Source organism: Rhodococcus sp. AD45-ID (assembly GCF_003023755.1).
GTDB lineage: Bacteria > Actinomycetota > Actinomycetes > Mycobacteriales > Mycobacteriaceae > Rhodococcus_F > Rhodococcus_F globerula.
On record NZ_PYHL01000003.1, the window covers coordinates 1140095 to 1197765 of the forward strand.

At 63.1% G+C, this 57671-nt stretch carries 47 protein-coding genes (2 of these 47 running past the window's edge); 23 read left to right on the plus strand and 24 right to left on the minus strand.

Annotated elements, in window-relative coordinates; all coding sequences use genetic code 11:
• The 4 genes in view from C7T36_RS29535 to C7T36_RS29550 are tightly spaced (at most 54 nt apart) and all read right to left on the minus strand, a layout consistent with a single transcriptional unit that may run on beyond the window.
• Nucleotides 1-2268, minus strand: the 5' portion of a protein-coding gene (locus C7T36_RS29535) for an ABC transporter ATP-binding protein (RefSeq protein ID WP_045069524.1). The gene continues 1482 nt to the left of window position 1, outside the view; only the first 2268 of its 3750 coding nucleotides appear in the window; its start codon is at nt 2266-2268; the stop codon falls past the left edge of the window.
• Nucleotides 2269-2309: 41 nt separating this feature from the next.
• Nucleotides 2310-3083: an ABC transporter permease gene (locus C7T36_RS29540; protein WP_045069527.1), complete on the minus strand. Its 774-nt coding sequence runs from the start codon at nt 3081-3083 to the stop codon at nt 2310-2312.
• On the minus strand, nt 3080-4120 hold the full coding sequence (locus C7T36_RS29545; protein WP_045069530.1) for an ABC transporter ATP-binding protein: 1041 nt from the start codon (nt 4118-4120) through the stop codon (nt 3080-3082). The genes C7T36_RS29540 and C7T36_RS29545 overlap by 4 nt, the downstream gene beginning before the upstream one ends.
• Before the next feature lie 54 nt (nt 4121-4174).
• Nucleotides 4175-4933, minus strand: a complete 759-nt coding sequence (locus C7T36_RS29550; protein ID WP_045069533.1) for a hypothetical protein — start codon at nt 4931-4933, stop codon at nt 4175-4177.
• 176 nt (nt 4934-5109) lie between these two features.
• Here C7T36_RS29550 and C7T36_RS29555 point away from each other — a divergent pair, with 176 nt between their 5' ends.
• The gene (locus tag C7T36_RS29555) at nt 5110-5478 is read left to right on the plus strand and encodes a VOC family protein (RefSeq protein WP_033236744.1); all 369 of its coding nucleotides are present in this window, start codon (nt 5110-5112) and stop codon (nt 5476-5478) included.
• A gap of 19 nt (nt 5479-5497) precedes the next feature.
• Here C7T36_RS29555 and C7T36_RS29560 read toward each other — a convergent pair whose 3' ends face one another.
• Both C7T36_RS29560 and C7T36_RS29565 read right to left on the minus strand, forming a co-directional pair.
• On the minus strand, nt 5498-6523 hold the full coding sequence (locus tag C7T36_RS29560) for a glutathione S-transferase family protein (protein WP_033236708.1): 1026 nt from the start codon (nt 6521-6523) through the stop codon (nt 5498-5500).
• Between the two features lie 25 nt (nt 6524-6548).
• A complete protein-coding gene (locus tag C7T36_RS29565; protein ID WP_045069535.1) occupies nt 6549-7250 on the minus strand; it encodes a GNAT family N-acetyltransferase in 702 nt (233 codons plus the stop codon).
• Between the two features lie 127 nt (nt 7251-7377).
• Between C7T36_RS29565 and C7T36_RS29570 the strand changes: the two genes are divergently transcribed.
• Together C7T36_RS29570 and C7T36_RS29575 are read left to right on the plus strand one after the other, a co-directional pair.
• A complete protein-coding gene (locus tag C7T36_RS29570) occupies nt 7378-8001 on the plus strand; it encodes a PadR family transcriptional regulator (protein ID WP_045069538.1) in 624 nt (207 codons plus the stop codon).
• A gap of 2 nt (nt 8002-8003) precedes the next feature.
• Entirely contained in the window at nt 8004-9488 is a 1485-nt protein-coding gene (locus tag C7T36_RS29575; RefSeq protein WP_033236711.1) for a DHA2 family efflux MFS transporter permease subunit, read from the plus strand.
• Nucleotides 9489-9503: 15 nt separating this feature from the next.
• Here the strand turns inward: C7T36_RS29575 and C7T36_RS29580 are convergent, their stop codons facing one another.
• The 3 genes from C7T36_RS29580 to C7T36_RS29590 form a co-directional block, all read right to left on the minus strand.
• Nucleotides 9504-10838, minus strand: coding sequence for an MFS transporter (locus tag C7T36_RS29580; RefSeq protein WP_181317517.1), 1335 nt, complete (start codon nt 10836-10838; stop codon nt 9504-9506).
• Nucleotides 10822-11349 carry a carboxymuconolactone decarboxylase family protein gene (locus C7T36_RS29585; RefSeq protein WP_045069541.1) on the minus strand — a complete coding sequence of 176 codons (528 nt, stop codon included), beginning with the start codon at nt 11347-11349 and terminating at the stop codon, nt 10822-10824. The genes C7T36_RS29580 and C7T36_RS29585 overlap by 17 nt, the downstream gene beginning before the upstream one ends.
• Nucleotides 11350-11422: 73 nt before the next feature.
• Nucleotides 11423-12853 (minus strand): MFS transporter, encoded by a 1431-nt coding sequence (locus C7T36_RS29590; protein WP_045069544.1) that lies wholly within the window; start codon nt 12851-12853, stop codon nt 11423-11425.
• 306 nt (nt 12854-13159) lie between these two features.
• Here C7T36_RS29590 and C7T36_RS29600 point away from each other — a divergent pair, with 306 nt between their 5' ends.
• Entirely contained in the window at nt 13160-13903 is a 744-nt protein-coding gene (locus C7T36_RS29600) for a hypothetical protein (RefSeq protein ID WP_045069907.1), read from the plus strand.
• Nucleotides 13904-14067: 164 nt separating this feature from the next.
• Here the strand turns inward: C7T36_RS29600 and C7T36_RS29605 are convergent, their stop codons facing one another.
• Nucleotides 14068-15426, minus strand: a complete 1359-nt coding sequence (locus C7T36_RS29605; protein ID WP_045069548.1) for an FAD-binding oxidoreductase — start codon at nt 15424-15426, stop codon at nt 14068-14070.
• Nucleotides 15427-15468: 42 nt separating this feature from the next.
• On the opposite strand from C7T36_RS29605, the gene C7T36_RS29610 reads away from it, so the two are divergent.
• The 4 genes from C7T36_RS29610 to C7T36_RS29625 all read left to right on the plus strand — a co-directional run bounded on the left by C7T36_RS29610 (nt 15469) and on the right by C7T36_RS29625 (nt 19327).
• Nucleotides 15469-16269: an enoyl-CoA hydratase/isomerase family protein gene (locus tag C7T36_RS29610; protein WP_045069551.1), complete on the plus strand. Its 801-nt coding sequence runs from the start codon at nt 15469-15471 to the stop codon at nt 16267-16269.
• Nucleotides 16270-16365: 96 nt separating this feature from the next.
• Nucleotides 16366-17559: a class I adenylate-forming enzyme family protein gene (locus C7T36_RS29615; protein WP_033236716.1), complete on the plus strand. Its 1194-nt coding sequence runs from the start codon at nt 16366-16368 to the stop codon at nt 17557-17559.
• A gap of 37 nt (nt 17560-17596) precedes the next feature.
• Entirely contained in the window at nt 17597-18358 is a 762-nt protein-coding gene (locus C7T36_RS29620) for a crotonase/enoyl-CoA hydratase family protein (RefSeq protein WP_045069554.1), read from the plus strand.
• A gap of 6 nt (nt 18359-18364) precedes the next feature.
• Nucleotides 18365-19327, plus strand: a complete 963-nt coding sequence (locus C7T36_RS29625) for an adenosine deaminase (protein ID WP_045069556.1) — start codon at nt 18365-18367, stop codon at nt 19325-19327.
• 10 nt (nt 19328-19337) lie between these two features.
• Here the strand turns inward: C7T36_RS29625 and C7T36_RS29630 are convergent, their stop codons facing one another.
• Nucleotides 19338-20651 carry a D-arabinono-1,4-lactone oxidase gene (locus C7T36_RS29630; protein ID WP_045069558.1) on the minus strand — a complete coding sequence of 438 codons (1314 nt, stop codon included), beginning with the start codon at nt 20649-20651 and terminating at the stop codon, nt 19338-19340.
• Between the two features lie 78 nt (nt 20652-20729).
• Here C7T36_RS29630 and C7T36_RS29635 point away from each other — a divergent pair, with 78 nt between their 5' ends.
• Entirely contained in the window at nt 20730-21377 is a 648-nt protein-coding gene (locus tag C7T36_RS29635) for a TetR/AcrR family transcriptional regulator (RefSeq protein ID WP_033236720.1), read from the plus strand.
• Between the two features lie 67 nt (nt 21378-21444).
• Nucleotides 21445-22620 (plus strand): amino acid deaminase/aldolase, encoded by a 1176-nt coding sequence (locus tag C7T36_RS29640; RefSeq protein ID WP_045069561.1) that lies wholly within the window; start codon nt 21445-21447, stop codon nt 22618-22620.
• Here C7T36_RS29640 and C7T36_RS29645 read toward each other — a convergent pair.
• Nucleotides 22617-26060, minus strand: a complete 3444-nt coding sequence (locus C7T36_RS29645; protein WP_045069909.1) for a bifunctional RecB family nuclease/DEAD/DEAH box helicase — start codon at nt 26058-26060, stop codon at nt 22617-22619. The genes C7T36_RS29640 and C7T36_RS29645 overlap by 4 nt on opposite strands.
• An 82-nt stretch (nt 26061-26142) precedes the next feature.
• Between C7T36_RS29645 and C7T36_RS29650 the strand changes: the two genes are divergently transcribed.
• Nucleotides 26143-26784 carry an alpha/beta hydrolase gene (locus C7T36_RS29650; RefSeq protein WP_033236722.1) on the plus strand — a complete coding sequence of 214 codons (642 nt, stop codon included), beginning with the start codon at nt 26143-26145 and terminating at the stop codon, nt 26782-26784.
• Between the two features lies 1 nt (nt 26785).
• On the opposite strand, the gene C7T36_RS29655 is transcribed toward C7T36_RS29650, so the two are convergent.
• A complete protein-coding gene (locus C7T36_RS29655) occupies nt 26786-27403 on the minus strand; it encodes a cysteine hydrolase family protein (protein WP_045069562.1) in 618 nt (205 codons plus the stop codon).
• Between the two features lie 82 nt (nt 27404-27485).
• Between C7T36_RS29655 and C7T36_RS29660 the strand changes: the two genes are divergently transcribed.
• Complete coding sequence (locus C7T36_RS29660) at nt 27486-28187, plus strand: FadR/GntR family transcriptional regulator (protein WP_045069564.1); 702 nt, start codon at nt 27486-27488, stop codon at nt 28185-28187.
• Nucleotides 28184-29554, plus strand: a complete 1371-nt coding sequence (locus C7T36_RS29665) for an FAD-binding oxidoreductase (protein WP_045069566.1) — start codon at nt 28184-28186, stop codon at nt 29552-29554. The genes C7T36_RS29660 and C7T36_RS29665 overlap by 4 nt, the downstream gene beginning before the upstream one ends.
• Nucleotides 29555-29629: 75 nt before the next feature.
• On the opposite strand, the gene C7T36_RS29670 is transcribed toward C7T36_RS29665, so the two are convergent.
• The 4 genes from C7T36_RS29670 to C7T36_RS29685 all read right to left on the minus strand — a co-directional run bounded on the left by C7T36_RS29670 (nt 29630) and on the right by C7T36_RS29685 (nt 33895).
• The gene (locus C7T36_RS29670) at nt 29630-31417 is read right to left on the minus strand and encodes a long-chain fatty acid--CoA ligase (protein WP_045069568.1); all 1788 of its coding nucleotides are present in this window, start codon (nt 31415-31417) and stop codon (nt 29630-29632) included.
• Between the two features lie 138 nt (nt 31418-31555).
• Complete coding sequence (locus C7T36_RS29675) at nt 31556-32254, minus strand: hypothetical protein (protein ID WP_033236748.1); 699 nt, start codon at nt 32252-32254, stop codon at nt 31556-31558.
• 116 nt (nt 32255-32370) lie between these two features.
• The gene (locus C7T36_RS29680) at nt 32371-33012 is read right to left on the minus strand and encodes a phosphoribosyltransferase (RefSeq protein WP_045069571.1); all 642 of its coding nucleotides are present in this window, start codon (nt 33010-33012) and stop codon (nt 32371-32373) included.
• A gap of 55 nt (nt 33013-33067) precedes the next feature.
• Nucleotides 33068-33895 (minus strand): carbon-nitrogen hydrolase family protein, encoded by an 828-nt coding sequence (locus C7T36_RS29685; protein WP_045069573.1) that lies wholly within the window; start codon nt 33893-33895, stop codon nt 33068-33070.
• 102 nt (nt 33896-33997) lie between these two features.
• Between C7T36_RS29685 and C7T36_RS29690 the strand changes: the two genes are divergently transcribed.
• Nucleotides 33998-35761 carry a DEAD/DEAH box helicase gene (locus C7T36_RS29690; RefSeq protein WP_033236729.1) on the plus strand — a complete coding sequence of 588 codons (1764 nt, stop codon included), beginning with the start codon at nt 33998-34000 and terminating at the stop codon, nt 35759-35761.
• Nucleotides 35762-35838: 77 nt separating this feature from the next.
• On the opposite strand, the gene C7T36_RS29695 is transcribed toward C7T36_RS29690, so the two are convergent.
• The 4 genes from C7T36_RS29695 to C7T36_RS29710 all read right to left on the minus strand — a co-directional run bounded on the left by C7T36_RS29695 (nt 35839) and on the right by C7T36_RS29710 (nt 40456).
• Complete coding sequence (locus C7T36_RS29695) at nt 35839-37737, minus strand: ABC transporter ATP-binding protein (RefSeq protein WP_033236730.1); 1899 nt, start codon at nt 37735-37737, stop codon at nt 35839-35841.
• An 89-nt stretch (nt 37738-37826) separates the two neighbouring features.
• Nucleotides 37827-38414 carry a hypothetical protein gene (locus tag C7T36_RS29700; protein WP_045069575.1) on the minus strand — a complete coding sequence of 196 codons (588 nt, stop codon included), beginning with the start codon at nt 38412-38414 and terminating at the stop codon, nt 37827-37829.
• Between the two features lie 55 nt (nt 38415-38469).
• On the minus strand, nt 38470-38871 hold the full coding sequence (locus C7T36_RS29705; protein ID WP_033236749.1) for a YchJ family protein: 402 nt from the start codon (nt 38869-38871) through the stop codon (nt 38470-38472).
• 22 nt (nt 38872-38893) lie between these two features.
• A complete protein-coding gene (locus tag C7T36_RS29710) occupies nt 38894-40456 on the minus strand; it encodes a long-chain-fatty-acid--CoA ligase (RefSeq protein ID WP_045069578.1) in 1563 nt (520 codons plus the stop codon).
• Nucleotides 40457-40713: 257 nt separating this feature from the next.
• Here C7T36_RS29710 and C7T36_RS29715 point away from each other — a divergent pair, with 257 nt between their 5' ends.
• The 5 genes from C7T36_RS29715 (at nt 40714) to C7T36_RS29735 (ending at nt 46964) form a co-directional block, all read left to right on the plus strand.
• A complete protein-coding gene (locus tag C7T36_RS29715; RefSeq protein ID WP_033236733.1) occupies nt 40714-41487 on the plus strand; it encodes an ABC transporter ATP-binding protein in 774 nt (257 codons plus the stop codon).
• Nucleotides 41488-41491: 4 nt separating this feature from the next.
• The gene (locus C7T36_RS29720) at nt 41492-44026 is read left to right on the plus strand and encodes an ABC transporter permease (RefSeq protein ID WP_033236734.1); all 2535 of its coding nucleotides are present in this window, start codon (nt 41492-41494) and stop codon (nt 44024-44026) included.
• Nucleotides 44027-44098: 72 nt separating this feature from the next.
• Nucleotides 44099-44545, plus strand: coding sequence for a hypothetical protein (locus C7T36_RS29725; RefSeq protein ID WP_045069580.1), 447 nt, complete (start codon nt 44099-44101; stop codon nt 44543-44545).
• A gap of 104 nt (nt 44546-44649) precedes the next feature.
• Complete coding sequence (locus C7T36_RS29730; RefSeq protein WP_033236736.1) at nt 44650-45825, plus strand: acyl-CoA dehydrogenase family protein; 1176 nt, start codon at nt 44650-44652, stop codon at nt 45823-45825.
• Nucleotides 45826-45833: 8 nt separating this feature from the next.
• The gene (locus tag C7T36_RS29735; protein WP_045069582.1) at nt 45834-46964 is read left to right on the plus strand and encodes an acyl-CoA dehydrogenase family protein; all 1131 of its coding nucleotides are present in this window, start codon (nt 45834-45836) and stop codon (nt 46962-46964) included.
• A 60-nt stretch (nt 46965-47024) separates the two neighbouring features.
• Here the strand turns inward: C7T36_RS29735 and C7T36_RS29740 are convergent, their stop codons facing one another.
• Nucleotides 47025-48338: a DUF5691 domain-containing protein gene (locus C7T36_RS29740; protein WP_045069584.1), complete on the minus strand. Its 1314-nt coding sequence runs from the start codon at nt 48336-48338 to the stop codon at nt 47025-47027.
• 100 nt (nt 48339-48438) lie between these two features.
• On the opposite strand from C7T36_RS29740, the gene C7T36_RS29745 reads away from it, so the two are divergent.
• The gene (locus tag C7T36_RS29745) at nt 48439-49686 is read left to right on the plus strand and encodes a hypothetical protein (protein WP_239654785.1); all 1248 of its coding nucleotides are present in this window, start codon (nt 48439-48441) and stop codon (nt 49684-49686) included.
• Nucleotides 49687-49834: 148 nt separating this feature from the next.
• Nucleotides 49835-50611 (plus strand): hypothetical protein, encoded by a 777-nt coding sequence (locus C7T36_RS29750; protein WP_045069586.1) that lies wholly within the window; start codon nt 49835-49837, stop codon nt 50609-50611.
• A gap of 36 nt (nt 50612-50647) precedes the next feature.
• Here C7T36_RS29750 and C7T36_RS29755 read toward each other — a convergent pair whose 3' ends face one another.
• A complete protein-coding gene (locus tag C7T36_RS29755) occupies nt 50648-51595 on the minus strand; it encodes an aldo/keto reductase (RefSeq protein ID WP_084702989.1) in 948 nt (315 codons plus the stop codon).
• Between the two features lie 249 nt (nt 51596-51844).
• On the opposite strand from C7T36_RS29755, the gene C7T36_RS29760 reads away from it, so the two are divergent.
• Nucleotides 51845-52282, plus strand: coding sequence for a hypothetical protein (locus C7T36_RS29760; RefSeq protein WP_045069590.1), 438 nt, complete (start codon nt 51845-51847; stop codon nt 52280-52282).
• A 2-nt stretch (nt 52283-52284) separates the two neighbouring features.
• Nucleotides 52285-56148, plus strand: a complete 3864-nt coding sequence (locus tag C7T36_RS29765; RefSeq protein WP_052683602.1) for a cation-translocating P-type ATPase — start codon at nt 52285-52287, stop codon at nt 56146-56148.
• 54 nt (nt 56149-56202) lie between these two features.
• On the opposite strand, the gene C7T36_RS29770 is transcribed toward C7T36_RS29765, so the two are convergent.
• A protein-coding gene (locus C7T36_RS29770) for a carboxyl transferase domain-containing protein (RefSeq protein WP_045069593.1) crosses the window boundary here: on the minus strand, nt 56203-57671 show its 3' portion. 4018 nt of this gene lie beyond the right edge of the window; the window shows 1469 of its 5487 coding nt (coding positions 4019-5487); its start codon lies beyond the right edge, outside the window; it ends in the stop codon at nt 56203-56205.

A 57671-nucleotide genomic window follows, 5' to 3' on the forward strand; every position in this document is an offset into this window, starting at 1 on the left:
ACCAAGCCTCTGCAGGTGTGCGTAGCTGCGGATACGTAGCCCGAACAGGACCCGCTCGCCCGCTCGGGCGGTGAGGACCGTCATCACAGCGACTATCGCCCAGCCCGCCACCACCAGCAGCGCGCCCAGTATCGCCGCGACGGTGAGAGTCCCTGAGTTCTTGTCGACAACCCCGTGGTCGATGGCGTACCGAACCAGTGACGGGAAGGCAATCGTCGCAGCGGAATCAAGAGTCAGGCACACGACGACTGCCGCTAGAATCCAGCGAACCGGGCGGAGTATCCGTAGAAGTGAGAACTGCGGATCGGACTCGCGAAGTTGTGCGGTGTCGGTGGTCGGAGCCTCGCGCAGCGGTGGCAACGCGTCGAGCGCAGCCTCCAACGACGGCGTGATGGCCAGAGCACCGGCCGCACCTGCCGAATCGGCAGGCGATACCGCAGGCCACAGTTGCTCGGCAGTGGGTTCGGAGTGGTCTGGATCGAATGGTTCGATGTCGGTAAGTGCAGGGTCGATGGCTGCCGGCTCATCGCTCGAGGTGGCGAAAAGGGCCCGAAACAGTGGGCACCGCGCTTCCAACTCGTCGACCGTCCCGGAGTCGATGATCCGCCCCTGGTCGAGGACGGCAATTCGATCAGCCAGGGTCAGGGTCGATCGGCGGTGCGCAAGGATGAGAGTTGTCTGCCTCCGCCTGGCCCGGAACGCGTCGAAGATCGCGGCTTCGGTGGCAGCATCGACGGCCGAGGTGGCGTCGTCGAGGATGAGGATTCGAGGGTTCACGAGTAGGGCGCGCGCGAGCGCGATGCGCTGACGTTGCCCGCCTGAGAGCGTCAGACCGCGTTCACCGACAACGGTGTCGTAACCGTCCGGAAGCGCCTCGATGAACTCGTCGGCGTGGGCCATTGCGGCCGCTGCGCGGATGTCGTCGGCGGACGCGTCCGCGCGGCCTAGGGCGATGTTGGCGGCGACGGTGTCGGAGAACAGGAACGGCTCGTCGAAGGCCAGGCCGATTGCAGCGCGGAGTTGCTCGCTGCGAAGTTCGCTGATCGGCAGCGACGCGTCGGCGCTGTCGAGACTGATGGTCCCGGACTCGGGCGCGTAGAAGCGGGGGAGCAGCAGCGACAGTGCTGTTTTTCCCGAACCGGCTGGTCCGACGACGGCGACGGTCTCGCCTGGTTTGATCTGCAGGTCGAGACCGGACAAGACGCGGCGGTCGGAATCGAAGCCGAAAGTGACGTCGTCGAACGTGACCCCGAGCGGTCCGTCGGGGAGATCGAGCGGATGGTCGGGTTCGGCGATGTCGGGCCCCGCGCCGATTACGTCGTAGACGCGTTCGACGGCGGCGCGGGCGAGTTGTGCCATCACCACGACGGAGGACAGCGTGCGCGTGACCGCGGTCATCGTCACGATGTAGGTCGCGAACGCGAGGAAAGTACCGATGGTGATCTGGCCGTGGAGTGCAAGATAACCACCGACAGCGATCACTGCCACCTGTCCCAGTTGGGGTAGTGCGGCCATCGTCGGCGTGAAACGTGAGTTGATCCGGGCCACGCGCATCCGTTCGCTATAGAGCGTTCGGCCGTGTTTCTCGAGTTGATCGATTGCTCGTTCTTCTTGCCCGAATCCCTTCACCACCCGAACCCCGGTGACGGTTTCCTCGACGTGCTGGGCGAGGTCGGCGGCGCGCTGCTGCGCCGACCAGGTGGCGGCGTAGAGGGTCGGTCGCATCAGGAAGACCACAAGCCCGACAGCGGGGATGATCGCCAGCGCGATGAGGGTGAGCAGGGGCGAGAGCCACGTCATGATGCCGATGGCCAGCACAAATTGCAGCAGGGCGCCGGCGGACATCGGGACCATCGCGAGCAGACCCTGCACGAGTTGCAGATCGGAGATCGAGCGCGAGACGACCTGCCCGGTGCGGATGTCGTCCTGCCCGCGGCCGTCGAGTCGCTGCAAGGAACCGAGCAACGCGAGTCGCAAGTCGTGCTGGACGTCGAGTGAGAGACGACCGGCCAGCATTCGCCGGCCGTACTGGCAGGCGAAGCGCACGATCGCCAAGCCGGCGATGGCAAGTGCGGTGAGTGTGATGACGGTGCCGGCGTTCTGCTCACCGGCCGCATCGAGGGCATAGCGGGTGAGCAGTGGGAAGGAAATGTCGATGGTTGCGGCGACCACCGTCACGGTGAGCGCGCCGATTGCCAGCCGGCGGTGCAGCCAGCAGGCATGGACCAGTCGGCGTATCCACCCCGGGTTGTCAGCGATCGTGTTCATCTCGATCCACGGTAGACCCGGGGGCAGACACGCTTGATCACTCAGGTGATGTCGCGCATCCTGGTGCGCAGCCAGCCGCCCCCGACGAGTGCGACGACCCATGCGGCGAGGATCATCGCTGCACCCGGCCAGGAACTCAACACGTCGATGTCGATCGAAGGCGCGGCATTGACCAGCACTCCGAGGGTGGCCGACACCGGCAGTGCCTTGCCGATACCGTCGGCACCGACGGCAAAGGCCAAGGCTCGCAGAATCCATTCACCGAAGACGAACCAGCCGACCACGGACAGCATGCCGACCACTTGTGAGCCGGCGAGCAGTGTGACGCCTGCACCGATCAATGCCCACAGCGCGCAGGCGACTATTCCGACGCCACAGATCGCAAACAGATCCGCGGTGAAGCTGAAGTCGCGAGTGAACAGGATCATCGCGCCGACGGCAACGACCTGCACTACCAGTGCGTATCCGACCGCGAACGCGGCAACGACACCCACTTTGGCGGCCAACACTGCGTCGCGTCCGCGGGCGGTGAGGAATGTCGTGGTGAATGTGGCGTAGGTGAATTCGTTGCCCGCGGCGGTTGCACCGAACAACGCCGCAAAGACGAGGGCGATGGTGGTGGGTCCGCCAACCGCGATGGCAGTGGACACGAGATTCACGTCGAACGCGGTGTCGGCTCGCTCGGCAATGGCCTCGACAATCGGACGAGTGAACGACGCGGCCGCGAGCGCAACAACGACTGGTGCCACAGCGAGTGCCCACCAATAGCGCAGCGAGAGGACCTTCTTGATTTCTGCTTGTGCGAGCGTCGTCACCGGTGGCCTCCCGACGGTCCGTAGGCGGTGGGACCGTAGTAGCCCGACGGTGGACTGTAGTGACCGGATGGCGGGCCGTAATGGCTGGATGGCGGACCGTGTCCGGGATGGCCGGTGGCATAGTGCGGTGTGGTCATGGCCACGAACAGTTGCTCGAGATCCGCGTGATCAGCGACGACACTGAAGATCGTGACGCCGGAGGCTGCCGCAACCGGAGCAAGTGCGTCGCTGTCGGTACCGCTGACGGCGAGTCGGCCGTCCGGTGCGATCGTGGCCGCCGTGATCCCGCGGGCGGCCAGCGCCGTCGCGAACAGCGCGGGGTTGGAGCACGAGACCATCAGTCGACTCCGATGTGATGCGCGGAGGGCCTCGACACTGCCGTCGTAGACCAGAGAACCGGCGCTCAGAAGCACCAGGTTGTCCACGACGGGTTCCACCTCGCGCAGCGCCTGGCCCGTGATCAGCACGGTCCGCCCGGACTCGGCAAACGTCGTCAAGAACTGCTGTAACCAGGCCGTGCCTTCGGGGTCGAGTCCGTGGGTGGGTTCGTCGAGGACCAGGATTTCCGGGTCCCCGAGCAGCGCTGTGGCAAGGGCGAGTCGTTGCTGCATTCCCAGTGAGAAAAGTCCGATTCTGCGGTCGGACGCCGAACTGAGTCCGACTACCGCGAGAACCTGTGTCGTTCGCGGGGCGGGCAGGCCGATCGCGGCAGCGTAGATGTCGAGGTGAGCGCGCGCCGTCCGCGCTGGATGGAGGCCGCGTGTATCGAGGACAGCACCCACAGTCCGGGCGGGCGACGCCAATTTCGAGATGGGGAGACCGTTGATCGTCGCGGATCCATCGCTGGGCGTCACTAAACCGAGCAGCATGCGCAGAGTCGTGGTTTTTCCGGCGCCTGCGGGGCCGAGCAAGCCGGTGATCGAGCCGGCGTGGACGTCGAAGCTCAGGTCGTTGACCGCCCGTGCCGCTTTGAACGTCTTGGTCAAACCGCGAACTTCGATGGGCGCGGAGACCCGCCCCGGTGCACTACTGGTCAAAGATGCTCCCGCGTCGACGGACGTTGTGTTGTGTCGAGCCTACGTTCTCGGCTGTTATCCGCGGAGTACCCGAGTGGTGGTGGCGGGATCGGGTGCGAAGTCGTCCTCGGGGAGTATGACGAGGTGATCGGTCCAGCGCACCGGGGCCGGGCCAAAGGCGTCGCGCGCATTCTTGACGACGCCCTTACCGATGACGCGGTTGCCTGCGCCACCGATGACCGCGCCGATCCCGGCGGGGACCAGCTTGCCGAGTATGAGTGCGCTTCGCTTTGCGGCGTATTTCATCACGAACTTGCGGACCAGCGTGCTGTTCATTCCGCGCATCGTGGAACTCGGGATTTTGCTGGTGATCGCGGTGCCCCAGTTCTTGGCGGTGACCCCGGTGACCTTCTGGACGATTTCCATGCCGGATTCGCCGAGGGCGACAGCGAGGACGAGGGCGCGTCGTTGTTGGTGGTTCTCGATGGAGATTCCGTGGACCGACGCAACTGCCAGAGTGAGAAGTGCCGATGCTTCGAGGAAGAATGCCGACTCCGCGCCGACCGCGGCGATCGATGCCACAGTTCCGACGCCGGGGATTGCGGCTGTGGCGCCGACCGCGCTGCCGCTTCCTGTGACGGCCAGGAGAAACATCTTCTCGAGTCGATCGATGATCTGGGCCGGAGACTCGTCCGGATGCGAGTGCCTGACGTGCTCCACGTATTTGGCGACGGCCGGCGCCTGGAGGCGGCTGCCGTTGTCGAGTACCGAGATGAGGATTTTCTCGACCCGCCCGGCGTCGTTGCTGCTTGCGTTGTCGATCGACTTGGCCATCGCTCTGCCCCTCCACAGGTGTCCACTCTGCAATCGGTGAACTTCGCTGTCGAGGATAGGTGAAGTTTTACAGCGGAGCAGGTGGCCTGCGCCATAGGCTTGTGCTGTGTAGTACGAGAGGGAAGGGGACTGCTGTGGGAACCGATGCTGTGGGAACCAATGCTGTGGGAACCGTAGTGTGGCCGACGCTGGTGTATGCCGATGCCCGAGCGGCTGTCGATTTTCTGGTGAAGGCCTTCGGCTTTGTGGAGAAAGCGCTGTACGCCGACGGTGACGTCGTTGCGCATGCTCAGCTCGACTGGCCCGGTGGCGGTGGGGTCATGTTGGGTTCGCCCCGCGCCGATTCGTCGATTGCCGGTCTACCGCCGGGAGTGGGTTCTGTGTACATCGTTGTCGACGATGCCGACGGCCTCCATGATCGGGCTGTTGCCGCCGGCGCCGTGATCACGCAGGGTCTTCGCGACGAAGATTACGGTTCGCGGGGTTTCACGTGCCGTGATCCTGAGGGCGTGTTCTGGAGTTTCGGAACGTACGGCGGGGAGTAGTTCTTTACCCGATCTCGGGTTACCGTGTCGCCCAATGTTCTTGCGGCACTACCTCGCTCGGGATCGGTGGATGCGGCGGCGTGCCGTCTCCGAACGGCCGGCCGCCGAGTTGTTCGCGGCCGTGTGGTTCGAGCCAGTGCGTAAGTTCCGGCCCCTTGGGAACAATCTGGCTGGGATTGACGTCGGAATGAACGATGTAATAGTGCTGCTTGATCTGGGTGAAGTCGATGGTGTCGCCGAACCCGGGGGTCTGGAAGAGGTCACGGGCATAGTCCCACAGCACCGGCATCTCGGTGAGTTTGCTTCTGTTGCACTTGAAGTGGCCGTGGTAGACGGGATCGAATCGGGCTAGCGTCGTGAACAGTCGGACGTCCGCTTCGGTAATGGTGTCGCCGACCAGGAAACGTTGCCGTGCAAGGCGTTCCGTCAGCCAGTCCAGTCGCGCGAACAGTTGGTCGTATGCCTTGTCGTAGGCTTCCTGGGATCCGGCAAAGCCGCAGCGATAGACACCGTTGTTGACGTCGCGGAATACTTGTTCTGCAACATCGTCGATTTCGGTGCGGAGAGCCTCCGGATACAGATCCGGTGCCCCTTCTCGGTGGTACTTCTTCCACTCGGTGGACAGATCCAGTGTGATCTGCGGGAAGTTGTTTGTGACGACCTTGCCGGTCGCGATCTCCACCATCGCCGGCACCGTGATGCCGCGCGAGTAATTGGGGTCGCGGGCAAAATATGCGTCCTGTAGTCGGGGGATTTTCAGAACCGGATCGACGCCGCCGGGGTCGAGATCAAAAGTCCAACTGCGTTTGTCGTGGACCGGTCCGCAGATTCCCATCGACAGAACATCTTCCAGGCCTAGGAGTCGGCGGACGATGATGGCGCGGTTCGCCCATGGGCAGGCGCGCGCGACAATCAATCGATAGCGATTCGGTTCGACGGGATATCCGTCGCGGCCGTCCTCGGTGATACGTGCGGCAATGTAGTTGGTGTCGCGAGTGAATTCGCGGCCTTCTTCGACAAATGTTGCAGAGTTGTCCGCGTTCATGGAGATTCCTCTCGATCGCGTGTCTCTACACAATACGTCGTTGGACCTGCGCCGTGGTGTGTATTCCCAGGACAGTGAAATCGAGTGCGCGTGCGATTGCAGCGCCGCCGAGATGTCCGCTCGGGATGCGGAGTTGCGGTATCAGACCGGCGTCGAGAGCGTCTTCGGCAGCGAGAAAGACTGTTCCGCAAGCCAAACCGCGCCGCCGCTGCGCGGGATCGGTGAGCACCGTGAGATCCGCGACGAATCCTTGGAACTCGCGGTAGGCCGCGCAGGCGAGGGGTTGGTGATCATCCCCGAGTGCTGTGAACCAGTGGTCCTTGGCGCTCAGGTCGGCAACTGTGGCGTCGTCGGGTGGGCAGGATCTGGCCACGTTCATTGCGTCGGATCGCTCGCGGCTGATCAGAAGTTGTTCTGCGGGTGTGTGATCCGTGTAGTCGGGAAGGAATGCGAGCTCGGTGTGCGATGTGAGTCGGCCGCCGTGATCCTTGGTGAGTTCGAGAAGTCGCGTTGGTTCCAGCAGTGAGGCGGCGGCCTCGTTCGCGGTGCGCTGCGTAAACCATTGCGGTCCGACGACGGCTGCTGCCTCGGCGAGTTGCAGTACGTGGACCAGATCGTTGTGATCGTCGTCGACGCGAGCGGTATGCGCCGGACGCAATGCGGAGTCGCCCAAGCCCAGTTCTCGGGCCCACGCGAGTCGGATGATGTCGAAATGATGGTCGTCCACTCGCTACACGCTAGTCCGGTTCGGGTGGGTTGATCGAGATGGCCCGGCGTCGTATATTCCATGTGGACTATTTCAGGTGGAATAGTCAAGAAATAGTCAATTGTTCTTGTCCGGAGAGGGGGATCTCATGGGTGATGTGTCATTGACGCCCTTGGGAATCACCGTTCTGGGCCTGCTGTCCGAGCGTTCGATGCACCCGTACGAGATGTATCAACTCGCCTCGGTCCGCCGGGGGGATCAGCTTGTGAAGATCAAGCCGGGCTCGCTCTATCACACGGTGTCGAGGCTGGAAAAGCAGGAACTGCTCACTTCGATCGGGACGGATCGTGAAGGCAATCGGCCGGAGCGGACGACGTACGAGATCACCGATCGAGGCCGGAGCGCCCTCGAGCACCAATTGCGGGAGATGTTGGCGGTTCCGGTCCGGGAGTATCCGCGCCTGCCTCTTGCGCTCGCAGAAATGCATAACCTGTCCGCTGCAACTGCGTGTCAGATGCTCCGAATACGTCTCGCGCATCTCGACGAGACGATTGCGAAATTCGAGGTCGACTACGAAGCGTTGAAGGCCGCGGAAAAACCACGAATCTTCACGGTGGGCGCCGATTACGCCCACGCACTGACCGTTGCCGAACGAGAGTGGATCGGCGCGTTGGTGACAGACATCGAGAGCGGCGAAATGCCCTGGCTCTCACAAGAACTTCTCGACCGGCTGGCCGGCTCAGCAGGCTCGTCCGCACTACCTAAGGACTGAAGATGGAAAAGCAGGTCAATCCCTGGCACGCGCTGTGGGCGCTGTGTATCGGGTTCTTCATGATTCTCGTGGACAGCACGATCGTTGCGGTGGCCAATCCGGCGATCATGGAGGACCTCGGAACCGACATCAACAAGGTGGTCTGGGTAACGAGCGCCTACCTTCTGGCTTACGCTGTGCCGCTGCTGGTTACGGGTCGATTGGGTGATCGGTTCGGGCCCAAGAACCTGTACATGATCGGACTCGTCCTGTTCACCGCCGCTTCATTGTGGTGCGGTTTGTCCGGCAGCGTCGAACTTCTCATCGTTGCAAGGGCTTTCCAGGGCTTTGGTGCCGCGATGATGACGCCGCAGACGATGGCCGTCATCACCCGTACCTTTGCGCCGAACAAGCGCGGCGCGGCCATGGGTCTGTGGGGCGCCGTTGCCGGTGTTGCCACCCTGGTCGGACCGCTCGCCGGTGGCGTTCTGGTCGACAATCTCGGCTGGGAATGGATCTTCATCGTCAACGTCCCGGTTGGTGTGATTGCCTTCCTGCTGGCGTGGAAGCTGGTTCCGTCGCTGCCGACGAGCGAACACAAATTCGACATCCCCGGGGTGATTCTCAGTGCAGCGGGCATGTTCCTGCTGGTGTTCGGAATCCAGGAGGGAAGCTCGTACGACTGGAACGGATTTGTGTGGAGCCTGATCGGCGCGGGCGTGCTGCTGCTCGTCGTGTTCGTCTTCTACCAGTCACGCAACAAGAACGAACCACTGCTGCCGCTCGGACTCTTCAAGGATCGCAACTTCTCACTCGCCAACGTCGCCATCACAGCAATGGGCTTTGCCATCACGTCGATGGTGCTGCCGCTGATGTTCTACACCCAGGCGGTACGCGGACTCTCGCCGACACAATCGGCATTGTTGCTCGTTCCGATGGCCGTGCTGACGGGTATTTTTGCGCCGATCGTCGGCAAACTCGTCGACAAGACGCACCCTCGCTACATTGCCGGAACCGGCTTCGCGTTGTTTGCCATCGCACTGGGTTGGCTGGCGATGGTGATGACCCCCGATGTCGCAATTTGGGAGCTGTTGCTGCCGATCGGCCTCATCGGATTTGCGAATGCGTGCATCTGGTCGCCGCTGGCCGCCACAGCCACGCACAATCTGCCGCCCCTGCAAGCGGGTGCCGGAGCCGGTGTCTACAACACCACACGCCAGGTGGGTGCGGTTCTCGGTAGCGCCGCGATAGGCGCGTTGATCACCGCGCGGTTGGCTGCACAGGGCCTCACCGGCGGCAGTTCCGAAGCCGGCGTCGGACATCTGCCCGAGGTAGTCCGCGAACCGTTCAGCACCGCGATGTCGCAGTCCGTGTGGCTCCCGGCCGCGGTACTCCTCGTCGGATTCGTGGCGTCGGTGTGCTTCGAACGGCCGCAGCGCGGCGACGCCCATGACACGGCGATGGCTGTCAGCGCCGAAGCGAGTCGGGAAACATCACTGAAGGATTGAGAAAATCGTCCCGGCTCAGATGGGGCGAGCGCAGGCGCACTGGGTTGCGGCCAAGGTGCATTCTCCTTGTGTAGCGTCGTGCGTTGCACCGGCGGTCGACGGGGCGGGCATTTCGGTGCTCGCCTCGCGAGGCCACAGCACCCATCCCGAGGCGGCTCCCACCGCCGCAAGGGCTGCGAGGATGCTCCAGGTGAGCGCGAATCCCGCGGTGGTGCCAACCCATCCGGCAATCGGATAGGTGAGCAGCCAGGCAAGGTGCGACAGGGAGAATTGGGCTGCGAACACTTCCGGAATACCCGCGGGGTCTACCGACCGTCGAAGTACCTTTCCGGTCGGGGTGACGATCATGGCCATCCCGGCGCCGATGAGCGCCCACACCGCGGCGGTGAGAATCCACGTGAACACACCGGCAACGGCGAGGGACGCTGCCGCACTTGCGCTGAAGACCAGGACGACGGAACCTGCTGTCATCACGGTGCGTTCGGCGGTTCGGTCGAGGACGCGGGGAAGAGCCAGCGCGGTCAGCAACGTACCGCTACCCGATGCGGCCAGCATCCAGGCCACGTCGGATTGGGTTCCGCCGAGTTGGTCGCGGACGTAGTTGACGGTGTTGACCACGACGATCGAGCCCGCTGCTGCCACCACGAGATTGAGTGCCATGATGCCGCGCAGTCGCGGCGTGGTCACGAAGATCCGCACTCCCGACGCGATCCGGTCCCACGCGTTTCGGTGAGTGCTGGGACGGGCGTTGGGGATTCGGGTGGCCAGCACGAGTAGTGCGGAGACGGCAAAGCCCACCGAGGTGGCGACAAACAACAGGTTGAACGTCATGAAGGACAGCGCGACCGCTGCGAGAACCGGGCTGAGCAGGCTTTCCATCGTGTAAGCGACCTGCGATGCCGACAGTGCGCGGGTGAAATCGGCCTCGTCGGTCACGATGTCCGGGATGACCGCCTGGAATGTGGGTGTGAACGCTGCCGACGCAGCTTGGAGAACACCCACCAGCACGTAGATGTGCCAGATCTCGCTGACGAAGGGCAACGCGATCACCACCGACGCGCGAATGACATCGAGTGCGACGAGGAAAGCCCGTCTCGGCAATCGGTCGACGTACGCCGCCGCGAGTGGGGCGATCAGGACGTACAGGGACATCTTGATCGTCAACGCGGTGGCGAGCACCGCCCCTGCGGACGGTCCCGCCAAGTCATACGCGAGCAGGCCGAGTGCCACCGTCGCCAACCCAGTGCCGAACAGTGCGATGATCTGGGCGCTGAAGAGTAGGCGGTAGTCGCGAATCGCGAACAGACGCAGGCTGTTCCGTTCCGGTGCGGTTCTAGCGGTCCGGTTCATCTGGTTTCACTCCCGCGACAAGATTGAAAGCTCCGGTCAGGACGTTGAGGGCGACGATCCCGACTACATCGGCGATCTCGCGATCACCGTAGCCGTACGCCCGAAGGCCCGCGATGTGTTCATCGGAAATCGAGGCAGGCTCCCGATAGACGCGAAGTCCGAGGTCGATCATTGCCGTGATGGCGGGATCGGCCGATGTGCCCGTGCGGGCACGCTCGATCTCGTCCCATTCGACGCCGTTGGCGTGGGCGGCGGCAACGTGGGCTTCGAGGCAAACAGCGCAACCTTGCTGGACCTGCACGGCGATCGAGATTCGCTCGGTGATCTTGCGGCTGAGTTTCGCTCGCTTCATTGCCCGGCTGAGTTGCAGATAGCCACCCAGTACGGCGGGCGAATGAGCCATCGCGGCGACCATGTCACCGACCTGTCCGTGACGGTTGACGAGTTCGGCGAGAAGGTCTTTCGATGCACCGACAGCGGTGGCCGGTGTGAGAGATGCAAGGCGCGACATAATGAGTCCTAAGTCGTTCCGCCGGTGGTGGGTTCGGCCGGTGATCGCCGGCCGAACCCACCACCGGAGTTGGTCAAGAATTGACGGTGGAGTGAACGGTTTCAGGCTCTTCGACCTTGGTCGACCGCATCACGACCGCGGTGATTGCTGCGCCCACCACTGCGATGACGGCGGCACCGAAGAACACTGCGGAGAACCCGTTCGTCAGCTCGGTCGGATTGCCGAGTTGATCGGCGCCGAACACCGCTGCAATCGCAGTCATCACCGCGAGACCGACAGCCGAGCCGACCTGGTAACTGACATTGACGATGCCCGAAGCCAATCCGCCTTCTTCCGGGCGCGCGGCCGAAATCGCCGTACCCAGTGAAGGAATGAACGCCAGCGTCATACCGGCCGCGGCCACCAACGATGCCGGCAGCACGTCGACCCAGAAGTTACCGGTGGGCCGGATCAACGACATCCACCCCAATCCGATTCCCAGCACCAGCAAACCGGCGACGATCATTGCTTTTGCACCGAACCGCGCCATGGCCCGTGGCGCGACGACGATCATGCCGAGCATGACGAAGATCGTCATCGGCAGCAGAGCCGCGCCGGCGGGGAAGGCGCTGTATCCGAGCACTTGCTGCAGGTACAGGTTCAGGAAGAACCACATCGGTATCCAGGCCGCGCCGAGGACGAGCTGAGCGACGTTCGCGGCACCGAGGTTGGGCGCCTTGAAGATTCCCAGCCGCACCAGTGGTTCCCGACGCTTGGACTGGATCAACACGAATGCGCCCAACAATGCGGCCGAGACGGCGAGCGCAAGCCACGTCTGCCCGGATCCCCAACCGACGTCAGGTGCTCTGACGATGCCGAAGACTCCGACGGCGAGGCCTGCGGTGACCGCCAGTGCGCCGAGGAAGTCGATCGATCCGGTGCGTGCCGGTGCATTCGGCATCAGGATGGGCGTAGCGATCAATGCGATGACTGCGATGGGGATGTTCAGATAGAAAACCCAAGGCCAGCTGGCGTATTCGGTTATGGCGCCGCCGAGGAACACTCCGGCAGTACCGCCGGCCGGCGCCGCGGCACCGTAGATGGACAGCGCCTTGGTCATCTCCTTTTGCGTGCTGCCGAACAGCATCATCAGCAAGGTGAGCGCCGACGGCGCGATGAGTGCTGCTCCGGCACCCTGAACTGCGCGACCGGCAAGTTCGACGGCGACGTTGCCGGCGGCACCGGCGACGACGGAACCGATCAGCAGGATCAGCCAACCGGCGGTGAACACTCGGCGCGCGCCGAACAGATCCGACAGACGCCCGCCGAGGAGGAGCAGCCCGCCGAAGGCGATGACGTAGGCATTGAAGACCCAGGTCAGGCCTTCCTGGGAGAAGCCGAGATCGCTCTGCATCTGGGGGAGAGCGACACCGATGATCGAGGTGTCCATGATGACCATGAACTGAGCGGCGGCGATCAACGCCAACGCCCACCACTTACGGGTGGATCTAGGTTGTGTGGACATTCTAGTTTCCTTACGGGTACGGGGTATATGTGATGTTTGCGAGGTCTGGGAGTGTCATAGTCGAGGCGTCGCGACATCGGGGCTGCGGATCGATGAAATGCCCGGAAACAATGCGCTTTTCGAACTCGATCGGCCGGCGCTCGGCGTAGGTGCGCATCGGATCTCCTTCGAGTGAATTCGGGGTGATTTGTTTTGTTCGTTGCATACCCTAGGGGGGTATGGTAAAAATTGCAATAGGTTCGGCGAGAGCGGAACCTTGCACAGACGGCAACGGAAGTGCTGTCGACCCAACCTTTGGAGGGCAAGATGTTCAGCGAAAACGGCTACACATTGGAATTGGCAACGTCGGAGGCGGCCGTCGGCAGTCGCGTACCCCTGCAGTTCCGGATCGTGGATGCGACCGGATCTCCGTTGATCCGGTACACGGATACTCACGACAAGCAGCTACATCTGATCGTGGTCGGCCGCGACCTGACCGGATTCCAGCACGTGCATCCCGAACTGGACGCGTCTGGAACCTGGCATGTTTCAGTAGATTTCGCGCATGCAGGGGAGTATCGGGTCTTCGCTGACTTCACTCCTGACGGTGGCGACGGAATCACGCTGAGTGCGGATGTACACGTTTCCGGCGCCTATGACCCCCGGCCGTTGCCTGCTGCGGCCGCCACCACGACGGTCGACGGCTACATCGTCTCCCTCGACGGCGCAGCCCACGCCGGCCAGACATCGAAGCTCACGCTCTCGGTCAGCCGAGGCGGTCACCCGGTCACAGACTTGCAGCCCTACCTTGCCGCCTATGGGCATCTGGTTGCGCTGCGAGCCTCCGACCTCGCGTATCTCCACGTCCACCCGGACGGCCATCCCGGTGACGGTGTTACCCCAGCCGGACCGGCAATCACCTTCTACGCCACCATGCCGAGCGCTGAGGATTACCGATTGTTCTTGGACTTCAAACACGACGGAGTGGTGCGTACGGCCGAATTCACTCTGACTGCCGACAATGCGACCGCGCCCGTGTCAGAGCACGCACACGCTCACCACGGGCACTGAACTCGAACGCCGACATGCAGAATGAGACTGCCCCGTCAATTGCCAGACGGGCGTGGGCGGTAGCCAGGCATCCTGTGGTTCTCGCCGCGGCACGCTGTGCGGCAAGGTGCGCGCTGACTGCCCTGCAGGACAACCGAAGCCGAAAGGTTCACAGCGTCTAGTTGTCAGCGCCGAAGGGAGTCGGGAAACATCACTGCACGATTGAGAAAGTCGTCCGGATCGAAGGCTCGCTTGATCGCCCACATCGCGCCGATGTCCTCCGGCGTGAGCGCCATGTCGAGGTAATTGCGTTTGAGCGAGCCGACTCCGTGTTCGGAACTGATATTTCCGCCGTAGTGACGCACCAGTTCGAGAATACGGAGGTAGACGGCGTCGGCGTCGGGGCAATTCAGGACGTTCAGATGGATGTTTCCTTCGGCCACATGACCGAACAGGATCGGGATCGCTTCCGGTGCGTATTCTGCGACAACGCCGACCGCCGAGTCCGCGAATGCCGCCAGTGTGTCAAGGGGGAGTGCCGCGTCGAACTTCAGAGGTGGTCCGAACAATCCTACGACTTCCGCGAAACATTCACGTGCAGACCATAATCGGGCCGAACCGGCCGTGTCGAGCGCTACGGCGGGCGCATCCGGTGGATTGATCCGGTCCATGATTGCGCTCACGTCTTCGGAAGGGTCGTGGGCGCCGGATACCTCTGCCAGCAGATACCATCGGCGTCCCGTCGGAACGCCGGCGCCAAGTCGGTTCGCAGCAAGTTCCAATCCGCGGCCGTCGAGTAGTTCAAGCGCGTCGACGCCGCCGACGGTGCGCAGAATGCGACCCGCGTCGACAACGGCGCCCAGTGAATCGAACCCGGTGAGTGTTGTGACGCGGTGTCTCGGCACGGGGTGAAGTGCCAGGTCGACGCGTGTGATCACCCCGAGAGTTCCCTCGCTGCCCACCCAGAGCGCTGGCAGGTTGTAGCCGGAGTTGTCGACGCGGACGGCTACCTCACGGCGCACGGTGGTGCCGTCTGGAAGAACAACTTCGAGTCCGGTGACCTGCTCCGCCATGTTGCCGTATCGAACCGTGTGCAGCCCACCGGCGTTGGTGGCAGCCATACCGCCGATTGTCGCGGTATCACGCGACGCGATATCGACGCCGAACTTCAGTCCGGCATGGGCAGCAGCGGAATGTACTTGTGCGAGTGTCACTCCCGCGTCGACGGTGATCCTCCCCGCGGCGGCGTCGACCTCGCCGATCGTCGTGAGACGTTCGGTGGAGAGCAGGACGTCGTCGTGTTCGGGCACGGTTCCGGCGACAAGTCCGGTGCGTCCACCCTGCACGGTGACGGGTGCGCCGAATTGTCGGCAGACGTTCAGTGCTGCGGCTACTTCGGCCGTATCGGCGGGGCGGACCAGGGCCTGGGCACGTCCGCTGTATCTGCCCGTGTGATCGACCGAGTGGGAGCGCAGAACATCGGGATCGTCGGTGACGAACCGTTGTCCCACAACGTCGGCAAGCGCTTTTCTCAGACCGTCCACTCCCTGATCGTATGTCGCCCGCGGTGTGGCAAGGTGACGGCCATGACTGCTTCCGAACCGCATCCCACCCGTCTCGAGCGAATCATCACCGATGGCGGTGCCGAGGTTGCCGTGCTGACGTTTGCACACGGACCGCTCAATCTGTTCGATCAGGCGATGTTCGACGCAGTGATCGCCGATATCGCGTCGTTGACGGCTGCGCCGCCGCGCGCGGTGTTGCTGAGGGCCGAGGGCAAGGTCAACTCGGCCGGCGTCGACGTCCATGTTTTCGACGGTTTGACTGCCGAGCAGGGCGCCGAGTTGTGGCGCGAGCTTTTTGCGCAGATCTGCCATCCACTAGAGGCGCTTCCGTGTCCGGTGGTCTACGCCGCGCATGGGTTGACGCTGACGGCTGCGTTCGAGATTTCGCTGGCCTGCGACATCATTCTTGCCGCGCCCAAGGCGAAGTTCGGTTTGGTGGAGACAGTGGTCGGGTTGACGCCGTCGATGGGTGGGCCGCAACGCCTGGCCGAGCGTGCGGGTTCCGGACGCGCTCGCGAACTGGTGATGACGGGCGACCTGTACGACGCGGCGACGCTTGCATCATGGGGTGTGGTCAATGCCGTTCACGACGATGTCGACGCAGCCGCGCGGGCACTGGTTGCGCGGTTGGCCGACGGGCCGACGCGGGCGCATGATGCGACCAAGCAGATCGTATCGGCGTGGCGTTCCGGCGGAATCGCTCATGCCGATGCGGTGACACCGACAGTGTCGGGGGCGTTGTTCGAAACCGAGGACCTTCGCGGCGCCGTGCGCAGCTTCCTCGATGTAGGTCCAGGAAAGGCCGTCTACACAGGCAAGTAAGCACACGGGTATCGCCAGAGTGCTCCACTACCTGTGACTCACGTCATATAGTCGAATGGCGCGGGTGTGGGTTTGTCACGGTCTGTGGAGGTACAGATGCGGTCGAGGCTTGTGGAGTATCACTGTTCGAATGGGCTGCTCACGGATACGCGGGTCAGTCGGGCGACGGACGGTCTGCTGCGTTACCGGCAGTTGGATCCGTCGTTGTCGGAGTTACTCGACGTTGCGGTGCACCGGTTCGCCGGGCGAACTGCGGTCGAGGAAGTGCACGGAGAACAGGTCACCTACGCCGAACTGTGGGCTGAAGCGTCTCGGGTGGCCGGCGGGTTGAAGTCGCGGGGAATCGAGATCGGCGATCGGGTGGCCATCCGGTTTGCGGCCGGCGTTCGGTGGCTGGAAGCGTGCCTCGGAGTCATTCTGGCCGGTGGGGTTCCGGTGTCTCTCGGCATGGCGTGGGGCGACGCGGAGGTTTCCGCGGTGATTGCGGACAGTGGATCGGTGTTGGTGCTCGATGGGGAATTGCCGCACGGGGTTCCGTTCATCGACGACGGTGCTGCGCCGGACGAGTTGGCGGTTCTGGCGTACACGGCGGATCCGTCCGGCGCGATGCTTGGCGTCGAATTGAGCAACGAGAATGTGCTCTCGACAATCGAAGGGCTTCTGCATTCGCGTGACTACGGCGTCGAGGGTGTGCGGAATCTTCTGGTGGACAGCGATTTTCGATCCGTCCGGGAGCTTGTTCATGTGCTCGCCACGTTGGTGATCGGCGGCACCGTTGTTGTGGCGGGTGATTTTTGGCGTGAGTCCGCCCATACCGTCGACATTCTCACCGGGCGCCCCGAGGATCTCCTCGAACCACGATTGCTTGCGGTGGGTCCGGCGGCGCGAGCAGCCTCGCGATCGGTGAAGTGGGTGGACTGCAGTGGGTCTCCGGTAACGGCCGAGCAGGAAGACAAGCTACTGGCGGCGTTTCCGGCCGCTCAGCATGTGATGGGTTGGGGAAAGACCGAGACGTGTGGCGGAGGTCTGATCTTGCCGATCGAATCGGCTTCGACACATTTAGGGAGCGTGGGAATCGCTTTTGGCGGAATGGAAGTCGCGTTGTACGGCCCCGATGCACCGGGGGGATACGGCGAACTGTGGTGCCGCGGGCCGAGTGTCGCGCGTCGGTACTGGAATTCGCCGGAAGTGACGTCGTCGCGTTTCATGCAGGGCTGGTTCTGCACCCATGACACCGCACAGATCGATGCGGAGGGCTTCGTCCGTATTGTCGAACGAAACGCAGCATGAGCATGCGCGGTGTCGAAAGACTACGAGAGGGAGATGCATGGCAGACGAGGTTCTCACCGAGCGGCGTGGGCGGACGCTGATCATCACGATCAACCGGCCCGAGGCACGAAACGCGATCAACGCCGCGGTCAGCCACGGATTGGCAGCAGCTGTCGAAGAACTCGACGGTAATGACGAGCTGTCGTTGGCAGTGCTGACCGGTGCGGGCGGAAATTTCTGTGCCGGTATGGACCTCAAGGCGTTTGTGGCCGGCGAGAACGTACTGGTTCCGGGCCGCGGTCTCGGTTTCACCGAGGGGCCGCCGCGAAAGCCGATCATTTCGGCGGTCGAGGGCTTTGCCTTGGCAGGCGGCACCGAGTTGGTGCTGGCCACCGATCTGGTGGTTGCCTCTCGCGAAGCCAAGTTCGGTATCCCCGAGGTCAAGCGGGGTCTGGTCGCAGGCGCCGGCGGATTGTTCCGTCTACCCAAGCGCATTCCGTATCAGAAGGCCCTGGAATATGCCTTGACCGGAGACGCTTTCACAGCGGAGGAAGCGCACTCGTACGGTTTGGTGAACACACTGACAGAACCAGGTCAGGCGTTGGACGGTGCGCTGGATCTCGCCGACCGCATCAGCCGTAACGGTCCGCTCGCCGTCACGGTCACCAAAGAGATCATGGTCAAGGCCGCCGGATGGTCGGACGACGAGGCATTTGCCAACCAGATGCAGTTGTTGGCGCCGATTTTCGTATCCGAGGACGCACGTGAAGGCGCGACGGCTTTTGCCGAGAAGCGCGCGCCGGTATGGAAGGGTCGGTAACACGACATGGCTACACCAGTTGCCGAATTGCACATGCACATCGAGGGTTCACTAGAGCCCGAGCAGATCTACCGCCTCGCCGAGCGAAATCGAATGGACTTGCCGTACAAGGACATCGAAGATCTGAAGTCCCGGTACGAGTTCTCGGATCTGCAGTCGTTCCTCGATCTGTACTTTGCCAACATGGCCGTTCTGCGCACAGCCGAGGATTTTGCGGATCTCACGCGGGCGTACTTCCGCCGTGCTGCCGCTGCCGGCGTATCGCACGCCGAGTTCTTCTTCAACCCGCAAGCGCACGTGGTCCGAGGCGTTCCGTTGACCGAGGTTCTCGACGGAATCATGGACGCCGTTGCATCGAGTGAGCGGGAGTTCGGACTCAGCAGCAGCGCGATTGCCGCGATTCTGCGCGATCAACCCGTCAGAGATGCCGAGGAGATCTTCTCGGAGATCATCCGGTTGCAGGCTCCGATTGTCGGTCTGGGCCTCGATTCTGCGGAGGTGGGTAACCCGCCGTCGCTCTTCGAGGACGTGTTTGCGCGGGCTCGCGCCGAGGGGCTTCACGTGGTCGCCCACGCCGGTGAGGAAGGCCCGCCGGAGTACATCTGGCAGGCGCTCGACATCCTCGGTGCTGAACGTATCGATCACGGTGTCCGCGCACTCGAGGATCCGGCGCTTGTCGAGCGGTTGGTCGACGAGGAGATTCCGCTGACGGTCTGCCCGTTGTCGAACGTTCGTCTTCGGGTGTTCGACAAGCTCGAGGATCATCCGTTGCGAACGATGCTCGACCTCGGGCTGATCGTGACGGTCAACTCCGACGATCCGGCATATTTTGGCGGGTACGTCGACGACAACTTCGCCGAACTCGGTCGAGCAATCGGGCTGACCGAGTCCGAACGTGAGACGTTGGCCCGCAATTCCATCAAGGCGTCGTTCGCCAGTGAATCGCGGAAAGCGGAATTGCTGCGTTAGCGAAGCGAACTCAGGCGCCGAGCACTTGGCGTAGGTAGTCGTTGTCGAACACACGATCCGCGTCGTACTTGTCTCGCACAGCAATGAAGTTGTCGAGTTTGTCGTACGTCGGGCGTAAGTCGTCGACGGTCCGGTTGTGCATTTTCCCCCAGTGCGGCCGGCCGTCGACGGCCTTTGCCATCGCTTCGACTGCGGCAAAGTACTCGGTCTCGGACCGGCGGTGATACTGGTGCACGGCGACGTACGCGGTATCGCGTCCGTTGGCGGTGGAAAGCCAGAGGTCGTCGGCGGCGGCAAAACGAACCTCGACGGGGAACGCGACGTTGGTTCCAGTCCTTTGCAGCCACTGATTGATCTCGTGGAGTAGACCTTTGACGTGTTCGACCGGGACGGCGTATTCCATTTCCTTGAACTTCACGCGGCGCGGCGATGCAAAGACCCGATAGCTGCGGTCGGTGAATTCCCGGGCGCCGAGCAGGCGTGACGATATCTGGTTGATGGTGGGTATCGCGGCCGGCGCCAGGGTGGCGATGCGGTTGACGCCCTCGAAGAGCGTGTTCGACATGAATTCGTCCTCGACAAAGGTTCGGATCGCGCTGACGGGCTTCAACGGTGTGTCGCCGGGCAGGCGTGTGTTCCGTTTGGTGAGGACCCGATCGGTGTGGGGGAACCAGTAGAACTCGAAGTGGTCGACGGTCCTGCACTCGTCGTCCAGGGTGTCCAAAATGTGGGACAGCGTGTCGGGTTTTTCGATGGCGCGCAATGTGAACCGAGGCGAACACGCGAGGGTGACCTTGGTGATGATGCCTATCGCGCCAAGGCCGATGCGGGCAGCTTCGAACAGTTCCGGATTTTGATCCGCGGACGCTGTGACGATTGCTCCGTCGGCTGTCACGATTTCGAGGCCGTGAATCTGCGTCGCAAGTCCACCGAACGCGGCGCCGGTTCCATGGGTTCCGGTGCCAAGGGCTCCCGCGAGAGATTGGGCGTCGATGTCGCCGAGGTTGGTCATGGCGTACCCGCGTTGCCATAACGCCTCGTTGAGGGCGCGCAGGCGCGTGCCTGCGAGAACCGTGACCAGCGCGCCGTCGTCGGTGGGCGTGATCGATTCGATCCCGGAGAAGTTGTCGAGGCTGACAAGAACTCCGTCTGTGACCGCCGCACCGGTAAAGGAATGGCCCGCTCCGACTGCCTTCACGTGCCACCCTCGTGTTGCGGCTTCGACGACAAGTGCTGCGAGTTCACGGGTGTTCCGCGGGGTTGCCCATTGTCGTGGTGAAGCCCTCTGAGTGCCTGCCCAGTTCTGCCAGATATCCGAAGCCATTGGACAATCATGTACTTGGACGTTCGTCCAAGCAAGCATTGTGCCTAGTTTTTCCGATCTCCGTTCTAACATCATGGGATGCTCAACAGGCTTCCGGCGGACGAGCGCCGCACACAATTGATCGAATCCGCCATTTCCATTGCCGAACAGCGCGGCGTGAGTTCAGTGACGGTCCGTGCTGTAGCCGAAGAGGCGGGCGTATCGCTCGGCGTAGTTCACTACTGTTTCGAGAGCAAAGAGGAGCTCATCGCCGCGATGGGCGAGACGTTGATTGTTCAGCTCAGCGAATCGCTCCAGCATGCCTTCGGGCAGGTTCGCCACGCGCCTGATCTGACCGGGATCCAAGGGCTGAAGGAACTGCTGCACATCGGGTTGACTGGGATGTGGCCGCTCATCGAGGTGACGCCTGATCGGCAGTTGCTGACGTACGAAATCACCGCGCAAGCTCTGCGTAGCCGCAACCTCGGGGCCGAGCGTGCCGGCGCCGTCGCCAGCGATCAGTACCGGATCATGGACGAGCATGCCATTGCATTTCTCGAAGAATGCGCCACGATTTCCGGAACTGTCTGGACAGAGTCTTTGCAGTCGTTGGCGAGATGGAGTCTGGCGATGATCGACGGATTGGTCTTGCGCTGGCTGGTTGATCGTGATTCCGACGCGACCATTGCGGAATTCGGCGAAATGGTTCAGGTCATCGCAGGCAAGGCGATCGAGGCGCAGCACTGACCCCGTCATGGACATACGTCCAATTCAGGTGTTGACTTGACCGCGACGCCGCGACGATGGGACACACGTGACCACAACACTGGATCGACTGACATCCGCTACTGCTGATTTCGACCCGCCCCTGGCCGCTCTCGACCTGACAACTCTGCGCAGCAATGCTGCCGATCTGATTCGCCGGGCCGGGGGAACACCGGTGCGCGTTGCGAGTAAGTCGGTCCGGTGCCGCGCCGTTCTCGAGGAAACACTGGGCGGTGGGCTCACCGAGCAGGGTGGCTTTCGCGGAATCATGGCCTACTCGCTGCGGGAGGCATTGTGGTTGGTCGGTCTCGGCGCCCGCGACATCCTGATGGGATATCCCACCGTGGATCGTGGAGCGTTGGCCGCACTCGCCGGTGATCCGGTTGCGATAACGGCGATCACGCTGATGATCGACGACGACGCTCAGCTCGATGTCATCAGATCAGCTGCGCCAGGCGCTGCGCCGATTCGGGTGTGCCTCGACGTGGACGCGTCCCTGCGGATCGGGCCGATTCACCTGGGGGTACGACGCTCTCCGCTCCGCGAACCGAATGATGTTGCCGCACTGGCTGTGCGTGCGCGGTCCCGTGGATTTTCCGTCGTCGGTGTCATGTTCTACGAAGCGCAGATCGCCGGACTGCCGGACACCAGCGCGCCGATCGGCTGGGTCAAGAAGGCCTCCGCCCGGGAACTGTCGCACCGGCGAGGTGCTGTCGTTTCTGCGGTCACGGATGCGGTGGGCACCCTCGAGATCGTGAACAGTGGCGGTACCGGATCACTCGAAGTCAGTTCTGCCGATCCGGTGGTCACCGAGGTGACGGCGGGTTCGGGGCTGTATGTGCCGACACTCTTCGACAGGTACCGCGCCTTCCGGCCGGACCCCGCCCTGTTCTTCGCACTCTCCGCGGTTCGCAAGCCGACCCCGAAGGTCACCACCCTCTTCGGCGGCGGGTACATAGCCTCCGGACCGGCCGGCGCCGCGAGGGTTCCGAAACCGATGCGCCCACTTGGTCTGAAATTGCTCCGCAACGAAGGCGCAGGCGAGGTGCAGACGCCGGTCACAGGACGGGTTGCCGGCGACATCGCGATCGGTGACCGAGTGTGGTTCCGCCACGCAAAGGCCGGCGAATTGTGTGAGCGTTTCGACCACGTGAATCTGGTCGATGCCGACGGCACCGCCACCGCGGTACCGACGTATCGCGGCGACGGGCAGTGCTTCGGCTAGCCGGCTGTCAGGCGCATGAAAGCGCCGAGTTCCACCAGCCCCGCCGGCGTGGTCGGCATGTACTGCGTCAGTGCATACGACCGGACGATGATGGCGCACCATTTTCCGCGTGAGACAGCAACATTGAGGCGGTTGCGCGAAAGTAGGAATGACATGCCTCGTGGAACGTCCTCGATTGCGGACGCTGCCATCGACACAATGGCGACTGCCGCTTCACGTCCCTGGAACTTGTCGACGGTACCCACCTCGATGTCGGTGAATCCCGCTTCGGTGAGATCGCGCTCGATGGTGCCCACTTGGGCGTTGTAGGGCGCGACCACCAGAATGTCCGCCTCGGTCAGGGGCCGGGTGCCGTCGAACTCGCTGGGATCGGTCCATGGCGTGCCGAGGAGTTCGCGGATCTGCGTCACGATGACGGCAGACTCTTCGGGGGAGTACGTCGAGTTGCCGGAATGGTCGACGTACACCGTGTGTACGCCCGCTGCCAGACCGTCGAGTTTCCGTGCAGCGCTTACCGATTCCTGGGACAGCAGCTTGCCCTCGTAGGACAGCGCCGACACCGGCGCGCACAGGTCGGGGTGCATCCGCCAGGTCTTTTCGAGGAAGTATCCCAACTCCGGCGGCAGGGCGCCGTGCCCTTCGGCCAGCCAGCCGAGAGCGGATTCGTCAACAGGTTCGGGATGAGTTCCCTGGCTGACCTGCGGCAGTTGTTGCGGATCGCCGAGCAGCAGCAGATTCCGAGCGGAGACGGCAACGGCAATGGTGTTGGCCAGCGCGAACTGTCCGGCTTCGTCGACGACAAGGAGATCGAGGCTGCCAGGGGGCACTCGATCGGTGTTCGCAAAATCCCACGCGGTGCCACCGATGACGCAGCCAGTGGATTCCGCTTCGGACAGGAAGCGGGGGAACTCCTGGGGCGTGATGTCGGTCCACTCCGCAATTCGGCTCCGGCTGCCCTTCTTCGCGACCAGCGCCGGATCGAGGCCGGCCTTGACTATGCCGCCCAGCATGTTCTCCACCACCGAATGCGATTGCGCAACAACACCGATACGCCACTGGTGCTGCTCCACCAGAGCCTTGACCACTCGCGCCCCGGTGTACGTCTTACCGGTGCCGGGTGGGCCCTGCACCGCAACATAGGAGTCGTCCAGATCGAGGACGGCAGCTGTGATCGCGGACGCGTAGTCGTTGCCTTCGTTGACCGGGGGGAGGGCGTCGCCGGACAGGGTTCGAGGCGTGAGTCGACGCAGAATGTCGACCGCCGCGCGGCGCGGCAACCCGGGCAATCCGTCGCAGGCTTCTGATGCCGCTGCAGCGATGGACTTTTCCATCGGCACCGTTGGAATAGGGCGTCCGGGAGCCAACGCAACGGGAGTCTCGGAGAACTCGTCACCTCGGAGTAGTTCCTCGATGGTGACAACGTCGAGATTGCCGGATTTTTCGACCGAGACTATCTTCACGCCGTTGGTGCCGCGCTGCGCCGGATTGTCGCCGGCAACGGCGTCGGGAGAGGGAACGTCGTACAGCGCGAACATGTCGGTGCCGGGGCTCAACGTCGTGCCGGTGCCCAGGGTGCCCGTCAACTGGATATGCCGTCGCGGCTTCTGCCTGGCGGTGTTCTTGTGCCAGTCTGCTTGAATGTCTGGCACGTCGACCACCATCACGTCACGGACATCGACAAGATCTTCGATGGGGGCCGACAAGCGATCGAAGTGCGCCCACCAGTGCGGCTTCTTCTCTCGGCTGTGGTACCCGACCGCCGCAGCGAGGAGGGCTGCGGCGTGTTGCTCGGCGGTTCGCGTCGGGCCGGCTTTGTGCCCGGCGAATTCACGCAATGCGATTTCGGTTTCGGTGAGGTCTTCGACGGGCAGGGCGATCTGTCCTGTTGGCTGACGCAAGGTGATGTCGTGTTCGGCTGCGCGATCGACCAACCAATTGCGCAGTCGGAGAGTCGATTCGCAGTCGTACTCGTTGTAGTCGGAGATACCTTGCAGCAGTTCACTGGCTTCGTCGTCCTTGCCACGCTCGCGTAGCTCGCAGTAGTCGGAGTACGCAACCACGGACGCCGCGGCATTGACGACGTCGCCGTCGCGGCCGTGTTCCCCCATGTACAGCGGTTCGAGTTTCTTGATGCTGTACGAGCGAGCCCCGATTCGCATGGCCGAGCGAACGAGCGGATACAGATCCACGAGCACACTCTCGCGCAGCAGCGTGTCCACTACCTGCTCGCCCACGCCGTGACGCGCGGCGAGTCGCAAAAGTGCGGACTTCTCGTAGGCCGCGTAGTGATAGACGTGCATGCCCGGATGAGCCTCGCGCCGCGCGGTCACGTAGTCGAGAAAGTCGACGAGCGCTTGGCGTTCACCGGCGCGGTCGTGTGCCCAGAACGGCTTGAACACGTAGTTCTCCGCCGGACCTTCGACGACGCCGAACAGGTACTCCAGCCCCCAGTCGGTGGAACCGTCCTCCGCCCACAGGGGATCACCCTCGAAGTCGAAGAAGATGTCTCCGTCGTCCGGCACGGGTAGCCCCCCGAGCACGGACGCGTTGTAGATGTGGAACTCGGCCTCGCCGGATTGTTCCTGGCGCAACTGCAATGCAGCCTGCGCGCGCAACTTGTCCAGAGTGTCGCGGCGGATACCGTCGACGGGTTCGGTGCTGACGGCCAGTTGATCGATCGACCCGATGCCGGCGGTAATCAACTGCATTCGCTGATTGCCCCGGAGACCAGCCACCAGGAGCAGGTCACGATGGTTCTCGACTTCCACGCTGCACGTATCGCACCGTCCGCAGCGCAGGTACCGGCCGTCGAGCCACTCGGCGGGTGTTCCCTCGGCGTGATGTTCGTCGAGAACCTGCTCGAGCTTGGCTCGGCTTGCCGAGAACACCGGCGCGATGTCACCGATGTCGTGGGACGACGTGCTGCCGTCGCCGAGCATCAGATGCACCTGGTCGGAGGCGGCGATTGCGTTGCGGCCCAGCGCGTCCGCATAGGCGGCCAACTGCAGGAGTGCCGATACCTTCGCGTGCCGCGACAGCTTGCTGTCGTACACCGCGTACCGATCGCCCTCGCGCACCAGGAAATCACAGAACCCCAGGAACCGGCCGTCGAAGAATGTTCCCTGGTAGATGACGGGGGCACCGGAGCGTAGGGCTTCGACGGTGGCGAGTGCTGCTTCGGTAAGCCCGGCGCGGGTGTGTTCGGGCCGTTCCATGACAACCACACCGTCGCCGTGTTCGGTGATGAACCGCTCCAACTGTTCGCGCTCGTGGTGTTGACCGAGCGCGGACGTTCGTTCCAGCATCGGATCGGCGTCGACGCCCTCCGCCTTGATCAGCCCGGTTCGCGCGTCGAGTCGCCGCAGTAGGCCGAATTCGCATGTAGCGGCCGCCGAGAGGTCACTGGCGCTGTAGATGATCTGATCATCGAGGAGGAACACAGGGGCGATTGTGCCAGCGATGACCGACAAAACGGCGGGTTGGACATGTCAGGCACGTCGCAATGCCCGTGAGCCAGGCAGAATGTCCACCATGCCCTTTTTTGACGGTCGACGCGGTCAGGTCCATTTTCGGCGGTGGCCCGCTTCCTGCGACGAGTCGCTGGCGATGTCACTGGTGTTCCTGCACGGGCTGGGGCAACACAGCGGTCAGTACCACCGATTTGCGGACGCTCTCACGTCTTCCGGCATCGAGGTCTGGGCGATCGACCACACCGGGCACGGACTGTCCGAAGGGGAACCGGGCGTGGCGGCGCCGTTGTCCGATCTCGCCGCTGATGCCGCGACCTTGGCGGATATCGCCCGCGAAGCGCTACCAGGTATCCCGCAGGCGGTCATGGGGCATTCCCTCGGCGCCGTGACCGCGCTGTCGATGCTGACGCATCAGGATCATCATTTTGTGTCGGCTGTCCTGTGTGGAATCCCGCGCAACGCGGTTGCCCAGAGCGGGTGGGCGGACTTGGCCGATTCCGGGATCCCGGTTCTGGTGGTGCACGGCGTCGACGACCGGATGGCACCGATCGAGCCGGTGCGCACCTGGGCGTCGGCGCTGCCGAATGTGGAGATGCGGGAATTCGAGGATGCGGGCCACGACCTGTTGCACGAGAAGGTGCACACCAGCGTCACTGCCGTGAGCCGCGATTTCCTTCTCGCGCACAGTCGTTGAATCAGGCGAGTGCGTCGAGCACTTCCTTGGACGTCACCGGGTGCGAGAACATCGGGTAGTCGTAGGTGATGGCGTTCTCGTGTTCTGCTGCTGAGGTTCCAGCGACGCAGTCGGTGAGAGTGATGACGCGGTAACCGTTTTCGTAGCCGGTGCGCATGGTGGACTCGACACAGCAGTTGGTCAGGAATCCGCCGAGGATGATCGTGCGGATTCCCTTGCTGCGCAGGATGAAATCGAGGTTGGTGCTCGCGAAAGTATCGAGACCGCGCATGCCTTCGACGAGGATGTCGCCGTCCTGTGGAGTCAGTTCGTCGACGATTGCCGCTCCCCAGCTGCCCTTGACGAATGCCTTTCCGTCCACGACGCCCTTGAGGATTCCGTACGGGTGCGAGGTGATCTCGTTGTAGCCCTCGGCAAACGTGATCGGCGCGTGCATAACTGTGACACCGGCGGAGCGAGCGGCCTCGACCAGTGCCGTGGTGTTCGCCAGTAGTCCGGTCGATTCCATCACGGGAGCGACAGCGTCATGAAGGACGCCGCCTTCGGTGGTGAAGTCGTTCTGGTATTCGATGAGCACGACTGCGGTGGTTGCGGGGTCCAACTCGAGCTTTTCGGTCATGTCGACACCTTTGGTTGTGTGTTTCGGGCCACTTTCATTAAACAGTTTGTCTGACAAGCAGGCAAGAGGTAGCGTCGGCGACATGGACATAACTCCGCTCTCGCGTATCCCGCTGAGCCTTGCGGTGTCTGGCAGGCTCCGAGACGCGATTCTCGACGGGTCTCTACCGGTCGGCGAGTCCTTGCCAACGGAGCAGGAACTGGCACAGGCTTTTTCGGTGGGCCGCTCCACCGTCCGCGAGGCGCTGCGCGTACTTCAGGCGCAAGGGTTGGTGACCGGTGCCGACACCGTGTCGACAGCGCGTCCCAAGGTGACGCACGAGAACACAGCCGATTCTGCAGCCACGGCGTTGAGCACGGCTGTGCAGGTGGGTGCCGTTCCGCTTCCGGACCTGGTCGAATTGCGGGTGCTCCTCGAAGCGGCGGCACTGCGCGGTGTCCGTGAGGTTCCTGGTGCTGCGCGCGTTGCCATCGAGGAGATGCGTCGGGCCACCGAGAACAACAACGCGTCCGCGTTCCACGACGCGGATGTCGACTTTCACGTCGCCTTGGCGGGTGCCGGTGGGAACCGTGCCTTTGCGCTGGTGATGACGGTTCTGCGCGAGTCTATCGCCGGCTATCTGATGAGTGAACTCGAGGCGGTCGAGGACTCGGCGGCCACTCTCGGGGTACTGCTCGCGGAGCACGAAGCGATCGCCGATGCGATTGCGGCCGGTGAATCCGATTATGCGGCACAGCTTGTCGAGAAGCATGTGCGAGGTTTCTACGAAGGACACTCGAAATGACGACAACGGTGGACATGTTGGGAGACCGACTGCGGGAAGTGCTGGGGGAGAAGGCGACCACGGATCCCGATCGGATGGGCGCCTATACCCGGGACCAATCCTTGCTGACCACCGCCGGTGTTCCGGCGGCTCTGGTCAAGGCAACGTCCGTCGATGATGTCGCCGCGACGATGACGGTTGCCCACGAACTCTCCATTCCGGTCGTGACCCGCGGCGCGGGAACCGGTTTGGCCGGTGCTGCCAATGCTCTCGACGGGTGCATTGTGCTCAGCGTTGCGGGTATGAATCGCATTCTCGACATAGATGCCGCGGCCCGCACGGCAACAGTGGAGCCTGGTGTGATCAACGGCGATCTTGCGGAGGCGGCTCGCGCACAAGGACTTTGGTATGTTCCGGACCCCGGTAGCCGGGCAATCTCGAGTATCGGCGGTAACTTGGCCACCAATGCCGGTGGTATCTGTTGCGCCAAATACGGGGTCACAGGCGACCATGTCGCGGCGCTCACCGCAGTTCTCGCCGACGGTCGCGTGATCCGCACCGGAGCAAAGACTCGCAAGAATGTGGCAGGTCTGGACCTGACCCATCTCCTGGTTGGTTCCGAGGGGACGCTTGCCGTCATCGTCGAAGCCACGATGCGGCTGCGGACCGCGCCCACGGCTGCAACCACGGTTGTTGCGTTCTTCGACTCGGCGGAGAAAGCGATCGAGGCGGTCCTGGCCGTCGCCGCGGTTGCCGAACCGTGTCAGTTGGAGTTGATGGACGCAGTGACCATCGACGCTGTAAACCGCTTCACGAGAATGGGGCTCGACGAATCGGCGGGGGCGATGCTTCTCATTCAGTGCGACGGTAGATCTGCCGTGCAGGAAGCGGCAGACTGCGCGGCGGCCTGCACGCGCGTCGGCGCAACCGAGGTGTTCCACACCGACGATCCCGAGGAAGGTGACGCGTTCACCGCCGCGCGTCGCATGGCGTTGCCGGCGCTCGAGGCGATGGGAACCGTGCTACTCGACGACGTTGCCGTCCCGGTACCGGCGTTGCCCCGAATGCTCGAACGTATCCAGGACGCGGCTGAGCGGCACTCGGTGACCATCGGAACCTTCGGTCATGCGGCAGACGGAAATCTCCATCCCACCATCGTGTTCGACGCCGGGGAACTGGGCGCGCAGGATCGCGCGCGTGGGGCGTTCGACGACATCGTGCATGCGGCACTCGAACTGGACGGCACGATCAGCGGTGAGCACGGCATCGGAGTTCTCAAGGCGCCGTACATGTCCGACATGATCGGTTCCGTCGAACGTGAGTTGATGCTCTCGGTGAAAGCCGCCTTCGACCGGAGGAACATCCTGAACCTCGGTCGCGGTATCTGAGCAGTCATACAGAAATGACCCGGTTCGCCAACGATGTGAATCATTGGCGAACCGGGCCACATTCTTGCTGTGAGATCAGGCGTACAGATCCGTGATCGCACCCTTGTGTGCTTCGTGAATGATGTTGCGCTTGAGTTTGAGCGTCGGGGTCAGTTCGCCGCCCTCCTGGGTGAAGTCGACCTCGAGGATCGTGTACTTCTTGATCTGCTCCGGGTTCGAGACCTTCTTGTTCGCGTCCGCGACCGCAGAGTCGATTTCGGCGATGAGATCGGCATTCTTGATCAGATCGGCGATGGGGCTTCCGGCCGGCAGGCCGTTGCGCTCGACCCAACCGGGCAGCGTTTCCAGGTCCAGTGTGATCAGCGCGCCGATGAACGGTTGGCCGTCACCGACCACGAGGCACTGGCTGATCAGAGCGTGGGCGCGGAGTGAATCCTCGAGACCGGCCGGAGCGACGTTCTTTCCGCCTGCCGTGACGATGATTTCTTTCTTGCGCCCGGTGATCGAGACGTAGCCTTCGTTGTCGATCGATCCGAGGTCACCGGTGTGGAACCAGCCGTCGATGATCGACTCCGCGGTGGCCTTCTCGTTGTGCCAGTAGCCGGCAAAGACCACCGGACCCTGCACCAGGAGTTCACCGTCGTCTGCGATGCGAGCGGCATGACCGTTGATCGGCTTGCCCACGGTTCCCACACGCTGCGCGGCGGAGGTGTTGACCGTGATGGCGGCGCTGGTCTCGGTGAGGCCGTAGCCCTCGTAGATCGGGATGCCGACGCCACGGAAGAAGTGACCCAGGCGGGCTCCGAGTGCAGCACCGCCGGAGACTGCACGTTCGCAGTCGCCGCCGAGGGCCGCGCGCAGCTTCGAGTACACAAGCTTGTCGAACACAGCGTGCTTGAGCTTGAGTGCGATGCCGGGGCCACCCTTTTCGAGCGCTTCGCTGTACTCGATGGCCGTTGCTGCTGCCTTGTCGAAGATGCTGCCCTTGCCGCCGTCGACTGCCTTCTGGCGTGCCGAGTTGAACACCTTCTCGAATACTCGCGGAACCGAGAGAATGAAGGTCGGCTTGAACACGGCAAACTGCTCGAGGAGTGTCGTGAGGTCCGACGTGTGGCCAACGGTGACCTTGGAGTCGAAGGCGCCGAAGGAGATTGCCCGCGCGAAGACGTGAGCGAGCGGCAGGAACATCAGGGTCTTCTTGCCGGGAACCATGGATTCCGGCATGGCCAGGCGGCACGCGGCGGACTCTGCGTAGAAGTTGGCGTGTGTCAGCTGGACGCCCTTGGGGCGGCCAGTGGTGCCGGAGGTGTAGATCAACGTTGCCGGCGATGCGGCCGTGACCTGGTGACGACGGGTTTCGAGTTCTTCGTCGGTGATTGCGGCACCGCGACTCGTCAGGTCTTCGAGAGCGCCTGATTCGATGACGAGGACCTCACGAAGCGCCGCGGCGGCTTCGGTGACGTCCTTGATGTTTTTGGCGTGATCGGCAGTCTCGACGATCAGCAGAGACGTAGCCGAATCCTCGAGGATCCACTGCGCCTGATCGGGGGAAGAGGTTTCGTAAATGGCGACGGTGCAGCCGCCGGCTGTCCAGATCGCGTAGTCGGTGACAACCCACTCGTAGCGTGTTGCCGAGAGGATAGCGACGCGGTCGCCGAGCTCGACTCCGGACGCGATCAGCCCCTTCGCTACGGCTGAGACCTGCTTGGCGAATTCGGCTGCTGTGACATCGACCCACGCGCCGTTGACGAGTCGCTGGAACGGCACGAATGTGGGGTCTTCGCTGGCGTGCCGGAACACGGAATCCGCCATTGACGCGTTCTCCGGAATTGTGAACGTCTGTGGAACTGAAAACTCACGCACTTTGACCCCTCCAGTGACTACCGATAACTTCGATGTGCATTGCATCACATTAGTCGTTATTTTGCACTGTCGTTACTATTCGGTAGATCCAGTTGGGCCCCGACCAGGGAATTAGTGTTACTCGATGTTGCGGGTTACTTATGCCGCGCGCTCCAACGACCGCCCGTGGATCGACAGCCAGCGCCTGATTGCGTAGTCCAATCTGTCTGAATCCACTCCCAGTTGCTCCGCGGTTGCTGCCAGTATCTCGGCCGCGTCCGTCAGAGGTTCCGTCGTGCCGAGTGTTGTGCTGATGAACGTGTCGGCGGCGGTGCCGAGATCGGTGTGGGGAATGCCCGCCAGCATCAGCAGATGTGCCCAGGTGACTTCCGCGTCGTCGCCGCACGCTTCGGTCCACGCTTGCCGGACGGCGTCGAGTGAGTGATCGGAATCAGCGGCAGCGAGAAGATCCTCGACAGAGTTGATGTGCAGGTGATGCAAGCGCTCGGCGACCTGCTGGATGTGTCGTGCCTCGATCGGAACGCCGGTCGCGGTGTATCGACGCTTGTACGAGCCGATCTTGCCGGCCCATTGGTCGGAACTGCCCGCTTCCTCGAAGGTTCGGAGGAGTTCACGTGCGCCGTCGGTCACTGGTAAGGATTCACGAGCTTGCCGGTAGGCGAGGTACCGGTCGACGACGGCAACTTCGCTGTGGCCGCAACTGGACTGCACGGACTCGATGATGCACAGGGCCAGACTCGCGCGGTAGGCGTCGGAAGCCACCCATGCAGAGGGGTCGCCCAATCGGTCGCGGCATGCTGCTGCGACTACGTCGACGGTATCGGTCGAGATGCTCACGATGTCCTCCAGAAAACTTCGCTATGCCTGTGTCGTTTCTGCTCCACACGGGCTATCGGCACCGAGGCGCAAAATGTTGCACACATCACACAAGTTTTCTGAAATGTCGAGAAGTTTCATCCTTCGAGCAGGTCAACGACCTCGGAGTCGGTCAGCTGATGGAAGTCGTCGAAGGCCGCGCCGACCCCACCGAGTATCGCCGGAACGAAGGGACATATGACGCGGTCGGCCGAATCGGCAAGGAGGCGGATCGATTCCGGTGATGCGACGGGGACGGCAACGATCACTCCCGTTGCACCCTGCGCCCGGGCACATGCCGACGCCACAGCGGCACTCGCTCCCGTCGCCATTCCGTCGTCGACGATGACGGCCGTTCGCCCGCTGAGCGGAACTGCCGGGCGGCCGGCCCGGAGGAGGTGTGCCCGACGCTCGAGTTCTGCTCGCTCGGACTCTTCGACCCGCGCCAGCGCTTGCGGTGATACCCGCTCGGCGGCAATCACGTCGTGGTTGAGTACGCGGGTGTCACCTTCGCCGATGGCACCGAGAGCCAGTTCGGGATTTCGGGGGGAGCCGAGTTTGCGTACTACGAGGATGTCGAGCGGTGCATCCAGCGCCGACGCGACCTCGATCGCGACAGGAACGCCGCCGCGCGGCAGTCCGAGAACGACGGGATCGTGGAGTCGCGCGGCGTCCAGCGACCGGGCGAACATCGCAGCAAGGGCCCGGCCTGCGGCAAATCGGTCTCGGTACTGTGCCATAGCTGTCCTGATTGAGGTGTGACCTCGATACTTCCGACGCTACTCGGTTCTCCCGTCACCGTTCGGTAACTGTGAACCGACGCAGTGAGAGGGCGGGATTCTTTTCGCGGACCTCGTCGATTCGGCTGCGGCTGACCTGCGCGGTCGCCACACCCACTTGCTCGCCGAGAGAGCACAGCACCACACCCATGGGGTCGACGATCATGCTGGCACCGGCGCCGCCGCGGGCGCTTTGATCCGCTGCGGCGATGTACATGGTGTTCTCGATCGCGCGCGCCCGGATCAGCGTGGTCCAGTGGTCTTCCTTCAACGGCCCGGGTACCCACTGCGCCGGTAGGAGCAGGACGTCAGCGCCGGCGTCGACGATCCTGCGGGTGACTTCGGGGAACCGGAGGTCGTAGCAGGTCTGGAGGCCGAAGGTGAAGCCGTCGCACTGAAAGGTCTGTGGGTCCTCGATCTCGCCAGGCGCGATCACTGCCGATTCGAGGTAGCCGAACGCGTCGTAGAGGTGAAGCTTGCGATACGTGGCAACCAATTCGCCGCGCGGGTCCATCGCGACAAGCGTGTTGGAGATCCTGCTCACGTTGGGCAGACGTTCGTTCATTCCGGCGACGACGAAGATCCCGAACTCCGCGGCAATGGCGGACAGCCCGGTTCCGAAGTCTCCGCCGAGGTCCTCGGCGGACTCGATCAGGCGCTCGTCGCTGCGCGGCGGCGTGAACATCGAGTACTCGGGAGCGACCAGCACTTTTGCACCCTGACCAGCGGCATCGGACGCCAGAGTGCGCAGTGACTTCAGGTTCGCCTCCTTGTTCATGTCGGGGGCGAACTGGGCAACCGCAACGACGGTCCGAGAGGGGCTGTTGGCGGCGTCTTCAGTCATGCTTCTTACGCTAGGCGAAACGCCCGGTGAACGCGGATGCACCGGAATAGTTCAGCAGGTCGGTTCTCGTGTCTATACTCCTTCGGCTAAACTGCTGGTCAAATGAGTGATATTGAGCGTGACCCCGAACCCCCAACATTTGCCGACCTCGACATCGATGATCGGGTACTGAAGGCACTGTCTGACGTGGGCTACGAGTCGCCCTCGCCGATCCAGGCTGCCACCATTCCGCCGCTGCTCGAAGGCAAGGACGTCGTCGGACTTGCCCAGACCGGTACCGGTAAGACCGCGGCCTTCGCGGTTCCCGTCCTGTCGCGGATCGACACGTCGATCAAGCAGACGCAGGCACTGGTGCTGGCTCCGACACGTGAGCTCGCGTTGCAGGTTGCCGAGGCATTCGGCAAGTACTCCGCGCACATCCCCGGCCTCAACGTCCTGCCGATCTACGGCGGCCAGAGCTACGGTGTCCAGCTGTCCGGCCTGCGGCGCGGCGCGCACGTTGTGGTCGGTACGCCCGGTCGTGTCATCGACCACCTCGAAAAGGGCACTCTGGACCTGACCAACCTCAAGTACCTCGTTCTCGACGAGGCCGACGAGATGCTCAAGATGGGTTTCCAGGAGGACGTCGAGCGCATCCTCCGCGACACCCCCAGCGAGAAGCAGGTTGCCCTGTTCTCCGCGACGATGCCCGGTTCCATCCGCCGCATCTCGAAGCAGTACCTGAACAACCCGGTCGAGATCACGGTCAAGTCCAAGACCTCGACGGCGTCGAACATCACGCAGCGCTACATCCAGGTCGCGCACCAGCGCAAGCTCGACGCGTTGACCCGTGTCCTCGAGGTCGAGGCCTTCGAGGCGATGATCATCTTCGTCCGCACCAAGCAGGCCACCGAAGAGCTGGCAGAAAAGCTGCGCGCTCGCGGGCACTCCGCTGCCGCCATCAACGGTGACATCGTGCAGACGCAGCGTGAGCGGACCATCGGTCAGCTCAAGAACGGTGCACTCGACATCCTCGTGGCCACCGACGTCGCTGCGCGTGGTCTGGACGTCGACCGCATCTCGCATGTCGTGAACTACGACATCCCGCACGACACCGAGTCATACGTCCACCGCATCGGCCGTACGGGTCGCGCCGGACGCCAGGGTGACGCTCTGCTGTTCGTCGCTCCGCGTGAGCGTCATCTGCTCAAGTCCATCGAAAAGGCAACCCGCCAGCCGCTGGCCGAGATGCAGTTGCCCAGCGTCGACGACGTGAACGCGCAGCGTGTTTCCAAGTTCGGTGACTCCATCACCGAGAGCCTGGCATCGGAGAACCTGGCGCTGTTCCGCAAGATGATCGAGGACTACGACCAGGAACACGATGTTCCGCTCATCGACATCGCTGCCGCCTTGGCAGTGCAGTCGCGTGACGGCGACGCCTTCCTGCTCGCTCCCGAGCCGCCGGCACCGCCGCGTCGTGAGCGTGAGCCGCGCGAACCGCGTCCGCCGCGCCGATTCGACGACGGTCCGGCTCCGCGTTCGCGTGGACCCGAGGGCCAGGAGTTGGCGGCGTACCGCATCGCGGTCGGTAAGCGTCATCGCGTAGTGCCGGGTGCCATCGTCGGTGCCATCGCCAACGAGGGCGGCTTGCGTCGCAGCGACTTCGGACACATCAGCATTCGTCCGGATCACTCCATCGTGGAGTTGCCGGCAGATCTGTCCAACGAGACCCTCGAGGCTCTGCGACGGACGCGTATCTCCGGCGTCCTGATCCAGTTGCAGCCTGACTTCGGCCCGCCGCAGGGACGCCCGAGCGGCCGCGGTGGTCGTGACGACCGTGGTGGACGCGACAGTCGTGGTGGCGGACGCGATCGCTACGACAGCTGATCTTCTTCTCGAAAACTAACAGGCGCTGCTCCCCGTTCAAGGGGAGCAGCGCCTGTTTTTTGTAGCCTGTTTCTGTATCAGAGGGTGCTGGGCTCGAGATCGTGGGAATCTTTACTGCCGGTGTTGAATTGGGTTCGGTACAGCTCGGCGTACCGACCGCTGTGAGCGAGCAGTTCGGTGTGCGTTCCGCGCTCGATGATGCGGCCCGCTTCGACAACCAGGATGAGATCGGCCGCGCGAATGGTGGACAGGCGGTGCGCGATCACGACTGCTGTCCGGCCGGCAAGAGCTTCACCGAGTGCTTCCTGAACCGCAGCTTCGGAGGTCGAATCCAGATGGGCGGTGGCTTCGTCGAGGATGACAACGCGAGGTTGGGCGAGCAACAACCGCGCGATGGTCAGGCGTTGACGCTCACCGCCGGATAGTCGATAGCCGCGCTCGCCGACAACCGTGTCGAGTCCTTCCGGCAGTGACGCGACCAGAGCGGTGAGGCGCGCTCGCTCGAGGACCTCGCGGAGTTCGGTCTCGGATGCACCAGGTCGTGCGAGTAGCAGGTTGGACCGGAGACTCTCGTGGAACAGGTGTCCGTCCTGGGTGACCATACCGACGGTTTCGCGAATGGAATCGGCGCTGAGGTCGCGGACGTCGACGCCGGCAAGTTCGACGGAACCCGAATCCACGTCGTAGAGGCGCGGAATCATTTGGGCGATGGTGGATTTACCGGCACCGGATGTTCCGACGAGCGCAACCATCTGGCCGGCTTCGGTGCGGAAGGACAGTTCATGGAGTACGTTCTCGCCGCCGCGGCTGTCGAGAATCGCCACTTCTTCGAGCGATGCGAGGGACACTTTGTCCGCCGACGGATATGCGAACTTCACGTTCTTGAACTCGACGGACACGGGCCCGTCCGGTACAGCGACAGCGTTGGGCTTCTCGGTGATCAACGGCGCGAGATCGAGTATTTCGAAGACTCGCTCGAAACTGACGAGGGCGCTCATGACGTCCATTCGGGCGCTCGCGAGAGCCGTCAGCGGGGAGTACAGCCGAGTCAGCAGCAACGCCATCGAGACAACGGCACCGGCGTCCAACTGCCCGCGCAAGGCGTAGTAGCCGCCGAGGCCGTAGACGAGGGCTAGAGCCAAGGCTGAGACGAGCGTCAGGGCCGTGACGAAAACGGACTGAAGCATGGCCGTCCGCACGCCGATGTTGCGCACGCGTCGGGCACGCACCGCGAACTCGACCGACTCTTGTGTCGGGCGTCCGAACAGTTTGACCAGCGTTGCGCCCGGCGCCGAGAAACGCTCGGTCATCTGGGTGCTCATCACCGAATTATGGTTGGCGGCTTCACGATTGAGAGCCGCCAGCCGGGCACCCATGCGCCTGGCCGGAATCACGAAGATCGGCAGGAGCAGTAGTGCGAGGACGGTGATCTGCCAGGAGATGCCGAGCATGACGATCAGCGTGATCACCAGCGTGACCAGATTGCTGACCACTCCGGACAAGGTGTCACTGAACGCGCGTTGGGCGCCGATGACGTCGTTGTTGAGGCGGCTGACCAAAGCTCCCGTGCGCGTGCGGGTGAAGAACGCGATAGGCATTTTCTGGACGTGGTCGAACACCGTGGTCCGCAGGAGCAAGATCAGGTCTTCGCCGATACTCGCGGAGAGCCAGCGCGTCAGCAGTCCGAGTGCGGCTTCGAGAATCGCCACAATCGCAATCAACACCGCCAGGATGACCACAACCTTGACGGCGTCGCCGCCGACTATCGCGTTGACCACCCGGCCTGCCAGGACCGGTGTTGCGACGGCGAGTGCCGCCGTCACCACGCTCAGAAGGAGGTACCAGCTGAGGTTGCGTTTCTGCGGAATCGCGAACGTCGCGATTCTTTTCAGCGTCGCCTTCGAAAAAGGCCGCTTGTCGTCTTGCGCGTGCATCGCGTTGTACATCGCGTTCCACGCGGTGACTTCCATACTCATGTGTCAGGCCCTTCGGTCGCCGGCCACGAAGATTACGCGGCCGGTACGACACGAAGGTAAAACCTCGAGTGTGCTTGAGGTCAAGCCCACTACTTGGCTACGTCTACCACCACACGCGTGGGGTTCGTCAGCAGCGTCACCGAGAATGGCTGCTTTTCCGTTACGCCGACGAACGACTGTGTGACACCTTCGAAGACCGACGACCCGTTGACTTCGGTGACAACTCCACCAGCGATTCCGGGGACGGGGTTGGGGCCGGAGTACTGTTCCACGCCGCTGTCGAACGGGTAGGCGGAACCGTCGATCAGCACCTGGATTATTGCGCCGCCGGCAATCTCCATGGGCTTGCCGCTGCCTTCCTGAACAGCCGCGTCGACGTACTTGACGCGCCATCCGGGGGTCCCGGTTCCACCCATCTCGTACACGACGCGGTCGAAGTTCTCGTGCGAGCCGATCCGGACGTCGGTGACGGTCAGCTTCGATTCTGTGACGGCTGCGGCGGTTTTGTCCGAGCTGTCGGTTGGCGCGGGTTCTGCGGCTGCGGCGCTCGTGGTCGCGGAGACCGAGGTGGTGACGGCGGTCGGTGTGGTCTCTGCGGTCTGTGAGCACGCGGTCAGGCCGGCCCCCACGATGATGGCAGCGATGGCGGCAACTGATTTAGTCCGGTTCGTTGTCATGGTTCGATCGTAGGACTCTCGGTCAGTGGCTCTGCGACGGCGTGCGCGGAGTTACCTAACCGATATCGCCGTCGACGTAGAGCCAGCGGCCGTCGATTCGAGCAAATCTGCTGCGCTCGTGGAGGTTTCCGCGTTCGGTCCCGTAGGAGTAGTGGGCGCGGAATTCGACTGTGCCGTCGGAATCGAACAGGCTTCCGCGCTCGGTGGAAAGAATCTCGAGCCCGGTCCAACGCTGGTGCGGGTCCAGATCCAATGTGGCGGGACGGTGATCGGGATGCCAGGTCCGTTTCAGATAGTCGGTGTCCATGAGGGCAAATGCCGTGTACCTCGAGCGCATGAGAGTTTCAGCGGTCGGTGCGGACGCCCCACCCTCGAGATATTTGCCGCAGCAGTCGGCGACGGAATTGCCGGTGCCACACGGGCAGAGTTGGGCGGTAATGGGGCGGCGTGAGGTCACCACCCCATTACAGCACGCGAGCTCAGACCAGCTTGCTTTCGTGGTTGTCCCAGTACGGCTTACGAAGATCTCGTTTGAGGATCTTGCCCGTCGGATTCCTCGGGAGTATCTCGACAATATCGATACTGGTGGGGCACTTGAACTTTGCGAGACGCCCCTGGGTGTACGTGATCAGTTCGGCTTCGGCGATCTGGGTGTCGGCATGCAGGACGACCACGGCTTTGACGGTTTCGCCCCACCGGTTGTCCGGTACGCCGATTACGGCGACTTCGGCGACGGCGGGGTGCTCGACGAGGACTCGTTCGATTTCGGGTGAGTAGACGTTCTCTCCGCCGGTGATGATCATGTCTTTGAGGCGATCTTCGATGAAGACAAATCCCTCGGAATCGGCGCGGCCCATGTCGCCGCTGCGCAGCCAACCGTCCGGTGTGATTGTTTCAGCAGTGGCTTCGGGCTTGTTGAGATATCCCGGCGTGCATTGCTCCGATCGCCACCAGAGTTCTCCGACGGTTCCGGCGGGGGTGTCCTCGAGAGTGACGGGATCGACGATGCGCATCTCGACCCCCGGAATGGCAGTGCCCGCCGATGCCATGCGTTCGACTTGCGATTCGTCGCGGTGGACGTCAGGCATGAGAGCGGTGACAACACCGGCCATTTCGGTCATGCCGTAGACCTGGACGAACTCGGTGTCCGGCCAGGCCGCCAGCGCTCCTCGCAGCAAAGGCAGAGGCATAGGGGCTGCGCCGTAGGTGATGCGTTTGAAGGCGCGGAAGGCGGCGACGGCCTGATCGCCTGCTGCCAGGACACCGGCGATGACGGGTGGCACCAGGAATGCGATGTTTGCGCCTGCGGCGAGGCCGGCGAAGATCGACGGTCCGTCAGCTTCGCGGGTGAAATGACAGCGTCCGCCTGCGTGAATTGCCATGATGGCGTAGCAGGTTCCTCCGACGTGGAACATCGGCATGGCGACCAGGAATATGTCGTCATCGTGTTTCGGTAGGAGTTCGAGGACATTGTTGCTGTGCGCGAACAGGTTTCGGTGAGTGAGTTGAACTCCCTTGGGGCGTCCGGTCGTTCCGGAGCTGTAGAGGATCAGGGCTGTGCTGTCGGCGGTGACTACGGGACGAGCTGCCAACGGCGGGGCTTCGTCGAGCCACGGTTCGAATTCATCGTTCTCGCTACCGACGGCGATGATCAGTTCGACGGCGGTGAGGCGATCGCGCATGGCAACGACCTGAGGGAGGAGTTCGTTACCGACAAATAGGATGCGTGCCCCGCAGTCGCCGAGGATGTAGTCGAGTTCCTCGCCGGCGAGCCGCCAGTTCGGAATGGCATTTGCGGCCCCGAGTAGTGAAGCGGCATAAGTGATTTCGAGACAGGAGAGATGGTTCTTGTCCAGGAAGGCGACGGTGTCTCCCGGTCCGATCCCGGATTCGGCGAGTGCGCCCGCGATGCGCAGGATGCGACCGTGCCACTGGGCCCACGTATAGGTGGTTTCCTGGAACGTCACGGCCGGTTCTTCGGGTTTGACGCTCGCCCAGTGTTCGAGTTGATCGAAGATGATTGCAGTGGCGGCGTCGGACATCGGACCACCTTTCTCGAGTGATGTGTGTCACAAGGCTAGTGGGCGGTTGGCGTCCGCATGTGTGTTTTCCGTTGACAACTCAGGGGAGTCCCTGTGGAAATCAGGGTGGTCCCTGATAGCGGTGGCGCCGAGTAGACGACAGGATGGAGCAGTGCCAGTTGGCGCCCGCGTGCTGTGGGGTGCTCGATCCACCGAAGAAGTTCCATCGAAGAAGTTCCACCGACGAAGACCCACCGAAGTGAAGACGAAAGGCGATCATGAGTTCGCACGCCCAAGATGTCGCGGCCCGCGCTGTCGGCCTGTCCAAGACGTACGGCACCGGGGATACCCAGGTGCATGCACTCAGCGCTGTATCCGCCGATTTTGCTCGGGGTGAGTTCACGGCGATCATGGGCCCGTCGGGTTCGGGCAAGTCGACGCTGATGCATTGCCTGGCCGGTCTGGATTCGGCGAGTTCCGGTTCGGTGCTCATCGGTGACACCGAATTGACCGGACTGTCGGACAAACAGATGACGGCGCTACGACGCGACCGCATCGGATTCGTTTTTCAGGCGTTCAATCTGGTGCCGACGCTGACGGCACTCGAGAACATCACGTTGCCGCTCGATATCGCGGGGCGCAAGGCCGATCCGGCGTGGTTGGACAATGTACTGACGAAGCTCGGTTTGAAGGACCGCCTGGATCACCGGCCGGGTGAGTTGTCGGGTGGGCAGCAACAGCGTGTTGCGTGTGCGCGGGCTCTAGCCGGTCAGCCCGAGATCATTTTCGGTGATGAGCCAACGGGCAATCTCGATTCGCGTTCCTCCGGTGAGGTTCTGTCGATTCTGCGGTCCGCGGTGGACGAGTTCGGTCAGACCGTGGTGATCGTGACGCATGATCCGCGCGCTGCTGCGTATGCGGATCGCGTCGTATTTCTGGCGGACGGCAAGATTGTCGACGAACTGCGTGAGCCGACGGCCGATTCCGTTCTGGATCGGATGAAGCGTCTGGATGCTCCGCAGGTTCCGGTCAACGTAGAAGCCGGAGCTTGACGATATGGCTTCGATAACCAATTCGCCGATGCGCAAGGTGTCGTTGCGTAACCTGGCGGCGCACAAGGTGCGGTTGGCGCTCACCGTGTTGTCGGTGGTGCTTGGTACGGCGTTTGTCGCCGGGTCGTTTGTGTTCACGGACACGTTGCAGAAGACGTTCGACTCGATTTTCGAGAACACCGCTCAGGGCGTCGACGTCCGGGTGTCGATGCCGGATCGCAACACCAGTGGCGTTCCGATCGAGGATGTCGACAAGCTGGCAGCCATCGACGGAGTTCGCGCCGTGGCACCTGCCGTGAGTGGACAGATCGTTCTGATCAACGCAGACGGTGGTGCCGTGCAAACAGGTGGCGCTCCGAGCATCGGTACGTCGTACTTGCCGGCAGAGCGGGCGATCACACCGCCCGATCCGTACTCGGAAGGTGGCCCACCTGAGGCTGCCGGAGATATCGCATTGAATGCGAGTGCGATGGAGAAAGCGGGTTTGTCGGTCGGTGACCAGGCTCGGATACTGGTGCCGGCGCGAGGAATCGTCGATGTCACGGTGACTGGTATCTACGAGGGGTCCGGTAGTGACACCGGAGGTTTCATCGGAGCGTTGTTCACCGACGAGCAGGCACGCAGCCTGTTCACGGACGGTAAGCATGTCGACTACATCGACGTAGCCGGTACCGGTCTGTCGCAGACCGAGATGCAACAACGGGTGGAGCAGGTCTTCCCGGACTTGCAGGTGCAGACCGGAGACGAGGTCCGTGAGGAGACCAAGGCCGAGGTCGATACCGCGCTCAGCTTCATCAACTACTTCCTGCTGGCGTTCGGCGCTATTGCTCTGTTGGTCGGCACGTTCATCATCTACAACACCTTCTCGATGATCGTGGCGCAGCGGCTGCGTGAATTGGCACTGTTGCGTGCCGTGGGTGCGAGCCGGGCTCAGGTCGGCCGATCCGTCGTCACCGAAGCGCTGATCGTCGGATTGATCGGCAGCGTCATCGGATTGCTGGCCGGTATCGGACTGGCCTACGGTTTGCGCGGGTTGCTCAATGCCTTCGACGTCGGATTGCCGGAGGGCTCGCTGCAGGTCAGCCCACGGACGGTTGTTGTCGCGTTGGTTGTCGGCGTTGTAGTGACGACGCTCAGTGCCTATGCGCCTGCGCGGCGGGCGTCCAAGGTTCCCCCGGTTGCCGCGATGCGCGAGGAGTTCGCTTCTACCGGTGACTCGCTCCGGGTCCGGACGCTGATCGGCGCAATTCTCGGTGTTCTCGGCGTCGTCCTGGTGGTTGTCGGTTCGAGGGGCACCGGTCAGGGTGCGGCGCTGACCGTCGGCGGCGGAGCCTTTGCGCTGATCATCGCAGTTCTGCTCGGTTCTCCTGCGCTGTCGCAGCCCATCGTGGGTGCGCTCGGTGTTGTCTTCGCGAAACCGTTCGGCTCGGTGGGCCGTCTGGCGCGTACCAATGCGGTCCGCAATCCTCGTCGTACCGCGGCCACGGCCTTTGCCCTGACCTTGGGCTTGATGCTGGTGACAGTCATCGGCGTGTTCGGCTCTTCGGCCAAGGCGAGTATCAATGCACTGATCGACGTTGGCGTGACCGCGGATTACATCCTGACGGGTCCCAACGCGGTGGGCGTGCCGCGAGGCGCAGCCGATGCAGTGCGCGCGCTCCCGGATGTGCAGAGTGCAACGTCGCTGCACGGGGTTCGGGCGACCGTGAACGGACAGGACGAGCAGGGCGCGTCGTTGGACGGTCCGATCGACGGGGTGCTCGACTACAACATCGTCGACGGAACTGCCGACCTGTCCGGAAACAACATGATGGTCTCGCAGACCACGTCGACCGACAACGGGTGGACAGTCGGATCGACGCAGACGTTGGTCGGCGCGGACGGGACCCAGTACCCGGTTGTTGTTGCGGGAGTGTTCGAGGACAACCAGCTGATCGGTTCGTGGATCGTCTCGGACGAGGCGTATCAGGCCTTGATGCCGGTAACCAGCCTGCCTGATTTTGCGGTTCTGGTGAAAGCGAAGCCGGGTGCCGATGTGACGGCCTTGCGCGGCGAACTCGAGCAGGCCACGGAAAAGTACGTGGTTGTCCAGGTTCAGGATCGTGAGGAGTTCAAGGGAACCCAAGGGCAGCAGATCAATACGTTGCTTGCGATTTTGTACGGACTCCTGGCGCTGGCGGTGGTGATCGCGATTCTGGGCATCATCAACACCTTGGCTCTTTCGGTTGTGGAACGCCGTCGAGAGATCGGCATGCTGCGGGCGGTCGGTATGCAGCGGGCTCAGATGCGGCGCACGATCTACCTCGAATCCGTTCTCATCGCGGTCTACGGCGCGGCCGTCGGCGTGGTGCTCGGCATCGGATTCGGTTGGGGATTCGTCAGCACGCTCCGGGACCAGGGCCTGGGCGAGATCACGATTCCGTGGGGTCAGGTTGCGTTGATGCTGGTCGGTTCCGGCATCGTCGGTGTGCTCGCGGCACTGTGGCCGGCCAATCGAGCGGCCAAGACGAAGCCGCTGGAGGCGATCGCAGACCTCTAGGCGACGGAGCCGCACGTGCGCACTTTTGGCTGTTCACGCTGCCAAAAGTGCGCACGGGTAGCGTTGCTACCCATGATTACTCTTCAAGAAGTCGGCGATCGTGAATCCTGGCGCTGCTGGCTGTGTGACGAGCCCGTCGACCCCGATATGTCGGTGAACGATCCTCGTGGCCCGAGTGTCGACAGCATCAACACCGCCAAGAAGGGCGGCAAGTCCAAGGGCGGTGTGGAGCGACTCGCACACCGCGCGTGCAACACCAAGAAGGGTGCTGTCAAACCTGTTGTGGCGTGGCCGGATCGGTTGTTCGTGGTTGATCCCGCGCCGATCATCGGTGTTGTGGAGCAACTCGAACGTAAAGGTGGCCGGGTCGCGGTTGCACGCTGCCCCGGCAAGGACGACGCCCAGGACGCGTCGGAGTGGTTGCTCGATCGGCTCTCGCGATTGGCCCCGGATCTGAACGTCGAAACGAGCATCGACCCAGCTGGTGGTGGGTTCCTTTTGGTTTTGAAAACCGTGTAGTCGGATTCGGTCCGCCTTTTCTCCGGGTGTCCTAGCCTTGTCGTGAGCGATCGGGGTACGGTCGAGTCGAACATGAATCCGGTTTCGAGTGCGAAGGAATCACGATGAATCTGGCGTTGACCGACGAGGAACTGGCGTTCCGGGACGAAATGCGGACTTTCTTCCGCACACAGATTCCTGAATCGACCAGGAACGCGTACGCCCACGGGGAAGAGCTGGGCCGCGACCGGATGGTCGAGTCGCAGCAAATCCTCAACGCCCACGGCCTGGCCGTGCCGCACTGGCCGGTCGAGTGGGGCGGTAAGGATTGGACTCCGGTTCAGCACAACATCTGGCTCGACGAGCTGCAGTTGGCGTCTGTTCCGGAGCCACTTGCGTTCAACGCGAACATGGTCGGACCGGTCATCGCGGCTTTCGGTTCGCAGGAACAGAAAGAGAAGTTCCTCCCCGCGACGGCCAACCTCGATATCTGGTGGTGCCAAGGATTTTCGGAGCCAGAGGCAGGTTCCGATCTCGCGTCGCTCAAGACTCGCGCTGTCCGTGACGGTAACGACTGGGTGATCAACGGCCAGAAAACCTGGACCACGCTCGGTCAGCACGCAGACTGGATCTTCTGCCTCGTTCGCACCAATCCCGATGCGCCCAAGCGGCAAGCGGGAATCTCGTTCATCCTGGTCGATCTGAAGACGCCGGGTGTGACGGTCCGTCCCATCAAACTGATCGACGGTGGCTACGAGGTCAACGAGGTCTTTTTCGAGGACGTCCGCGTTCCGGGCGAGAATCTGGTCGGCGAGGAGAATCAGGGCTGGGGCTACGCCAAGTTCCTGCTCGGCAACGAGCGCACCGGCGTCACCCGCGTCGGTTTCTCCAAAGTTCGTGTGGCTCAGGCAAAAGCGCGTGCAGCCGAAGTCAAGGTCGGGAACGGGACGCTTCTCGAAGACCCCTTGTTCGCCGCGCGCCTGGCCGAGCTCGAAAACGAGTTGCTTGCGCTGGAGCTCACCCAACTGCGTGTTGTCGCAGGGTCCGCGGACGGTAAGCCGAACCCGGCTTCCTCCTTGCTGAAGTTGCGTGGCTCCGAATTGCAGCAGGCCAGCACCGAGTTGCTGATGGACGTCGCCGGCCCCGATTCGCTGCCGTTCGACGCGGGCACCGACATCGCGTCGGCGGGCTGGGCACAGCACTCGGCCCCGGCTTACCTGAACTACCGCAAGGTATCCATCTACAGCGGATCGAGCGAAGTGCAGCGCAGCATCATCGCCTCCTCGATCCTCGGATTGTGAGGCGTGGCATGGACTTCGAACTCAATGACGAACAGAAACTTCTTCGTGACACCACTAAGGATCTTCTCGCACGTAGCTACGACGCGGAAAAACGAAATGCCACTACCGACGCAGAGCCTGGGTGGAGCCCGCAGGTGTGGAAGCAGTTGGCGGAGGTCGGACTACTTGGTCTGACGTTCTCGGAGGACGACGGCGGAATGGACGCGGGTCCCGTCGAGATCGGTGCCGTCATGACCGAGATCGGTCGCAGACTTGCGCCCGAGCCGGTTCTGGACGCAGTCGTGACGCCGGGTGGACTGATCTCCGAAGGCGGCAGCGCCGAGCAGCGATCGTCCATCCTTCCTGGAGTCGCCGAAGGTGTCACGTTCCTGGCGTTTGCCGATCAGGAACCTGGAATTCGTTGGCCTGCAACGCAGCGCGCGACGACGGCAACGCCGGCAGGTGACGGCTGGAGCATCACCGGCATCAAGAATCCGGTCGGCCACGGTGGGACTGCGGACATCCTGGTTGTGAGCGCGAGCTTGCCGAGCGGCGGAGTGGGCCTGTTCCTGGTCAAGAGTGACGCATCGGGTCTGGTGCGCAAGTCATACGCAACTCACGACGGTTTGCGTGGTGCGCAGGTCGAGTTCACTGATACTCCCGCCGAGGCGCTCGGTGAGGGCGGCGACGCTTCGGCGCTGATCCAGGCCGCTCAGATCCGTGAGCAGGCCGCCTTGTGTGCCGAGGCTGTCGGGGCGATGGAAGAGGCACTGCGCCTGACCACCGAATACCTCAAGACCCGCAAGCAGTTCGGGGTTCCGCTGGCCAAGTTCCAGACGCTGACGCATCGCGCAGCAGACCTGTACGTGTCACTCGAGTTGGCGCGCAGCATGAGTTTGTACGCGACTATGTCGCTGGCCGACGGTGTGGTCGATCCGGTCATCGCGTCTCGGGTCAAGTTGCAGATCGGGCGATCGGCGCGGCTGATCGGTCAGGAAGCAATTCAGATGCACGGCGGCATCGGTATGACGGCGGAGTATCCGGTGGGTCATTACGTCAGCAGGCTCGTTGCCATCGAACACACTCTCGGCAGCACCGAGGATCACTTGCGTGTGTTGGCTGCGGGCGTTGCCGACCATGAAATGGTCACTGCGGTCTGATCTTTCACGAGAGCTGATCGGGGTCGCATTCCGCAGTCGCGGGGTGCGGCCCCGATTTTGTTACTGTCCGCCCCGCAGCACGTCCAACCGGATTCGGCGCGCTTCGATGTGTGCGGCGGTCTCGGTGAACGCCCGTTGCCAGTCGGTGGACGCAGTGCGCTCGGCCGCGTCCAGCAGTAGTGCACCGGCCTCGAGGGGGAACCTGGCTTGCGCGCTTCGCAGCGTCGAGTAATGGCTGTGGCGAGAGTGGATGCCCAATTCTTCGCCGGAGGCAGCGTGTTTGGCGGCTTCGCATTCGAGGGCGCTGACAAGTTTGTGGGCAATCGCCAGAGGCCAGGGGCGGTCGATGCCGTCCAGCAGGGCACTGCCGTCGACGCCGAGAAGGTAGCTGTCGGCATGGCCGGCAAGGATGTACGCGATCCGTTCGCGGGGATGTGCAATTGCGACGACGCGGCGGTCGGTGTTTCGGCCGTCCCGCTCGAGTAAAGCCGATGCCCAGGCCGGGTTCTTCTGCAGAACTGTTGCGGCGGTCCACGATTCGGTCATCACTTCGTGCCATTGTTTCTCGATGGGAATGCGAAGAACGTCGTGTGGTGAACCGATCATCGCTTCCCATAATGCCAAGGGAGTAGCCGTGACCACTTGCCGCAGCCACCATTTGCCGATTCCCTTGTACTGGGCCCCGACATCTTCGATACCGTCGCGTGGGGCTTTGTCGTCGAGTGAACCGGGCAGCCGAATGACGAGGCGAGGCCGCAGGGGTTTGGTCTCGAGCCGCACCCAGGTGTGAGCCCGGGTAGCCATACGTTCGGCAAACGGGGACTCGGGAAGTTGGCGGAGCAGTTGGATCGAACGCTCACGGACCGGCGGCGACGGATCGTCGAGTCCGCGTTCGAGAATGTCGTAGTCGTGCTCGCCCAGGCCGACGCTCAACCGGCTCAGGAACTCACGCCGTAAATCTGCGGGTTCGTTGTCCCACGCGATGTCGAGTTCTTCCGTTGCGAGTGCGGGGTCAACTGTTCGGATGTAGTCGAACCAGGCAAGGCGGTCGTCCGGGTCGGGTGAGAGCCACAGTTCGTCGCGACGTGACCCGACCCGACGCAATTGCGCCCAAGCAGGATTGTGGTCTGCAAGATACTGTCCGCGCGGGCCGGCGAGCCGAAGGAGTGCCTCGCGATGTTCGAGGTGGGTGCGCGCCGCTTCCATGAGCGCGGGAACAGTTGGTGCGGGGGCAACGTATCGGTAGGTCTCGGCAACCTCGAACCACTCGGGTAATGACGGTGACCGTGTCTCGAGCAGTGACGTCATGTGCGTGATCGCCGACGCGGGGAGCGTCGGACGCTCTGCCGTTCCGGCGGATCGCAGCGAGGTCACTTGCCTACGGTAAGGCAGGGGTGTGTCGACTTTCACTCGGGGTATCGGCGCGGATGTCGAGATTCTGGGAGAGTGGACCTCGGCACCTGGGAGGCTTGACATGGCAGAAATTCACGGCGTCACGGTGGGTGATGGAACCAGTGGGGCGGAAGTTAACAGTGGTGCAGATGTGTCGGTTGCCGAACGTCGTGCCCTGATTTCCAGCCATGTTCGAACCTGGTGTGAAGCAGGAATCGTCGAATCGAATCGCCCTGAGTTGTCCACCGAAGTCGCGCTGTTGTTGGCCGGTGGCTACGTCGACGACGAGACCCGGGCGATCATGGCCGATCGCCGCGCGGTCGGACGGTCGTTCCCGGATATCGGTGGTTGGTCCGAACTGAGGTACCTGACGGACGAGTACACGCGAACATGTCGACGGCTGAGCGCTGCCCGAATCGGTCCGGTGCAGGTTGTTCTGGAACGACGTGTGCAGGCCCTGGAGAAACGCGTCAACACCGCGCGCTCGGCGGTCGTTCGGTCCAATCGCCATTTTGCCAGCAGCGTCCGCGCTATTCGCAAGGATCGGCGTGACGGATTACATCTCGACGTGGAGCAGCGCGAAGCCCTGTTCGTCGGACTCACGCGTACGCCGGTTCCGGCGAAGTCGACTACTGGACTGGGCTCCGTTGCCGGTAGCGGGAGCGCGGCACTCGACAAACTCGCCGGACGGTTGGCAAGTATCGAGGGTTCCGGAGTCCTCGCCGACGCCGGCCGTCGTGTGGCCGAGGTGCTCGACGGCTTGGCGCCCCACGACGACGGCGGCCTGGCCGGGAAATATGACGCGCTACTCTATCTGGCCGGCAACGTGTACGACCGCATCGAGTCATCGAACGCCTGGCATTCCGATCATTTTGTCGTCCAACGCAATCAACTTGACCTTGCCGACGAGATCACCCAGATATCCGTGGATACGGTTGCGTTGCGGTCGATTCTCGCCGAACTCGACGAGGCCGCTGACCTTGCGCGCGACGAGGCAACCCGAGCGTCGATCGAGTCGCGAATACGGGCCCTCGGCGCAGTGTGGGATCAGTTGGTCGAGCGAGTTGCGGCATTGGCGCGGATCGGTGACCTGGTCTCCCGGGCCGAAGATCAGCTGAGTTCGCAGCGCGCGGTGGCACATGCCGCGAGCTTGGACAGCCGCATCGACGACCTGCTCGCGCGGTCCGGATCGCGGGAGTTGTCGGCAGCCAACACGCACTATGTCGGGGATCAATTCGACGGTGTCGAGGAGTTGATGTTCGCCCACCGTGCGGCGCTGTACGGCGACATCGCACTTCTGACCTCTGGGAACGAGCGGCCCGCACCTTAGGTGTTGAAGCGAGGGCGCGGTAAGGTCGAGGTAAGTAGCCGGCCGTGAGCCGGATTCGCCGGGCGTTGGACGCGACAATTGTTCGCTGGCGCCTCACCCGCAGGCCGATCTGGCGATACCGGGCGCAACAGCTTCAAGAAAGTCGACCATGGAAGACACCGCAAGTCGTGGCATCAACGCGTTCATTTCCGAAGTAACCCAGCGTGGGGGCCAGGCCGTGCGGTTGACGCATTCGCGCCGCAACCCGGTGCAGGTGACGGGCAATGACGGCAGTACCCGCATCGTCCGGGTTCGGTCCAAGCTCGATGGTGATTGGCAGGCCAGGCGCCAGGACGAGTCGATCGAGAGCGACGACACTCGCTCCGAGTTCTGGGTTTTTGTCGATCTTGCGATTACGCCTCACCAGTTCTTCATGCTGCCGTCGGTGGAGGTGGCGGACGATATCCGGTCCGAGGTCGATCTGTGGATGATGGACACCCCTGGTCGCACCCGGACGGGGCATCACGCAATTGCGCGTGGACGGGTTGCCCACGGTCATGACCGCTGGGACGTTCTGGGCGTCGCTGCGGTCAAGGATCCGAGCATCCAGGTTGCAGCGCCGGTAGCACCGAAGCGCGCGAAGGCTGCGGTTGTCGTCAAGAAGCGTCGTGCGAGCGCCGCCGACGACGAGATCCCGGTGATCGATCTGCGCGTCGAGGTGAGCGCCGATTGCCACGGGTACCGCTGGATCGGTCGATTCGACGAAACGAGCGGTGTACTCGAAATCATGCGTGGCCCCATGGAGGGACGAAGGTTCCCCAACCCGACAGCTGCTGCGAATGCTGTCACCGGACATATTTCCGGAGATATCGAGAGCTACGACGGTTGGGTGTTCTGGACTGTCGACGGCGCCGCGTTGGGTTCGCGGCACCGCCGAAGCGCCTAAGCTCCCGTCACTGCGCCTAAGCTCCCGTCACTGCGCCTAAGCTCCCACTGCTGCAGACACTTGTTCGAGCAGGTCGAGCTCATCCGACGTGAGCACCAGATCCGGTGCGTCGAGTAGCGCCGGAAGCTGTTCCACTCGGCTGACGCTGGCAATGGGCGCGGTGATACCGGGCCGGGTCAGCAGCCAGGCCAAAGCGACGGTCGACATTTCACAGGTGTGATTTTCGGCGATCTCGGCAATCGCGTCGACCACCGCCAGGCCTGCGTCGCTGAAGTAACTTGCCGTGATGCGTTCGCGGGGACTTCCGTCGATATCCGCGCGGGTTCGGTACTTTCCGGTGAGGAACCCGGACGCGAGTGCAAAGTAGGGAAAGACGCTGATGTTGTTGTCGGTGGCGATCTTCGCGAGCTCCGGTTCGTACGATTTCCGGTGCACCAGGTTGTAGTGGGGCTGCAGCGCTATGGGTCGCGCGTACCCGTTCTCCTCGGTGATTCGCAACCATTCGCGCACGCGTTCGGGGGTGTAGTTCGAGATTCCGAGGTATCGAACCTTGCCGCTCTCGACCAGTGCGTTGAGCGCTTCGAGAGTTTCCTCGAGCGGTGTACTCGGATCGTCGAAGTGTGCGTAGTACAGATCGATGCGGTCGGCTTGGAGGCGGCGAAGTGACGCGTCCGCTGCCGCGGCGATGGTTTCTGCCTTCAACCCCTTGAAATCGGGGTGGCTGCCGACCTTGGTGGCAACGACTATGTCGTCCCGGAGGCCACGATCGGTGATCCACTTTCCGATGATGGTTTCGGATTCTCCGCCGGAGTTACCCGGAGCGGAGGCGGTGTACGAGTCCGAGGTGTCGATGAAGTTCGCGCCGGATTCGGCAAAGGCGTCGAGTATCTCGAAGGACGTCGCCTCGTCAGCGGTCCACCCGAAGGGGTTGCCGCCCAAGGACAACCGAAAAATGTCGATATCCGAGCTGCCGATTTTCGCCACTGCGCAGAACTCCCGTCGATGCAACGTCGACGCCATTCGCCGACGTTCGAACCGTACCGCGTAGCAGTCCCGTAGGGGGTGTGGCGTCCGGAGAGCGGGTCGAAATCCTTGCTGTTCGTGATTGCCTCTGGCGGTGTGGCGTCCGGAGAGCGGGTCGAAATCCTTGCTGTTCGTGATTGCCTCTGGCGGTGTGGGGTATGGCCAATTGGTAATGAACCTTGTTCGACGGACTGTGAGAAGGAGAGTCCGATGTCGATGGTCAGTGAAGCGACGCGGGTAGTAACGGGCGCGGCGAGCGTGACCACCAGTGCGGTGGGAGCCGTGGGTGGTGGCGTTGTCGGAGGAGTGAACGGCGGAATCCGGGGCGCGGTCGGTGGCATGCGCGACGGTATGCGAGCAGGAAGCAAGTCGACGCCGACGGCTGTTCTCACACTCGCGGCGATGGGTGCTGCCGGTTTGGTCGAGTGGCCGATCCTACTGGGCGTGGGCGGCGCGGCCGTCGTGCTACGGCAGTGGGATCGTCCCGACGGTGAGCGGGATCGTCACGGTGAGAGAGAAGGTGAGCCGAAGAAAATCGAAAAGACTGCGAGAGCGGAACTGGGTGCCGCCCAGACGCCTGGTTCTGCGCAGGTGGCAGGTGTGGGCACGCCGGAAAAATATACGACCAAACCGGGACCGGTGGCGTGAGTATGTTCCCAGCCGGACTCACCGGACTTCTGTCCACGCCGTTTCGATCCACGGCCGAGCGCCAATTGATCGGACGGGCCTTCAGTACGGCCATTGCGGCCGCGGGAATTGTTCCGGCACTGGCAGGTTCGGTGACGCGGGTACCGAACCTGCCTGGATCGTCGTTGCTCGCGGCCGGCGTCTCGGTCCTGCATCATCAACCGGCTCTGCGTCAGCAGTTGGAACGTATGCTCGGGCGCGAATTGACCGATCTGATCCTCGAATCGGCCAAGTCGGTGACCGACGTGGTGACACAGGCCCCTGCGGCGTTGACGGTTGATCTCGGCATGCGGTCGCTGCTGCTCGGCGAGGCCTGGAGCCTGCGTAATGCATCGCAGGAGTGGGGTGTTGCCGTGTCGTCGGAGGTGCCGGACCGTGAGAGCCGCGGGCAAGGTGAGCGTCACGCGGAGCGAGTAGCGCTGGCCCAGTTGGCAAGTGGTGCTGTGATCGGTGCTGTCACACAGAATTCCGAGATCGCATCGACGGCAGTGCGCGTTGCGGCGCCGCGGGCGTTGCGGATTTCCCGAGAGGCGTTTGCCGCAGTACTGACGAGGGAGCTGTGGCAGCGCGAGGGATCGCTGGTTGTCGACCCCGGTGCCGCTCGGCGGCTCGACCGGGTCGACACAGTTCTGATCGATCCGCGTGTACTCCTCACACAGGAGCTTCGGGTGGCAGACATCCGCGGTGTCGCGGACTCGGACCGGGTTCATATCTGGAACCGTTCGCGGCGAAAACTGGGAAACGACAAGCTTACTGTTGGCTGGCATCGGATCGGCGGCGCGGATGTGCTTGTGCGTCCCACCCGCAAACCGTTGGCACAAGCCGTAGTAGCGGAATTGCGGATTGCTGGGGTGCGCGCCGTCAGCCTCGATGTCGACACTCTCGGGTCTCTGCGCGGCGGTTTCGACGAACTCCTCGAGGTTCCCGGCGACAGCGACCGAGAGGTCGACCGGGCTTTGGAATCGGCGCTGACGACGCTGTCGGAAGCCCGCGCACATGTCTGCGTGGTCAGTTCAGTCCGCCTCTCCGGGCCCGCTGTGCTCAGGATCGGTGTGGCCGAGCCTGATCGGGCGCCGCCGTCGGCGGATATCCTCGAACACGACCTTGCCGGAGTATGGCGCGTGCTGCATGCTCTGCCGGCGGCGCGGGCGGCGACGAGACGCGGCGTCGAATTATCCAGCGGTGCTTCGGTCCTGGGTGCATTGGTCATGCTTCCCGGCGTACGCGGACGCGGGCCGGGGCCGATTACGGTCGGGGCCGGCGCCGCGCTGTGGACCGGGTTCAGGTTGGCGCGCTCGGCAGTCGGTGTCGAAGTACCCGAAGGTTCCTCGCGTAACGACTGGCATGAACTGGGTACCGACGAAGTGCTACACGAACTACCGTCGCCCGACGAGAAGGCGCCGGCTGAAACACGATCCGGAAGCTTGGCGCGCGTCGCTGCGCCGGTCCGGGTGGGCCGTGACGTTCTGGATGCGGTCCGATCCGAGTTGTCGGATCCCTTGACGCCGGTGCTGGCGACGGGATCGGCGGCCAGTGCAATTCTGGGCTCGCCGATCGATGCATTTCTGGTGGGCTCCGTATTGACCGGCAATGCCACTCTGTCTGCGATCCAGCGACTGCACTCGGAACATGTTGTTCGTGAACTACTTCGGGTGCAGGAGCCGTTGGCGCGACGGGTATCGAACGGGTCGGAGCCTGAGCGGGTTCCGGCAGATCAATTGAGAATCGGCAATATCCTCGTTCTCGAATCCGGAGATGTGGTGCCTGCCGACGCTCGGCTTCTCGACGTCGATTCGCTCGAGGTCGACGAATCCTCTTTGACCGGAGAATCCATGCCGGTCGAGAAACAGACCGACCCCACTCCAGGAGTGCCGGTGGCCGAGCGAAGCTGCATGATCTACGCTGGCACAACCGTCGTTGCCGGCGCGGCTCGCGCAGTGGTGACCGCCGTGGGCTCGCAGACCGAAGCGCGCAAAGTCGATGTCCGGGCACCGCAGCGTGGCCCCGAAGTGGGATTGACGCACAGACTCCGAGATCTCACCCGAAAAACGCTCCCCGTCAGTCTCGGCGGCGGGGCGTTGGTGACCGCGCTAGGACTGCTACGTGGCACAGCGCTACGGCAGGCGGTGACCGGTGGCGTCGCTGTTGCCGTTGCCGCTGTGCCGGAAGGTCTGCCGTTGGTTGCCACGCTGGCGCAGCAGGCCGCTGCGCGCAGACTGACCTCGGTGGGAGCGCTGGTACGTTCACCGCGTTCGATCGAAGCGCTGGGTCGTGTGGACGTGGTGTGCTTCGACAAAACCGGAACGCTGAGCGAGAACCATCTGCACGTCGCGGCAGTAGAGCGGGTCGACGGATGGCGGGGAAATCGGATTCTGGAAGTTGCCGCGCGAAGTGCCTTGAGTAACAGTGGAGATCAGGTCTTTCACTCGACCGACGCGGCTGTTGTCAGTGCAGCCGACGACGTTTTGGCGCATCCACTTGTATTCGAGGATGCGGAAGCGTCGGCGATGGTGCCGTTCCGATCCGGCCGGCCGTATTCTGCCGCGCTGATCGGGCATCGGATTGCCCTCAAAGGTTCACCCGAGTTCGTTTCGCATGCAGCCGCATCGAAAAAGCGTGTGTCCTCAGGGCATGTCAAGAAGATGGCAAAGCGCGGACTCCGGGTCATCGCGGTGGCTCAGCGTGAGCTGTCCGAGTCGGCCGCGCAGCGTGCTGCGCACGATCCCGAGTTTCTGGAAGAGTGCTGCGCACATGATCTGGAGCCGGTGGGACTGCTCGGGCTTTCCGACACCCTCCGCTCCGATGCCGGGCAACTTGTCGCGGAACTTCGCGATCGGGGACTGGGCGTGCGGGTCATTACCGGCGATCATCCACTGACCGCGGCAGCGGTTGCGGGGGAGTTGGGGTTGGACGTGGATCCGGATGACGTGCTCACGGGTTCGGAGTGGGAGAACATGTCCCACACCGAAAAGGAGGCAGCGGTCGCGGAACGAACCGTGTTCGCGCGGATGACACCTGAGCACAAGGTGCAGGTTGTCCATGCCCTGGAGTCCAGTGGCTCGGTGTGCGCGATGGTGGGTGACGGCGCCAACGACGCTGCAGCGATCCGCGCTGCCAGCGTGGGTATCGGAGTTGCGTCCAGCGGAAGCGATCCCGCCAGGGGCGCCGCGGACATCGTCCTTCTGGAAGGTCGGGTCAGTGGACTGATCGACGCGCTCGACGAAGGAGCGCAGTTATGGCAGCGGGTGCGCTCCGCGGTGGGTGTCCTGCTCGGCGGTAACGCGGGTGAAGTGGCGTTTGCCTTGATGGGTAGCGCCTTGTCCGGGATATCTCCGCTCAATGCGCGGCAGATGTTGCTGGTCAATCTTATGACCGATGCGTTGCCCGCCGCGGCATTGGCAGTGAGTACGCCGACTGCCGAGGGCCGCAGCGATACGCCGGCCACGGACGCAGACGCTTTGTGGCGCACCATTGCCGTCCGCGGCGGCGCAACCGCGGCCGGTGCTCTGTCCGCGTGGATTCTTGCCCGGATGACCGGTCGAGCGCGGCGTGCGTCGACGGTGGCTCTGGTGGCGTTGGTGGGAACTCAGCTCGGCCAAACCTTGATCGAATCGAGAAGTCCACTGGTAGTCGCGACGGCTGTGGGGTCCGTTGGAGTGCTCAGCATTCTTGTCAGTACCCCGGTCGTGAGCCAGTTCCTCGGTTGCACTCCACTCGGTCCGCTTGCCTGGGCACAGGCAATCGGATGTGCTTGCGGCGCAACGACTCTAGCGGCCGTCGCCTCGCCCGTCATCGAGCGGTTGGTGCTGCCCGAGAACAAGAGCTGAAACACAGACGGCCCTCGCCGGAATTATCCGACGGGGGCCATCTGTCTGCTGTGATTACTGCTGCGCGACTGCGCGCTTCATGCCACGCTCGACGGCCGCGATGATCTGCGGACGCAGTTCGGCGGCAGGCACGATCGCATCCACCGATCCGACCTCACGGGCGCGCTGGATGTTGTGGATGGCCTCGAACTCCGATGCCACCTCGCCGAGCTTGTCGGAGCGCACTGCGATGCGCTGGGCACTCAGTTCGACTCGCAGGCGTGCCTTTTCGGTGTCGTCCTTCGCTGCGGCAAGATCCGATTCCAGCTGCTGAACCTTCGGGTCCTTGTTGGTGCGGGTGTTCACGTCGCGAGTGAACACCACCGCTGCGGCGGGTGCGCCGCCGAGGACGGACGCAAACGATCCTTCCACGGCCAGAACTTCCATGTTGTCGTTGAGTGCTCCGGAGAACACCACAAACGCGCCACCGTGGTAGCGGGAGACGACGCAGAACACGATCGGGCCGTCGAAGTTGACGATGGCCCGGCCGATCTCGGCGCCGTATTCCAGCTGAATGTTGCGCAGCGACTCGGGGGAGCCGTCGAAGCCGGACAGGTTGGCCAGCACCACGATCGGACGGTTGCCACTTGCAGCGTTGATGGCGCGGGCCGTCTTCTTCGACGAGTTCGGGAACAGCGTTCCCGACGTCCAGGTGTCCGGACCGTCGGCGGGGAAGTGTCCCTTACGCGGAATTGCGCGAGACTCGATGCCGACAACGGTGACCGGGTATCCGGAGAGGTGCGCGTCGATCACCACGGAGGTGTCTGCGCCGGCCATGTCGGCCCACCGCTCGAGCACGGAGTGGTCCTGGTCGACCACCGAACGCATGACCGTCCGAATGTCGAAGGGCTTCTTGCGATCCGGGTTCTTGACGGACGAGAAGACGTCGCCGACGGTCTCGAAGTCGCTCGACGGGTGGGTGTGCGGGAAACTACGCACGTCACGGTCGACCGGGTCGGCTGTGTTCGCCCGACGCGGGAAGCGTTCTCCGGGAGCGAGGTACGAGTGCGCGTAGTGGCGGAACAGGATTTCGCACGCGGCCGTGAGGTCGGGTGCCCAGTACTGTGCCTGGCCGTTGGGGCCCATGACGCGGTCGTAGCCGCCGATGCCGAAGTTGTCTTCAGCCGAGACACCACCGGAGTAGTCCAGTGACTGCTTGCCGGTCAGAACCATGGCGCTGTCCGGGGTCATCACCAGAATGCCCTTGGTGTGCATGAGCATCGTGGCTTCGGCGTTCCAGTACGGCTGGGCGCCGACGTTGATGCCGGTGACAACGATGTTGATCTCGCCGCCGTTCTGCGTGAACGTGATGATCCGGCGCAGGCCGCGGGAGACCCAGTCCATGTTCTCGGTGCCGCTGTCCATGGAGATGGTGGCACCGGAGGACAGTGCAAACCACTCGACGGGCACGTTCAGCTTTTCCGCCAGGTCGATGGCAGCGACAACGCGGGAGCACTCGGCCTCGGCAACAGTTCCCAGTGCTT

Coding starts and splice junctions, on each gene's coding strand:
- C7T36_RS29550 (WP_045069533.1), bottom strand. CDS start 4,933: ATGGCCAAGTCGATCGACAACGCAAGCAGCAACGACGCCGGGCGGGTC.
- C7T36_RS29560 (WP_033236708.1), bottom strand. CDS start 6,523: ATGAACGCGGACAACTCTGCAACATTTGTCGAAGAAGGCCGCGAATTC.
- C7T36_RS29570 (WP_045069538.1), top strand. CDS start 7,378: ATGGGTGATGTGTCATTGACGCCCTTGGGAATCACCGTTCTGGGCCTG.
- C7T36_RS29575 (WP_033236711.1), top strand. CDS start 8,004: ATGGAAAAGCAGGTCAATCCCTGGCACGCGCTGTGGGCGCTGTGTATC.
- C7T36_RS29580 (WP_181317517.1), bottom strand. CDS start 10,838: ATGAACCGGACCGCTAGAACCGCACCGGAACGGAACAGCCTGCGTCTG.
- C7T36_RS29585 (WP_045069541.1), bottom strand. CDS start 11,349: ATGTCGCGCCTTGCATCTCTCACACCGGCCACCGCTGTCGGTGCATCG.
- C7T36_RS29590 (WP_045069544.1), bottom strand. CDS start 12,853: ATGTCCACACAACCTAGATCCACCCGTAAGTGGTGGGCGTTGGCGTTG.
- C7T36_RS29600 (WP_045069907.1), top strand. CDS start 13,160: ATGTTCAGCGAAAACGGCTACACATTGGAATTGGCAACGTCGGAGGCG.
- C7T36_RS29610 (WP_045069551.1), top strand. CDS start 15,469: ATGACTGCTTCCGAACCGCATCCCACCCGTCTCGAGCGAATCATCACC.
- C7T36_RS29615 (WP_033236716.1), top strand. CDS start 16,366: ATGCGGTCGAGGCTTGTGGAGTATCACTGTTCGAATGGGCTGCTCACG.
- C7T36_RS29620 (WP_045069554.1), top strand. CDS start 17,597: ATGGCAGACGAGGTTCTCACCGAGCGGCGTGGGCGGACGCTGATCATC.
- C7T36_RS29625 (WP_045069556.1), top strand. CDS start 18,365: ATGGCTACACCAGTTGCCGAATTGCACATGCACATCGAGGGTTCACTA.
- C7T36_RS29630 (WP_045069558.1), bottom strand. CDS start 20,651: ATGGCTTCGGATATCTGGCAGAACTGGGCAGGCACTCAGAGGGCTTCA.
- C7T36_RS29635 (WP_033236720.1), top strand. CDS start 20,730: ATGCTCAACAGGCTTCCGGCGGACGAGCGCCGCACACAATTGATCGAA.
- C7T36_RS29650 (WP_033236722.1), top strand. CDS start 26,143: ATGTCCACCATGCCCTTTTTTGACGGTCGACGCGGTCAGGTCCATTTT.
- C7T36_RS29655 (WP_045069562.1), bottom strand. CDS start 27,403: ATGACCGAAAAGCTCGAGTTGGACCCCGCAACCACCGCAGTCGTGCTC.
- C7T36_RS29660 (WP_045069564.1), top strand. CDS start 27,486: ATGGACATAACTCCGCTCTCGCGTATCCCGCTGAGCCTTGCGGTGTCT.
- C7T36_RS29665 (WP_045069566.1), top strand. CDS start 28,184: ATGACGACAACGGTGGACATGTTGGGAGACCGACTGCGGGAAGTGCTG.
- C7T36_RS29680 (WP_045069571.1), bottom strand. CDS start 33,012: ATGGCACAGTACCGAGACCGATTTGCCGCAGGCCGGGCCCTTGCTGCG.
- C7T36_RS29685 (WP_045069573.1), bottom strand. CDS start 33,895: ATGACTGAAGACGCCGCCAACAGCCCCTCTCGGACCGTCGTTGCGGTT.
- C7T36_RS29690 (WP_033236729.1), top strand. CDS start 33,998: ATGAGTGATATTGAGCGTGACCCCGAACCCCCAACATTTGCCGACCTC.
- C7T36_RS29695 (WP_033236730.1), bottom strand. CDS start 37,737: ATGAGTATGGAAGTCACCGCGTGGAACGCGATGTACAACGCGATGCAC.
- C7T36_RS29700 (WP_045069575.1), bottom strand. CDS start 38,414: ATGACAACGAACCGGACTAAATCAGTTGCCGCCATCGCTGCCATCATC.
- C7T36_RS29710 (WP_045069578.1), bottom strand. CDS start 40,456: ATGTCCGACGCCGCCACTGCAATCATCTTCGATCAACTCGAACACTGG.
- C7T36_RS29715 (WP_033236733.1), top strand. CDS start 40,714: ATGAGTTCGCACGCCCAAGATGTCGCGGCCCGCGCTGTCGGCCTGTCC.
- C7T36_RS29720 (WP_033236734.1), top strand. CDS start 41,492: ATGGCTTCGATAACCAATTCGCCGATGCGCAAGGTGTCGTTGCGTAAC.
- C7T36_RS29725 (WP_045069580.1), top strand. CDS start 44,099: ATGATTACTCTTCAAGAAGTCGGCGATCGTGAATCCTGGCGCTGCTGG.
- C7T36_RS29730 (WP_033236736.1), top strand. CDS start 44,650: ATGAATCTGGCGTTGACCGACGAGGAACTGGCGTTCCGGGACGAAATG.
- C7T36_RS29735 (WP_045069582.1), top strand. CDS start 45,834: ATGGACTTCGAACTCAATGACGAACAGAAACTTCTTCGTGACACCACT.
- C7T36_RS29745 (WP_239654785.1), top strand. CDS start 48,439: ATGGCAGAAATTCACGGCGTCACGGTGGGTGATGGAACCAGTGGGGCG.
- C7T36_RS29750 (WP_045069586.1), top strand. CDS start 49,835: ATGGAAGACACCGCAAGTCGTGGCATCAACGCGTTCATTTCCGAAGTA.
- C7T36_RS29760 (WP_045069590.1), top strand. CDS start 51,845: ATGTCGATGGTCAGTGAAGCGACGCGGGTAGTAACGGGCGCGGCGAGC.
- C7T36_RS29765 (WP_052683602.1), top strand. CDS start 52,285: ATGTTCCCAGCCGGACTCACCGGACTTCTGTCCACGCCGTTTCGATCC.